Genomic DNA, 55,996 nt, shown 5'->3' with positions numbered 1-55,996 from the left:
CGCCACAGGGACCGCGCCCGAGGGCCGCCGGGGTGCGGTGGAGGTGGGGCCACGGCGGGTTCCCCGCTCGCTGAACTGCGGGGATGGGACGGCAGGTCGGGGTGTCAGTGGGGTCCCGTACGCTTCCGGCCACCGCACATCGACCGGGAGGATCAAGAGAATTGAGTCGCCTTTCTGCTTTCCCGCTGCCCTTTCAGGCATCGCGTTCCCTCTCGTTCGCGAAGCCTCGCACCCTGCGGGAACTCGAGATGATGCAGTGCAGCGCCCATATTCGGGCGAAGCCGGAGTGGTTCGACAAGATGAACGACGCCGGCGTCGTCGCCAGGTGGATGCAAGAGGCGATCGCCCAGGGTCTCACCGAAGCGCAGGTCGGTTATGTCCTCGCCGAGCTCGCGCATTACGCGGCGCTGCGCGACGCGAGCAACGGCGTGGAGGTTTCCGCCGTCGACGGGGTGTGGCAGTCGGACCGGCTGGTCGATGACGGGCTGAGGGCCCGGTTGCGGGAGGCGGTCCGGGTGCTGGAGGAGGTGCCGGAAGAGGAGCGGGACTGGCATCCCGGGTCCGAGGGGCAGGTGCTGGATCTGGTTCATCCGTCGCTGTTCTGTCTGGTGAACGGGGTGAGCGGCGCGCCCGAGCGGGCCTGGCGGAATCCGACGGACCGCTGGTCGGCGTACGAGTTCTCCGAGAAGTTCCAGTGGCTGCCCACCGACGTCGACGTCAGTGCCGACGGCGAGGTCGCCTTCCGTTCGTACGTGAACAATGTCCACCCCGAGACCCATCGCGAGCTGGCCGCCGTCCTCCCCGACCTGTTCGCCCGCCTGCTGCCGATGCTGGAGAACGTGCTCACCGATCTGCGCCACCCGCGGCCCCTGCGGATCGAGCCGGATCCGTACGGGTGGTACGACTCCGAGCCCGAGTATCCGGACGAGGAGGATCACAGCGACAAGGCGGCCTACGAGGAGGCCGTACGCGCCTGGGAGCAGGCCCAGGACGACTGGTGGGAGAACCGCAGCCCGGTCATCCCGGACGCGCCGGCCTTCACCCCGCCCGAGCCGCCCGGCGACTCCGCCCGCGTCGACCTGCGCGGGCGGCGGCTCCAGGTCATAGTCAAGCTGGCCACGATCCATCTCACCCCGGACAGGCCCGAGTACGCCGGGGGGTCGTGGCACGTCGAGGGGATGGTGAACGAGCGGATCGTCTCGACCGGCATCTACTACTGGGACAGCGAGAACATCACCGAAAGCCGGCTGAGCTTCCGGGCCGCCCTCGACCAGCCGGGCTACGAGCAGAACGACGACAACGGCGTGCGCGAGGTCTACGGCCTGGAGGACGAGGACCCGCTGAACCAGGTCCTCGGCTCCGCAGCCACCCCCGCCGGCCGCTGCCTGGCCTTCCCGAACATCCTCCAGCACCGCGTCGGCGAGTTCCGCCTCGCGGACCCCACCCGCCCGGGGCATCGCAAGATTCTCGTGTTCTTCCTGGTCGACCCGGAGACGACCATCGTCTCGACGTCCGATGTGCCACCGCAGCAGCCCTGGGCCGACACGTCGACCATGACGCTGGAGGAGGCCAAGGCCCACCGCGAACAGCTCATGCACGAACGCAAGTTCTTCGTCGACGAACACAACGAGCAGCTCTACGAGCGGGAGTTCTCCCTCTGCGAGCACTGAGGCCGGCCCGGCGGGCCGGGCGCGATCGCACGGCCCGTCGTGGTCCTGCCGGGTATTACCCCGGCAGGGCCGGAACCGTTCTGCCGCGGGCTGCGTGACCTCCTTGTGTTGCCGGCTGATGCTGAGGGGGACCCATGAAGGCTCGGGCGATGGTGAGTGTGGTCGTGGCGGGGTGTGTGGCCCTGGTCGCGACCGCGTGCGGTCCGGACAAGAACAAGGACGACTCGGACGCGAAGGCTCCGGCGGCGTCGGAGCCGTCCGCCTCCACACAGGTCGAGAAGCCCTCGGCCGACCCGTCCCCGTCCGCCCCGAGCGAGAAGCCGTCCGCCCTTCCGGCCGGTGACGGGCCCGCGCCCAAGACGAAGGAGGGCGCGATCGAGCGGTACGAGGTGTACCTCCACGCCGTGGGCCGTGAGGACGTCGACACCGTCTGCGAGGTCGCCGGGCCCGCCGCCGAGAAGGGGGAGGCCGAGGGCGTCGGCCCGTGCACGACGGCGTTCCTCGCCATGTTCCAGATGATCTCGCCGGAGCAGAAGGAAGCTCTCAAGACCGCCACCGTCGACCCGCAGGGCGTCACCGTGCTCGCCCCCGACAAGGTCGAGATTCCGGCCGAAGCGGTGAGGGCCTCCGTCACCTTCTCCGACAGCGAACTCGGCAGGCGCACCATGGGGTACCTCAAGGACGAGTGGTTCATCACGGACTGAGCCTCGCCCCTCCGCCCCCGCCGCGTCCCGTCCCGCCCCGTCCCATCGCGTACGGAGCCCCAGCCCGGCGGCTCCGTACGCGACGGGACGCCCTACTCCACGCGCTTCCCTCACTCTGCGTAGCAACCCCGCCGCCCAGGGCGAAGCCCGGCGGCCGCCTCCACACCCCCGCCCCCCAGCCGGTGAAGATGCCGGACCGCGCAGGTGCGGCACAATGGAAGTGCCATGGTCGGGGTTGTGGCCCCACGCGGCAGGCTCACCGCGCGCGTATGCGCAATCGCCCGGCCTGTCTCTCGCGCACCAAGCGAAGTCGAGAGGCGAGAGGAGGGCGGTCTCATGACCGGCATCACCAAGCGTATCGGCGACCTGTTCCGGATCAAGGCCAACAAGGCGCTCGACCGGGCCGAGGACCCGCGTGAAGTCCTGGACTACTCGTACCAGCAGCAGTTGGAGATGCTGCAGAAGGTACGGCGCGGTCTGGCCGACGTCGCCACCAGCCGCAAACGCATCGAGCTGCAGGCGGACCAGTTGCGGCAGTCCACGGGCAAGCTGGAGGGCCAGGCGCAGCAGGCGCTCGCGGTCGGCCGGGAGGACCTGGCCCGCGAGGCGCTCACCCGCCGTACCACCGCGGCCTCGCAGATCGCCGATCTGCAGGATCAGCAGGCGGCGCTGCAGGCGGAGGAGGAGAAGCTGACCCTGGCCTCGCAGCGCCTCCAGGCGAAGGTGGACTCGTTCCGTACCCGCAAGGAGACGATCAAGGCCACCTACACCGCGGCCGAGGCCCAGACCCGGATCACCGAGGCCGTCAGCGGCGTCGGCGAGGAGATGGGCGATGTCGGCCTCGCCGTGCAGCGGGCCCAGGACAAGACCGAGCAGATGCAGGCGCGCGCGGGCGCGCTGGACGAGCTGATCGATTCCGGGGCGCTGGAGGACGCCACGCTGCCGGGCGGCCGGGACGACATCGAGACCGAGCTCGAGCGCGTGGGTGCGGATCAGGACGTGGAGCTCGAGCTGGCCCGGATGAAGGCGCAGTTGCCCGCCGGTTCCGCCCCGGAGGAGAAGGGGGATCCCGGCGCCGCCGGGGGCGGCTCGGACGAGGAGGCGACGTCATGATCATCCGGATTCTCGGCGAGGGCCAGTATGAGGTCGCCGACCAGCACCTGGACCGGCTCAACCACCTGGACGCCGCCCTCCAGTCGGCCGCGGACGCGGGTGACGAGGGAGCGTTCGGTACGGCTCTGTCCTCGCTTCTGGACGTCGTACGCAGCCTGGGCCGGCCGCTGCCGGACGAGGAGATCACGCCGTCCGACCTGGTACTGCCCGACGAGGGCACCAGCCTCACGCAGGTGAGGCACCTGCTTTCCGACGATGGTCTGATCCCGGGGTGAGAACTGATGCGCAGCCGCTTTGAGCCCGACCGGCGCCTGACCACCCGCATGGTGGTCACGATGTTCCTGCTCGGGCTGGTGTACGTGGCCTTCGTCGCCGCGCTGATCGCACTGCTCAAGTCCGTCGTGCTGGTGGTGGTCATCGCCGCCGGGGTGCTGGCGCTGCAGTACTGGTTCTCGGACCGGATCGCCCTGTACGCGATGCACGGCAGATTCGTCACGCCCGAGGAAGAACCCCAGTTGCACGGCATCATCGACCGCCTGTGCGCCACCGCGGACATGCCGAAGCCCCGGGTGGCCGTCTCCGGGATGGACCTGCCGAACGCCTTCGCCACCGGCCGCAACGCCGACCACGCCGTCGTCTGCGTCACCAAGGGACTGCAGCGCCGCCTGACGACCGAGGAACTCGAAGGCGTCCTCGCCCACGAGCTGTCCCACATCGCGCACCGCGACGTGGCGGTGATCACCATCGCCTCGTTCCTGGGCGTGATCGCGGGACTCGTCGTCCGCTTCGCCTTCTACTCCCAGATCTTCGGCGGACGCTCGCGCGACCAGAACACCGTCGTCATCCTCGCCGCGGTGATGGCCGTCTCGGCGGTCGTCTACGCGGTCAGCTTCGTGCTCATCCGCGCCCTCTCGCGCTACCGCGAGCTCGCCGCCGACCGCGCCGGCGCCATGCTGACCGCCAAGCCCTCCGCGCTGGCGTCGGCCCTCACCAAGATCAGCGGGGACATCGCCCGTATCCCCACCCAGGATCTGCGCACCTCCCAGGCGTTCAACGCGTTCTTCTTCACCCCCGCCATCCGCCCGGGCACCGCGATGGCCAACATCTTCTCCACCCACCCCACCCTGGAGCGCCGTCTGGAGGCCCTCGCGGGGATCTCCGCCGAACTCGGCGAGCCGGGCGGCGGCGGGGACTCCGCGGGAAGGAGCTGAGACCTCGTGGGCTTCCTCGACTCCCTCTTCGGCCGGTCCAAGCCGGTCAAGCCCGACCTCGACCAGCTCTTCGGGCTCCCCTCGGCGGCGATCACGCTCCAGGCGGCCGTCGGCTTCACCCCGACCGGCGCGGGCTCGGTGTGCTTCGCGTCCATCGAGGGCGGGGCCTTCGCGCAGGTCCAGCAGGAGGTACGGGCCCTGCTGGACGCCGACTCCGAACGGGCCGGCGCGCCGGTCGAGTTCAGCCGCGACGACTACGGGTACTCCTGGCTGCTCTCCCGCCGCACGCCGGACGACCTGCCCGCGCTGGTGGGCGACCTGCACGCGGTGAACTCGGCGCTGGAGGACAGCGGCTTCGGGCCGCAGCTCCTCTGCTCCCTGGTCACCTTCCACGACGCCGAGATGCGCTCCCTGGCGCTGGTCTACCTCTACAAGCGCGGCACCTTCTACCCCTTCGCCCCGCTGTCCGGCGAGAAACGGGACAACCCGCTGGAGCTCCAGGTCAAGGCGGTGGTCAAGGACGATCTGCGCGTCGAGGAGGACCTGACCCGCTGGTTCCCGCTGTGGGGCGCCCCGGGCCTGTGAGGTCCACCGCCGCGTTCAGCCGGCCGCGATCATCTCCCGGAGCACGTCGTCGAGCGGGGTGGGGTGGAGGCCGAACGTCTCCTCGATACGGGACGAGTCCAGGACGAACGGCTGCTGGAACTGGTACTGCATCTCCGGCAGTTCACGTACCACCGGCGAGAAGAGCCCGCCGGCGCGGAGCAGCCAGCCCGGCATCGCGCGCAGCCGCGGCTCGCGTACCTCCGCCAGCCGGGCCAGGCGGTCGGCCAGTTCGCGTACGGAGAGGGGCGCAGCGGTGGGCGCGTGCCAGACGCGGCCCCAGGCCCGCTCGTCCTGCGCGACCGCCACCAGCGCCCGGGCGGCGTCGCGGGTGGCCGTCCAGCTGTGCGGGGCGTCCAGGTCGGCGGGCACCAGCGCGGGCTTGCCGGCCAGCACCTTGGGCGCGACGGTGACGGTGACGACGGAGTACGCCCCGGCGCCGATGAAGTCCGAGGCCCGTACGGTCGTCACGCGCACCCGGCCGGCCTCGTGCGCGGCGTCGGCCTGCCGCCAGACCTCGGCCCGGACGCGGCCCTTCACGCTGGAGGGGGCCAGGGGCAGGTCCTCGGTCATGGGGCCTTCGACCGGCCCGTAGGCGTAGAGGTTGTCGAGCATGACGTAGTCGGCGCCGGTGCGTTCCGCCGCGGTGAGCAGCCCTTCGGCGAGCGGCGGGAGGGCCTTGGGCCAGGTGTGGTACGGCGGGGCGGCGCAGTTGAAGAGGGTGGCGGCGCCCCGGGCGACCTCCGAGAGCCGGTCGGCGTCGGCGGCGTCGGCGGCCACGCGCTCGATCGCCGGGTGCTCGGGCCCGCCACCGCCGCGGGTGACGAGGCGGACGCGGCGGCCGGCGTCGGCGAGCAGACGTGCGGTGGCCACACCGGTGCCACCGGCACCGACCACGACGGCGAGGGACATGCGCTCCTCCAGGGCTCCGGGCGGGCTCGGCGCAGGGCGCGGCGACCGGACGTACGGCACGGGCCGGTTGCCGAACACCTGGAGGTTCAGGGTATGCCCACACCGGACCGGACCGCGGTGAACCCCGCACCGGTTGGGCGGGCCCCGCACGCCGACGTGCGGCCGCCCCCGCCGGAGGGCACCGCACACCGGAGCCGGCCCGCCTCTCCCCGCAAGCGGCGGACCTGCTGTTCCCCGGCCCCGGCTGCCGTACGCAGCCCGTACGCTGGGGCCAGAGGAGGGGTGCGATCCGTATGGGCAACGGGCAGGCGCCGGGGCGCTCCGAGCAGGAGGACACGCTCGACGCCGGGTGGGAGAAGCACCGCCCCGCGGTGTTCGGCGTCGCCTACCGGCTGCTGGGCAGCGTGGCCGATGCCGAGGACGTGACCCAGGACGTGTGGCTGCGGGCGGCCAAAGCGGATCTGCGGGGCATCGGCAATCTGCGGGCCTGGCTGGTGACGGTGGCCGCACGGCGGGCGTACGACATCCTCAAGAGCGCCCGTGTCCGCCGGGAGACGTACGTCGGGCCATGGCTGCCCGAACCGCTGCTGACAGGGCCGGACGCGTCCGAGCCGGTGCTCGTCGACGAGTCCGTCAGCACGGCGATGCTCCTGATCATGGAGGAGCTGACCCCGCCGGAGCGGGTCGCCTTCGTCCTGCACGACGTCTTCGGCATCGAGTTCGGCCGGATCGCCGAAGCCCTGGGCGTGTCCGTACCGGGTGCGCGGCAGCTCGCCTCGCGGGCCCGGCGCCGTGTGGCCAAGGCGAAGGAGTCCATGCCGCGGGCGTCGAAGGCCGAACGCGCCCGCGTACTGGAGACCTTCCGCGCCGCCTACGAGGCCGGGGACCTGGAGGGCCTGGTCAAGCTGCTGCATCCGGACGCCGTCTACGTCACCGACGGCGGCGGCAAGGCCCTCGCGGCACGCAAGCTCATCCATGGCGGTGAGCGCATCGCCGAGGTACTGGTCCGCGTGGGCCGCCAACGAGGTGCGGACCGCGTCGACCTCGTGGAGGCCGGGGGCGAACTCGCCCTGGTGTTCCGCCAGGAGGGCGGGGTCTACTCCGTGGACACGCTGCAGATCACGGACGGTCTGATCACCGCGTACCGCAGGGTCGTCAACCCGGAGAAGCTGTCCCGCATCTGACCCGTGACGCCCGGAGGGCTACCTCGTCGCCCTGGTGAGAACGGAAGCGGGACCGCCGGGGAACGCCCCGGCAGGGAGCAGATGAGCTGGATTCGTCAACCGCCTGCCGGCTGTCACGCCCCGGCGGGCTGTCTCGTCTCCCTGATGAGCGGCAGTACGGGAGAGAACGGGAGTGGAATCATGCGTGAGATCGTGATCGTCGGCGGCGGGTACGCAGGCTTCTACACGGCCTGGAGGCTGCAGAAGAAGCTGCGCAAGGGCGAGGCACGCGTCACGATCGTGGACCCGCGTCCGTACATGACCTACCAGCCGTTCCTGCCCGAGGTGACGGCCGGGTCGATCGAGGCACGGCACGCGGCCGTCTCGCTGCGGCGGCATCTGCGCGGCACCCGGGTGATCGCGGGGACCGTGACCGAGATCCACCACGCGGACCACACGGTCACCGTCCGGCCGGAGCACGACGAGGACTACCCGCTCTCCTACGACATCCTGGTGGTCACCGCCGGCGCCGTGACCCGCACCTTCCCCATCCCCGGCATCGCGGAGCACGCGATCGGCCTGAAGCACGTGGAAGAGGCCGTCGCCATCCGGGACCGGCTGCTGACCGCGTTCGACCGGGCGGCCTCCCTGCCTCCGGGCCCTCAGCGGCGGGCCCTGCTCACCTTCACCTTCGTCGGCGGCGGGTTCTCCGGTGTCGAGGGCTTCGGCGAACTGCTGTCACTGGCCAAGGCCACGCTCAGGTCCTACCCCGAGCTGAGCGCCGACGAGCTGTCCTTCCACCTCGTCGAGGCCCGCGGTCGCATCCTGCCCGAGGTGACGGACAAGCCGGGCGCCTGGGTGGTGCGTTCCCTGGAGAAGCGCGGTGCGCGCGTCCACCTGAACACCCAGGTCGAGTCCGCGAAGGACGGACACCTCGTGCTCTCCGACGGAGAGGAGTTCGACTCGGCCCTGATCGTCTGGACCGCCGGCAACGCCTCCAATCCGGTCGTGCACAACCACACCGATCTGCCGGTCGACGCCCGCGGCCTGCTCCTCACCCGCGCCGACCTGCGCGTGGGCACCGACAGCGAACCTCTCGCGGACGTGTGGGCGGCCGGGGACGATGCGGCCATCCCCGACCTGGCCTCGCACGCGCCCGGAGCGCTGACGATGCCCAACGCCCAGCACGCCGTGCGGCAGGGCAAGCGGCTGGCCAAGAACATCGTGGCCGGCCTGCGCGGACGCAGCGCCCGCCCCTACCGCCACGGCAGCCTCGGAGCGGTCGCGACCCTGGGCATGGGACGCGGCATCTTCCAGTACAAGCGCATCGTGATCAAGGGATTTCCCGCCTGGCTGATGCACCGCGGCTACCACGTTCTGGCCGTACCGACGTGGGAACGCAAGATCCGCGTCCTGGCCGTCTGGCTCACCGCCGCACTCTTCGGCCGGGACATCGTCTCCCTGCAATCCGTCCAGCACCCCCGCGACGCCTTCGTCACCGGCTCCGACCCGGAACACACCCCCACCCGCCGGGCACCCCGCAACGCCGCCTGAACGAAAGCCGGGTGAGCCCGCGCAGCCCGGCCCGCGCTTCACCGGCCGTGCGGACGGCTTCCGGCCTCGAACTTCTCGCGAAGACGCAGGTGCCTGGGTATGGTGCGGCAATGCGGTCACTTGACTACGCGGCGGTGTTGCCGTTCCTGAGCGACATCGAAGTCGTTGCCTCCACCGTCGTCGCCGTCTGTACCGCGATCACAGGAGTCGTCGCTCTCACACGAGTCATCCGTTCCAACCAACGGACGGTGCGGGCGAAAAGCCTCAAGATCGGCTGGCAGGTCGATGCGGGCCCCGACTCGACAGGTGCCCTCGTCCTCAACGAATCCACGGCCACGTTCCAGAAGTTGGTCGTCACCGTCACCTGCGGCTCGCACCTGCGTACGGCCCGCAAAGACATCGCCGTCCTCAAGGCGGGCGACGAGCATCTGTGGCCGAGCGACGACGTCCACCGGTCGGTGAAGTCCAGGCCGGCTTCCGCGGATGCCTCGACCAGGCATCACGGCACACCGCACGACGTACAGATCACCTTCCGGGACGGCAAAGGCTACTGGTCCCGGAACGAAGAGGGGCTCGACCGGGTGCGGTCGCTGGTGGTCTGGGCGGAGCGGACCCGGGCGCGCACGCTGGCGAAGTACTTCGGGTGTTCCAGTCCCTTCCGCAGGACGTACGCGGTCTCCGTCAGGGTGGAGTCGTTCGAACGCACCGAGGCGCTGGAGGAAGCGTTCACACGACTCGTCGCGACCGGTCGCCCACCACGCGGCTACCACGTTCCGGACGTGGTGGCCGGGCCGCACGACTGGATCGGGCGCGTCGTAAGGGAAGGCTCGGTACTCGAGCCGCCGTTCAGCCCCGCGGGGCTGGCCCGGATCTCCCCTGTCGCCGTGGAAGCGCTCACCAGCCAGGAACAGCTCTACGCGATACCGTACGTCTTCGACAGCGTGGCCCTGATCCGCAACAACGCGCTTGCGGGCAACGGTCCGATGCCGACGACGTTCGACGAGACCATCCGCGCCGGTAACGCAGCCGTCGCAGCGAAAGGGATCGAGGACGGCGCCGGAGTCGCGCTCCAGGTCGGCTCCCCTGATGCAGCGGGGAATGCCGGCGACCCGTACCACATGTGGCCACTGTTCTCCAGCAGCGGCGGGACGTTCTTCGGCCTGCGCAGGACTCCCTCCGAAGCGGGCGGCGCCGGCAGGTTCGAGGACATCTCGGCGTGGCGCGAGAACTTCGTGAACGCGTTCGTCCGGCTGAGCGAGCTCGGCACCGGCCCGGGCGGGAGCGGCGCGCTGAACCCGGACATCGGCCGCGCGGAAGCCTTACCGCTCTTCCTGGAGGGCCGCGCCCCGTTCCTGGTCTGCTCGTCACGTGCCCTCGCCTCGATCAAGGACCGGCGCATGGACGTGAGCGTCGCCGCGGTACCTCCGCTGGGCGACAGGCAAGCCGTGTCGATGGTCTCGGTGTACGGCTTCTACATCTACCGGAACGCACCGAACGTTCCCGCGGCACGCGACCTGGTGACCTCCTACCTGTCCCGGCCGGACGCGGGCGAAGACCTCAACAAGCTTCAGCAGCTGGTACCCGTACAGGAGGAGGCGATGGGCACCGTCGCCGCCCGGGACGCGATCCTGCGTCCGTACATCGGCCAATGTGACGACGGCCAAGTGATGCCGTCGTGGCCGGAGATGCGCGCGGCGTGGCAACTCCTCGGACACACCGAGTACAAGGTCCTGGCCGGCGAGGGCGACCCGCGCGCCGTGGCCGCAGAAGCCGCCGAGGCCGGCTGGGAACTACTCCGGGAGGCACGCGACTCCGACTAACGAACTCCCGAAGCCAACCGGGGGCGCGATCGGCACCCCAGGACCCCCGGCCCCCGGCTGACCTGATGGTTCGCCAGTTCGCCCGAGCAGCGGCACTGCGTCGTGACCTAGACGTTGAAGCGGAACACCGAGCGTGCAGTTTTGACCTGCATCAACACCGCAGGGCCGAGCGGGATCCAGCCAGCATCCAGCCACCGGAAACCATGCCCTGTTCAGTCTGGCTCCATGGGCAAGAGTCCACCTATATGTCCGCCCAATAGGGCGTTCTGCCGTCACTCGGCTCGTTCTCGCGTCCGTCCGCTCGGCGCGGACACACCGCGCCGCCGGTCGTGCGGCGCAGCCACCCAGTACCGAATCCCGCCACCAGCTCAAAAGGCGTGCCTCCCGGCCAGGGCGGGAAATCGGACGGTCTCGCCAACTACTTGATGCCGTTGTCGACGAGGTAGCGCGCCCGGTCAATCTCCTGCTTTTGGCAGTAGCCCTCCGTCCACCCGCCTCGACATCCAGTCATCCGGAACCGGCAGTAGATCCCGCACCAAGCCCAGACGGCATCGCTGACGTCGGGGTCCGCACCGAGGGCGCGTTCCCGAACCTGTGTGGGCTCGACACTCGCTTCCTTACCGCCACTGCGTTCATGCCGTGGTCGCGGCGTCTGGACTGGTACGGCGGGTAGTTGTTGGCCTCGGTGTCCAGAGCGGCGCACCGCCAGGGTGGAGATCAGAGTCCTGTCCAGCAGGTCGACGCTTCTCGTCGGCGGCTCCACGGTTTCGACCAGAGTGGGGGCAAGCCCGGCGACGGCGTCGATTCTCGATTAACCACTCAGCTCAGAGGTCTTCACTAGACGTCTTGCAATATGTCGAGTCCGTTGATTTGCCCATCTGGCGCTGGACAACTCTCGAAGCAGCTTCAATTGTTCCTGTGAGACACCCCTACCCGACATCCAGTGGACTGCTCGTTCTGCCCAGTGACTGCTTCGGCTTCTGATTGCCACCGTTAGCACATTCTCGACGGGAACCAGATTCTGAACATTTTCGGGCGACAGCCCGAACCGTGCGGCAGCATCGTCCAACTTCGCTCGGACTGTTTTCTCGTCCGAATCCAATATCGTCACCCAAGAAGAGGGCAAGGTCTCCGCCGAAGATTGGACTTCACCGTCGAGTCTTCCCAGCGTCCACACCCCTTTCCGATCGAACCCCAACCAAATCCCCGTCGTGCTTATCTGCACCAGTGGCAGCCACGCAACGGCTCCGGCGTGATCCGGGTAGGAAGAAACGATCCAACAACTATCTGGAACGGCCGAGAGTTCGACCAGCAGATCACGTACTGTCATCGCACCCACCATTCCCTCGGGGACGTCACTTTGTCTACCAATACATGCTCGAGGTGTGATTCACGGTTATCCCGTGTCGACCCATGAAGTCTTGGAATGCCTTCCTGCCTGAGTCATTCCAGTTCATGCCATAGTGCCCCGACCACTCATTGGTCTGCAACTCCCCATTAGGACCCCGACGTAGGCGGCCGCCGACCATCGTTGACTTATCGGCACCAACCGCGCTCCCTAGGAAATCATGGCCACCTACACCTTGATGTGCTCCCGTTGCAAATCGCCCCGTGGTCGGGTCGAAGATGAAATCCCTCTCACCCTTCGGACTAAAGCTCTTCACCGCGCCGACAGATTTTACCCGATCGCTCACCTCAAGAATACCCTTGGCCGGACCGCTTCCGTTAATGAGGCAGTTGTGGACGAGGACGGGCGTCTCACCTGCGAGCACATGGTATGTGTGGATGTCGTTGATGGTGAGGTCGTGGGTGCGTTGACGCTTGGTGTAGTGGTGGGTCTGCTGGACTGTGGCGGTGGTGTTGTCGGGGGTGCGGAGGGTGGTGCCTGGGGTGATGTCGCCGGCGTCGACCCATGCGGCATCGTCTTTTGACCAGAAGGGGTGGGTGGTGGTCGCGGTGAGTGTGGTGGTGCCGTCCGGGGTGGTGATGGTGAGGTCGACGAAGTGTTTGTCGTCCTCCGTGGTGATGGTGGCGACGACTTCGCGGACTTCCTGGTCGCCGGTTTCGGGGTCGGTGACGACTACCTTGTCGCCTATCTCGACGTCGTCGATGTCCTTGTGTGTGCCGTCTGCCGGGAGAACTTTCGTTCCGGGTGTGAAGCTGTGGCAGAACTGGACTGGTTTGCCCTTCGCCGCCTGGGAGATGGCGGCTCCTGCGCCGGCTGCCAGGAGGAAGGGGAAGGCTTCGGCCGACTCCTGCATTGCGCCGTATGCGCCTGCTCCGACCTGGCACCCCTTCGGGTTTTCCAGGCAGTAGGTGGCGGCGATGCGTTTGGCGCCTTCGATGTCTCCGCCCTGCATCAGGTAGCGCCACGCCTCCTGGCATGCGTCCCTGCCCCAGCAGACGTTCGACGACTCCCCGTTCTCGCCGACTTGCGAGAGCCAGTACGAACTGCCGTCGACGTTGTTTCCGTAGTAGCTCCACCACCGAAGGAGGTCTTCTTTGTTGTTGGAGTCCGGGCTGAACGCGCCGATCCAGTCGCTTTGCCAGGTGGTGCCTCCGCCGCTGCTGGACGAGCCACCGCCCCAGTTGCTGCCGGAGGTTCCGCGGGAACTGCTCCTGACCGGTGGATAGACGGGGTAAGAGGGGGCCTGCTTGATGGTGCGTGTCTTCTGGCCGGTGCCCGGGCCGGTGCCGCCGATGGGGCAGCCCACGCCGCAGGCGTCCGCTCGTGACAGGCCGGAGGGGTCGCTGAAGGTGATGGGGCTGCTGCCGGCGTAGGTGTAGCCGTTGAAGGAGCCTGCGGGATCGGTCAGGTCCATGATCGGGTCGACGGAGATGAACCGGCCGGTGTCCGGGTCGTACTCGCGGGCGCCGAGGTGGGTCAGGCCCGTGGAGGTGTCGTTGGTGCCGCCGACGAAGCCCCTGGTGCCGGGCCAGTCGACCGGTTCTTCGCCGCGTGGGGTCCCGAAGGGGGTTTCCCTGCGGCGCTGGAGGTCGAGGCTGTCCGCCTGGATGGCGAGCTGGCCGGTGGCGTGGTGGTCGGCGGGGGTGAACCAGACGGTGCCGTCGTCTTCTTCGACGGCTTGGTGGCCGTCGCCGAGGTCGTGGTAGCGGGTGGCCTGGGGCTTGTCCGCGCCCTTGGGCAGGGTGATGTCGGTGTGGCCGAGGTAGAGGGTGGTCTCGCTGGGGGTGCGGCCGATGAGACGGTTGCCGTCCGCGTCGTAGAGGTATTCGGTGGCCTGCTCGCCGCCGTTGCCATCCGGTTCGGTGACTTTCGCCAGGTGCCCTTCGGCGTCCCAGGCCAGGGTCTGCTTGTCGCCGCCCAGGGTGCGGGCGGTGGTGTTGCCGGCCGGGTCGTAGGAGTAGGTGTTCCTGCTGGTGCCGGTGGGGCCTTCGGCGGTCACCTCGGTGAGGGTGTGCGGCTGGGGTTGCCCAGCGGCCGGATAGCTGATCTGGCTGGAGATCGTCTCCCTCGCGCTCGACCTCCTCGCCTGGATGCCGATGCTCGCGCTGACCGGCGAGGCCCGCCGCTGGGAACCCAAAAAGCTCCGGATTCGGCTGTTCTCCGCCGCCGCGCAGCTCGTGAACACCGGCCGCCGCCGCTGGCTCCGCCTGCCCGCCCGATGGCCCTGGACCGCCGTCATCAACCACGCGATCGTCAGGCTCCACGCCCTGCCGAACCCCGGCTGACCAGCCACATCGACCGTCCCGACAACCCGCACCACCACACCGGTGAAGTGGAACCCGGCGCCCATCCGACGCGAAAGCCGGCCCCTCGACCTGCCCCAGCCCCGAAAAACCGCACCACACATACGCAGAGTTCCCCGTCAGCAAGCTGACGAGGACTCATGAACGATCGAGGCTAACGGATTAAGAATTGGAGGGAGGCCGCCTCGTCGTTGAAACTGATCGGGACGTCGTTGCACTCGTCCACGGCGAAGACCACCGACTCCCCGTGGTAGGTGGCGTCCTTGTACAGAATGACCGGGTAGTTGGCGAAGTTGCACACGGAACCGGTCACGTCGTTGAAGCCGTAGTCGCCCAGCCAGTCGATCTTCTGGGTGGTCATGAGGATGCGGGCGGGCGCCCTCTCGTTGAGGGTGAAGTTCTCGTAGAGACAGACCCTTCCGCCCCGGCACGCGTTCGCGCCCTCTCCGAAGATCACTTCCACACTTTGGGGTGCGGCGTGCGCCGGGACCGCAGGCGATACCAACGCCGCGGTCAGCACCGCCGCTGCCGCACCGGAACCAAGCCTCATGGGTGACTCCACAGTCGACGAGGAACACTGTCGACCGGTTTATCGGCTTCGCAGGCGGGAGCCGAAACCCAAACCACCCGGCAGGAGGGCGCTGGAGGCACCGGCAGCCCGCAGGGGACGCCCTAACCTCGACACCAAGATCGCGTTACACATCCATTACACAAACGCGCGGGAACTCCCGGGAAACCGCAGGTAGAGACGTAATGCATCTTGGCGTGGAAAACGGCCCTGATCCAGGTAAACACCCAGTTCAGGGCCGTGAAGGCGGACGAGTCGGTCTGTACGCCGGGATCAGTCCATGTCGTGACCGACCGGTGAGCAGTTGAGTTCCCCGCGGTCAGCGCTGGGGCTTCAGAGGGGCAAGGTGGACTCGATGGTGATCCGTGCGCCCGGTGACCAGGGCCTACGACCGTTCCCATCTGTGTCGTGCCCTGCCGAGGATTCGAGGGGGAACGGGCCGCCGAGCGGCCCGCCCGGCGGCCCACGGGGGTGGCGACGGTGCCATTCACACACGCGTGGTCCCAGGGGTGCGTTCCCTCGGTTGCTCGGCCGACGCGGGCGTACATCCCGTCCGCGCGGCCCGCTGTTCGGCGTTCTCCAGCCAAAATCCAGCCAGCGTGCGGAGAACGACAGATGACGACAGGTGACGAGCCGTCAGGCCATCCAGCCAAAATCCAGCCACGGTACGCGAGCGGGTGTGACCCGAATTCGGGTCACATTCGTCTGACCTGGTGGTTTGCTAATTCACCGGGTTCGCGGTATCGCGGGGCCTAAACATTGAAGCGGAATTCCACTACGTCGCCGTCGCGCATCACGTAGTCCTTGCCCTCCATGCGGGCCTTGCCCGCCGCGCGGGCCTCCGGGACCGAGCCTGTCGTGACCAGGTCGTCGAAGGAGATGACCTCCGCCTTGATGAAGCCCTTCTGGAAGTCCGTGTGGATCACGCCCGCCGCCTCCGGGGCCGTGGCGCCCTTCTTGATGGTCCAGGCGCGGGCCTCCTTCGGGCCTGCGGTGAGGTAGGTCTGGAGGCCCAGGGTGGTGAAGCCGACGCGGGCCAGGGTGACCAGGCCCGGTTCTTCCTGGCCTACGGACTGGAGGAGTTCCAGGGCGTCGGACTCGTCGAGTTCGGCGAGTTCGGATTCGAGCTTGGCGTTGAGGAAGATGGCCTCGGCCGGGGCGACCAGGGCGCGCTGTTCGTCCTTGAAGGCGTCGTCGGTCAGTTCGTCCTCGTCGACGTTGAAGACGTAGAGGAACGGCTTCGCCGTCAGCAGGTGCAGGTCGTGGAGGAGTTCGGCGCGCTCCGTGCCCTGGGCGATGCCCGCGGCGAAGAGGGTCTGGCCCGTGTCGAGGATGGTCTTGGCCTCCTCGATGGCGGTGAGCTTGGGGGCCAGGTCCTTCTTGATGCGGGATTCCTTCTGGAGCCGCGGGAGGACCTTCTCGATGGTCTGGAGGTCGGCGAGGATCAGCTCGGTGTTGATGGTCTCGATGTCGTTCTTCGGCGAGACCTTGCCGTCGACGTGGACCACGTTCTCGTCCCGGAAGGCGCGGATGACCTGGCAGATCGCGTCGGACTCGCGGATGTTCGCCAGGAACTTGTTGCCCAGGCCCTCGCCCTCGCTCGCGCCGCGCACGATGCCGGCGATGTCGACGAAGTCGACCGTCGCCGGGAGGATGCGCTGGGAGTCGAAGATGCCCGCCAGGGTGGTGAGGCGGGGGTCGGGGACGCCGACGACGCCGACGTTGGGCTCGATGGTGGCGAACGGGTAGTTGGCCGCCAGCACCTCGTTCTTGGTCAGGGCGTTGAAGAGGGTCGACTTGCCGACATTCGGCAGGCCGACGATTCCGATCGTGAGCGACACGTGAACGACTTCCTACGAGGTACGGGGACGGGGGCGCGGCAGGGCCCGGTGTGATTCTACGGGTGGTGTCGCGGGCCCCGTGTGTGCGTCCTGTGGGACTCCGGCACTCCGAATGAGCGCATTCTGTGCCCCTCCCCGGGTTTCACCTGCCGCGGGGCCTAACGTGGAGCGATGCAGCATCACCGTACGAATACGGATCCTGACGGAGAGCGACGGCAGGCTCACGTCCCGCGACCGGCCCGCGAGCCCGACCCCGCCGGGGGTCCCGGGCCGGAGGAGAGCGCCGTCGTGTACCGGGCCGCGGCGCGGCGGCCCGTGCCGCCCGTGCTGCGGACGCTGCTGCGGCCCGCGGGGCCGCGGCTGACGGCGGCCGGCGGGGGTTGCTGGCGGCGTCGGTGATGCTGGGCACGGGGGCGTTCGTGCAGGTGGTGATGGGGACCGCGCCGGTGTTCTTCGGGGTGGTGTTCCTGGTGCTGTCCGTGTCCTGCGCGCTGTGGATCCGGCCCGCGGACGTCATCGCCGCCCCGATCGCGATGCCGATCGCCTTCGCCGCCGGGACGCTGGCCGTCGGCGAGGGCTCGGGCGGGATCTCCGCGCACGTGATGGCGGCCGGTACGACCCTGGCCCTGGAGGCGCCGTGGCTCTACGGGGGCACGCTGCTCGCCGCCGTCGTCGCGCTGCTGCGGCACTTCGCCATGCTCGCCGTCCGGCGCAGCCCCGGCGGCGGCGGGGAGCCGCAGGTCCGGCCGTCCTCGGGGGCGCGCCGGCGGGCGAAGCCTCAGCGGCGGGCCCCGGACCAGGCCGCGCCCGTCAGTCCGCCGCGCCGCCGCCCAGCGCAGCCGCCTCGGCGCGCAGGTCGCGGCGGAGCTCCTTCGGCAGGGAGAAGGTGATCCGCTCGTCCACCGGCTGGACGAGGTCCACGTCCACGTAGCCCCGCTCGGCGAGCCACTCCAGCACGCCGTCGACCAGGACCTCCGGCACCGACGCACCCGACGTCACGCCCACGGTCGCCACGCCGTCGAGCCACGCCTCGTCGATCTCCTCGGCCCCGTCGACCAGATACGACGCCTTGGCGCCGGCGTCGACGGCGACCTCGACCAGCCGCAGCGAGTTCGACGAGTTCTGCGAGCCGACGACGATGACGAGGTCCGACTCCGCACCCACCTGCTTCACCGCGACCTGGCGGTTCTGCGTGGCGTAGCAGATGTCGTCGCTCGGCGGGTCCAGCAGGTTCGGGAAGCGGCCCTTGAGCCGGTCGACCGTCTCCATCGTCTCGTCCACCGACAGCGTGGTCTGCGACAGCCAGACGACCTTGTCGGGGTCGCGCACCTCGATCTGGTCGGCACCCTCGGGCCCGTCGACGAGCTGGATGTGCTCCGGCGCCTCGCCGGACGTGCCGATGACCTCCTCGTGGCCCTCGTGGCCGATGAGCAGGATGTCGAAGTCGTCCTTGGCGAACCGGACGGCCTCCTTGTGCACCTTGGTGACGAGCGGGCAGGTGGCGTCGATCGTGGCGAGCCGGCCTTCCTTCGCCTCGTCGTGGACGGTGGGGGCGACGCCATGCGCGGAGAAGATCACGATGTTGCCCGGCGGCACCTCGGCCGTCTCCTCGACGAAGATCGCGCCCTTGCGCTCCAGCGTCTTGACGACGTACTTGTTGTGCACGATCTCGTGCCGTACGTACACCGGAGCGCCGTACTGTTCAAGGGCCTGCTCGACCGCGATCACCGCCCGGTCCACCCCGGCGCAGTAGCCCCGGGGTGCGGCGAGAAGGACGCGGCGGGCGGGCTGCGGCGTGCTCGAAGCAGTCATACGGCCATCGTACGGAACACAGCCGCCCCGATTCGAGGGTGCACGACCTGCGACCCTCTCCGCCGGAGCCGCCCGGCTGTCGTACCCCGCCGTTAGGCTCGGGCGCATGGCGGTGAACACGGCCGAGACGCCCATGCCCGTCGGGGTCGTCTCGCGGAAGATCGGCGGCTGGATCGACCGGCTCGGCTCGCTGTGGGTGGAGGGGCAGATCACCCAGTTGTCGCGGCGGCCGGGTGCGGGCGTGGTCTTCATGACGCTGCGCGACCCGGCGCAGGAGGTCTCCCTGACGGTGACGTGCTTCCGCGACGTGTTCGACAAAGTGGCCGACGTCATACAGGAAGGCGCGCGGGTCGTCGTCTTCGCCAGGCCGGTCTGGTACGCGCCGAGCGGCCAGCTCTCGCTGCGCGCCGCCGAGATCCGCCCGGTGGGCGTCGGCGAACTGCTCGTGCGGCTGGAGCGGTTGAAGAAGGCGCTGGCCGCCGAGGGGCTCTTCGCGCCGGAGCGCAAGAAGCCGCTGCCGTTCCTGCCGCGCCGCATCGGGCTGGTGACGGGACGGGCGTCGGCGGCGGAGCGGGACGTGCTGGAGACGGCGCGGCACCGGTGGCCGGCGGTGCGGTTCGAGGTGCGGCCGGTGGCGGTGCAGGGGGTCCACGCGGTGCCCCAGATCGTCAAGGCGGTGCAGGAGCTGGACGGTCTGCCGGAGGTGGACGTCATCATCGTCGCGCGGGGCGGCGGCAGCGTGGAGGACCTGCTGCCGTTCTCGGACGAGCAGCTCGTACGGGCCGTGGCCGCGTGCCGTACGCCGGTGGTCTCGGCCATCGGCCACGAGCCGGACAACCCCCTGCTGGACTACGTGGCGGATCTCCGCTCCCGTACGCCCACGCACGCCGCGAAGGACGCCGTGCCGGACGTGGGCGAGGAGCGCGTGCGGATAGAGCAGCTCCGGCTGCGCGCGCTGCGTGTGCTGACGGGGGTGCTGGACCGCGAGGAGCGCGGGCTGGCGGCGTGGCTGAGCCGGCCCGCGATGGCCGAGCCGTACGCGATCGTGGACGAGCGCGCGGAGGTCGTGGACGCGGTGCTCGCGCGCGGCCGGCGCACGCTGGCGCATCTGCTGGACCGCGCCGACTCCGAGTTGGAGCACACCCGCGCGCGGGTCGTCGCCCTCTCCCCCGCCTCCACACTGAAGCGCGGCTATGCGGTGCTCCAGCGGCAGGACGGCGCGGCGGTGCGCGCGGCGGACGAGGTGAGCGCGGGCGAGGAGTTGCGCGCCCGGGTCGCCGACGGGGAGTTCGGTGTCACCGTCGGCCCGGTGTCGTAGGCGGGTCCTAAGGTGGGGGCCATGGCAGAGACGAAGGACCGGGGGACTCTCGGCTACGAGCAGGCGCGGGACGAGCTGATGGAGGTCGTGCGCCGGCTGGAGTCCGGCGGTTCGACCCTGGAGGAGTCCCTGGCGCTGTGGGAGCGCGGGGAGGAGCTGGCGCAGATCTGCCGGCAGTGGCTGGACGGTGCCCGCGAGCGGCTCGACGCGGCGCTCGCGGAGTCGGAGGACGAGGCCGAGGACGAGGCCGAGGGGGACGCGGAAGCAGGGGACGAAGGGGCCGGAGAAGAGCAGGCCGCCGCCGACCGTACGGGCTGAGGCGTCCCGGCCCCGCACTCGATCCCGAGCCGGCCCGCCCGCGCCCCCTCCGTACGCCGTACGGTCCCCGGGGGGGCTCCCCTTCCGCACGGCAGGTGTCTACGGTGCTCCGCGGGTCCGGAGTCGGCTCACTTCTCCTTCAGCGCCGCCGCCATCCGCTCCATCTGCTGCACGCTCCCCGTGCCCGTGACCACGGTCGTCACCCCGTCGCCCTTGTGCACCAGCGCGTCGTACGTCCTGCCCCGGTACTGCGCCCACTCCTCGCCCGCCACCTGCCGGGTCTCGCCCGTCGGCCGCGCGTCGTGGGTGACCTTGCGGATGAAGCGGTCGGGCTTCTCGCTCCCCTGCTCCACCGCCACGTACTCGTCGTCGGGCGTGACGAAGCCCAGGTGCCACGTCGTGCCGTGGTCGCCGGTCCCGCGGTACGTCACCGAGTTGGCCCGCCAGTCGTCCGGCAGCCCCACCGGCGCGACGACCGGGAACGGCGCGGCGCGGCGGGCCTGGCCCAGCTCCTGGCTGTAGGAGACGGCCTCCATCTCGTTGCCGTCGCCCTCGCGCGGGAGGACGCCCCAGTAGACGACCAACGACACCCCGCAGGTGACCGTCAGCGCGCCCACCAGATTGCGCACCGTCCGCATACTGTTCCTGTCTGCCACCCCTCCATCGTCCCTCATCTGCGGAGCGGTCCCTTCCCCGGGGTGCGGGCGGGCGGCGGACCGCGGCGGAGCCGAACCGCTCATCCGAGGGGCAGTGTGCTCATAATGGCGATAAACGGATAGGCTCAGAGTTCCCCCTCACGCCCCTCCCGCCGTCCGACCGAGCCGAAAGGTCCTCACGGATGTCGCAGTCCCATGAGACGCCCCACCACCTCCCCGAGCAACTGGAGGTGGCCCCCGAGGCCCCCGACCGCAACCTCGCCCTGGAGCTCGTCCGGGTCACCGAGGCCGGCGCGATGGCCTCCGGCCGCTGGGTCGGCCGCGGCGACAAGAACGGCGCCGACGGCGCGGCCGTACGCGCCATGCGCACCCTGGTCAGCACCGTCTCGATGAACGGCGTCGTCGTGATCGGCGAGGGTGAGAAGGACCACGCCCCGATGCTCTTCAACGGCGAGCGCGTCGGCGACGGGACAGGGCCCGAGTGCGACGTGGCCGTCGACCCTGTCGACGGCACCACGCTCACCGCCAAGGGCATGGGCAACGCCGTCTCCGTGCTGGCCGTCGCCGAGCGGGGCGGCATGTTCGACCCGTCCGCGGTCTTCTACATGGACAAGCTCGCCACCGGCCCCGAGGCCGCCGAGTACGTCGACATCAACGCTCCCGTCGCCGTCAACATCCGCCGCGTCGCCAAGGCCAAGGGCGGCACCACCGGGGACGTCACCGTCTGCGTGCTGGACCGGCCGCGCCACGACGGGCTGGTGCAGGAGGTCCGCGAGGCCGGGGCGCGGATCAAGTTCATCTCCGACGGCGACGTCGCCGGCGCCATCATGACCGCCCGCGACGGCACCGGCGTCGATCTGCTGCTGGGCGTCGGCGGCACGCCGGAGGCCGTCATCGCGGCCTGCGCGATGAAGTGCCTCGGCGGCACGTTCCAGGGCCGGCTGTGGCCGCGGGACGACGCGGAGCGGCAGCGGGCGCTCGACGCCGGGCACGACCTGGACCGTACGCTCCTCATCGACGACCTGGTGAGCGGCGAGAACGTGTTCTTCGTGGCCACCGGGATCACGGACGGCGAGCTGCTGCGCGGCGTGCGCTACCGCGCGGACCGGGCGTTCACGCAGTCACTGGTGATGCGGTCGAAGAGCGGCACGATCCGGCAGATCGAGTCGGAGCACCGGCTGTCGAAGCTGCGCGCGTACAGCTCGGTCGACTTCGACCGGGCCCAGTAGCAGGCGCGGGCGGGCGGCGGGCGGCGGGCGCGTACGGCCGGCACCCGCCCGGCAGAACCGTTTGTCCTGACCCCTGGGCCGCTCAGCCCGCCTGCGCTATCCCGCGCGGTGCGGTCAGCTTCTCCGCCGTCTCCCGCCGCCTGCGCCGCGCCTGTACGACCCGTCGCTCCGCCGCCGTGAGGCCACCCCACACGCCGTACGGCTCGGGCAGCAGCAGCGCGTGCTCACGGCACTCGACCATCACGGGACAGCGCGCGCAGACCCGCTTCGCGGCGGCCTCGCGCGACAGCCGGTCGGCGGTGGGCTCCTTCGACGGAGCAAAGAACAGCGCGGCCTCGTCCCGCCGGCACACCGCCTCCGAGTGCCAGGGATCCCCCTCTTCCCGCCGTCCGGAGCGCTGGATCGGCACCCGGGCTTCCTGCAGGGACTGCTGGTGGGACTGCAGCACGGTCCACTCCTGACGACGGCGATGGCGGATCAGGGACAAAGCTGTCTCGTAGGGCGTACGACCGTTCGCACCTGCAGCCGTACGGAGGAGACGATGCACGTGCTCTACCCGCTGTGCGCGCGCTTATGCGCCGAGTGGCCACCCGGGATGGCGGTGCTCCCCGGGGGTCCGCGGGGGCAGTTGGGGGCGGCGGGAACGCGGTGGAACGGGGTCAGTGACCGAGGCCGTGCTTGCGCATCCGGTCCGTCAGGTTCTTCAGGAACTTGCCCTTTTTGCCCTTTGCGTCCACCCCGCCGAAGAGCGCGAACCCGGTGACGACCACCACCGGCGCACGCGGGTCGTCCGCCTCCTGCGCGTGCACGTCGAAGCCGCCGAAGATGGCCGTGCCGGAGCCGCGCAGCGACACGTTGGCCGGGACCTTGATGTCGACGCCGCCGAAGATGGCGGTCGCGTTGATGACGATCTCCTGCTGGTGGAAGACGGCCTCGGTCAGGTCGATGTCGACGCCCCCGAAGAGCGCGAACGCCGACGTCCTGCGCCCCACGCTCCAGCGCCCCTTGCGCGTCGAGCCGCTGAAGATCGCGACGAGGGTCTGCGGCTGGGGCTGCGGGTACGGCGACGGGGGCGGCGGCGCCGCGGGGCCCGGCGCGCGCCGGCCGACCGGCAGGTCGCGGACGAGCGGCTCCAGTTCGCCCACGGTCTTGGCGGTGTAGACGCCGTCGATCCGCTCGGCGTGCTCCTCCGGGTCCAGCCGCCCCTCGGCGAGCGCCTCGCGGAGGATGTCGGCCACCCGGTCGCGGTCCGCGTCGGAGGCGCGCAGCTCCCCCTCCGCGACCGGCTTCTTCGACAGCGACGGCTGGGCGGCGGGCACGGGGGCGTTGTCGCGCGGGGTCTCGTCCACGGCCCCAGCGTAACCAAACGCGATACATCGTGACTAGGGCCCCGGCGGCGGGCGGAGGGGCACCTCGCCACGCCGTGCCCGCGCGGCCGTCCTAACCTGGGGGACGCACAGCCGCCGCCCGCCGACGACAAGGAACGCGATGACAGCCACCGCCCGCCCCGCCAGCCCCGCGTTCCAGTACACGGACCTCCTCCCGCTGGGCGCGGACACCACCGCGTACCGCCTGCTGACGAAGGAGGGCGTACGCACGGTCGAGGCCGGCGGGCGTACGTTCCTGGAAGTCGATCCGGAGGCGCTGCGGCTGCTCGCCGCGGAGGCGATGCACGACATCTCGCACTACCTGCGCCCCGCCCACCTCGCCCAGCTCCGCGCCATCTGCGACGACCCGGAGGCGTCGGCCAACGACAAGTTCGTCGCGCTCGACCTGCTGAAGAACGCCAACATCTCGGCGGCGGGCGTGCTCCCGATGTGCCAGGACACGGGCACGGCGATCGTCATGGGCAAGCGCGGGCAGCAGGTGCTGACCGCCGGCGGGGACGAGGAGGCGCTGTCGCGCGGGGTGTACGACGCGTACACGAAGCTGAACCTGCGCTACTCCCAGATGGCGCCGCTGACCATGTGGGACGAGAAGAACACCGGCAACAACCTGCCGGCGCAGGTGGAGCTCTACGCCACCGACGGGGACGCGTACAAGTTCCTCTTCATGGCCAAGGGCGGCGGCAGCGCCAACAAGTCGTTCCTCTACCAGGAGACGAAGGCGGTGCTCAACGAGGCGTCGATGCTGCGCTTCCTGGAGGAGAAGATCCGCTCGCTGGGCACCGCCGCCTGCCCGCCGTACCACCTCGCGATCGTCGTCGGCGGCACCTCCGCCGAGTACGCGCTGAAGACCGCGAAGTACGCCTCCGCGCACTATCTCGACTCGCTGCCCACCGAGGGCTCCCCCACGGGACACGGCTTCCGCGACACCGGGCTGGAGGCCAAGGTCTTCGAGCTGACCCAGACGCTCGGCATCGGCGCCCAGTTCGGCGGCAAGTACTTCTGCCACGACGTGCGCGTCGTCCGGCTGCCGCGGCACGGTGCGTCCTGCCCGGTGGCCATCGCGGTCTCCTGCTCCGCCGACCGGCAGGCGCTGGCGAAGATCACGGCGGAGGGCGTCTTCCTGGAGCAACTGGAGCACGACCCCGCGCGCTTCCTGCCGGACACCACCGCGGCGGAGCTCACCGCGGGCTCCGCGGGGGCCATGGACGAGGCGGTGCGGATCGACCTCGCCCGGCCCATGGCCGAGGTGCTGGCGGAGCTGACGAAGTACCCGGTCAAGACGCGGCTGTCGCTGACCGGCCCGCTCGTCGTGGCGCGCGACATCGCGCACGCGAAGATCAAGGAGCGGCTGGACGCGGGCGAGGAGATGCCGCAGTACCTGAAGGACCACCCCGTGTACTACGCGGGGCCCGCCAAGACCCCCGAGGGCTACGCCTCCGGGTCCTTCGGGCCGACGACGGCGGGGCGGATGGACGCGTACGTCGAGCAGTTCCAGGCCGCGGGCGGGTCGATGGTGATGCTGGCCAAGGGGAACCGCTCCCGGCAGGTCACCGACGCCTGCGCCGCGCACGGCGGCTTCTACCTGGGCTCGATCGGCGGTCCCGCGGCGCGGCTGGCGCAGGACTGCATCAAGAAGGTCGAGGTCCTGGAGTACGAGGAGCTGGGCATGGAGGCGGTCTGGAAGATCGAGGTGGAGGACTTCCCGGCGTTCATCGTGGTGGACGACAAGGGGAACGACTTCTTCACCGATCCGGGCCCGGTCAAGCCGTTCGTGACGAGCATCCCGGTGCGGGGCGCGGCGCAGCCGTAGCCGGCGCGTACGGGCGGGGAGGGCGGCCGGGGTGCGCCGGGCGCCCCTCGCGGGCGTACGAGCCGGGCGGTACGCCGGCGCCCTCAGCCGCGCCGCGCGGCCGCCGCCCGGCGCCGTAGCGCGAACACCAGGCCCCCGCCGCCCAGCAGCAGCGCACCCGCGCCCAGCCCGTACGCCACGGCGCTGTCGGACTCGGCGGCGGCCCGCGGCTCGGCGTCGCGGTCGCCGCCGCGGCCGTCGTCCCGGGCCGCCGCCGGCGCGTCGGTCAGCTTGTCGATGTCCGGCGCGCACACCACCGCGGCCTCCGTGCCCTTCTCGTACGCGCACGCCGTCGCCGCCAGCTCCCCCGCCGTCGGCGCGCCGTCCGCGATCCGCGTGCGCGCCGTGAACTTCGCGTGCTTGTGCCCCTTCAGGTCCGCCGTCCAGGTCACCTCGCGGCCGCCCCGCACCTTGCCGCCCGGGCCCGGCTCGACCAGGTCCATGCCGTCAGGCAGCGTCTGCCGGACCACCAGGCCCTCGATCGGCCCGTCCTGGAGGCTGGAGACGCGGATCGTGTACGTGGCCTCCTGACCCGGGCCCGAGGTCTTGCGCGCGTTGTCGATGGCGATCTTCATCGCCGGTCCCGTCACCCCCTGCACGTCCTTCCCCTTGTCGTCCCCGTCGTCGTACGGGGCTGCGCCCGCCGGCTGCGCGGCGGCGGCGAGCAGGGCGCAGGCGAGCGCGGCGGCGCGTGCTCCGCTGCGGAAACGGCGGGTGCGAAGGCTGGTCGTCACGTCACTCCTCGGGCCGAACCTGGCGGTTGTCTACCGGTCTCTGCTGATCTCTGCTGATCTCTTCTGTTTTCCTCCGGTCCGTCGATTCCACCGCGCCCCCGTCCGTGCCCCCGGCAGCCGCCGCGGCAAGTCCGCGGCCGTCCCCGCCGAATCCACCGTTCGGCGCACCGGCGGACGGCGCCGCGGGTGTCGGCGGGCGGTCGTATCCTCGGCAGCATGAGCCAGCCCGCTGACCGGTCCCCCGCAGAACGCCCCGCATCCGACGGCTTCCGCATCGAGCACGACTCGATGGGCGAGGTCCGCGTCCCCGCCGCCGCCAAGTGGCGCGCCCAGACGCAGCGCGCCGTGGAGAACTTCCCGGTCTCCGGGCTGCGCCTGGAGCCGGCCCACATCGCCGCGCTGGCCCGGATCAAGGCCGCCGCGGCGAAGGTCAACGCCGAGCTGGGCGTGCTCGACGAGGACGTCGCCGCGGCCGTGCAGGCGGCGGCGGAGGAGGTCGCGGCCGGCCGCTGGGACGATCAGTTCCCGGTCGACGTCTTCCAGACCGGCTCCGGCACCTCGTCGAACATGAACATGAACGAGGTGCTGGCGACGCTCGCGCAGGAGAAGCTGGGCGCCGGCGGACCGGTGGTCCACCCCAACGACCACGTCAACGCCAGCCAGTCGTCGAACGACACGTTCCCCTCCTCCATCCACATCGCCGCGACGGGCGCGGTCGTGCAGGACCTGATCCCCGCGCTGACGCACCTGCAGGCGGCGCTCACGGGCAAGGCGGAGGAGTTCGCGGAGGTGGTGAAGTCGGGGCGGACGCACCTGATGGACGCCACGCCCGTCACCCTCGGCCAGGAGTTCGCGGGCTACGCGGCCCAGGTCGCCTTCGGCGTCGAGCGGCTGCACGCCTCGCTGCCGCGCCTGGCCGAGCTGCCCCTCGGCGGCACCGCGGTCGGCACGGGCATCAACACCCCGCCCGGCTTCGCCGCCGCCGTCATCGCCGAGGTGGCGCAGGCCACCGGGCTGCCGCTGACCGAGGCCCGCGACCACTTCGAGGCCCAGGGCGCCCGCGACGGCCTGGTGGAGACCTCGGGCCAGTTGCGCACGATCGCGGTCGGGCTGACCAAGATCTGCAACGACCTGCGCTGGATGGGCTCCGGCCCGCGCACGGGCCTCGCCGAGATCGCCCTGCCCGACCTCCAGCCCGGCTCGTCGATCATGCCGGGCAAGGTGAACCCGGTGGTCCCCGAGGCCGTGCTGATGGTCTGCGCCCAGGTCGTGGGGAACGACGTCACGGTCACCACCGCCGGCGCCTCGGGCAACTTCGAGCTGAACGTGATGCTGCCCGTCCTCGCCCGCAACGTGCTGGAGTCCGTCCGGCTGCTGGCCAACGCCGCACGCCTGCTCGCCGATCGCACGGTCGACGGCATCACGGCGCACGCCGGGCGCGCCCGGGAGTACGCGGAGTCGTCGCCGTCCGTCGTCACGCCGCTCAACCGGTACATCGGCTACGAGGAGGCGGCCAAGGTGGCGAAGAAGTCGCTGGCCGAGCGGAAGACTATCCGCGAGGTGGTCCTGGAGGGCGGGTACGTCGAGCGCGGGCTGCTCACGGAGGAGCAGTTGGACGGTGCGCTGGACGTGCTGAGGATGACCCGGCCGTGACGCGCCCCTGGTTACCATCGTCTGATGCACGGGCCAGACGCGACGCTTGACAGCGACAAGAACGTCTCCGGCGGCCGGTGGACGCCCGGGGACCACATCCTCTGGCGCTACCGCGCCCATGCGCCCGGGGCGGCCGGAACAGCCGGCGCCGACGGCACGGACAGCGCCGGCGACGCCGGCCGGCTGGGCCGTACCGTCGCCGTCTGCCGCCCGGTCACCGTCGTCCGCGACGACGCCGAGACGCTCGCCGTCTGGGTGGCGCCGGACACCGAGTGCGTACGGCCCGTGCTCGCCGACGGCACCGAGTTACACCGCGAGCCGCTGGCCACCCGCTACACCAAGCCGCACCGCCCGTTCCGCACCCGCTGGTTCGGCGCCGGCGTGCTCAAGCTGGCCCGGCCGGGTGAGCCCTGGTCGGTCTGGCTCTTCTGGGAAATCGACTGGACGTTCAAGTCCTTCTACGTCAACCTCGAAGCGCCCCGGGTGCGCTGGGCCGGGGGCGTCGATTCCGAGGACCACTACCTGGATCTGGTCGTCCGCCCGGACCGCTCCTGGGAGTGGCGGGACGAGGACGAGTTCGCCGCCGCGCAGCGGGCGGGGCTGATGTCCGCCGCCCGGGCCGCGGCCGTACGGGACGCGGGACGGCGGGCGGTCGACGCCATCGGGGCGTGGGGGCCGCCGTTCTCCGAAGGCTGGGAGCGCTGGCGCCCCGACCCGAAGTGGACAGTTCCGCTTCTTCCGGCGGATTGGGACCGCACGCCCGCGCGCTTGTCTTCATGAGACCCTTGCTGCGCCCCGGTAGGTCAAACGTAGGATCGACGTCCACAGCACGCAGTACCCACAACTCAACCCGCCCTGTGGAGACTTGGGTGGAACGGCCGGATGGACGGTACCGACACGTGACGGAGCGCGACAGGCGGCGGGCAGCCGCCGAGCGGACGGAGTCCGGCAACACCCTTGCCGCCTCCGGCACGGACGGGGCGGTGTCGCCGACCGCACCCACCGCGAACTCGGGCGAGGCCATCCCCGACCCGCGTGACGCCCTGCACCGTGCGAAACCGGCGCAGCCCGCGAAGGCCCCGGGGGCCGCCACGGGCGGCGTACCGGCGCACCAGGGCGCCGACGACACCCCCAGCGGCGGCCGGCCGCGCCCCCAGCCGGGCGCGGACGGGGACGCCGACCCGGCCCCGGGGATGGGCCGGCCGGAAGAGGACGCCGCGTCCGCGCGGCTGCGGTTCCTCGGCGCGGCCACCCGCAGGATCGCCCGCGGCATCGACCTGGACGAGATCGTGCTCGGCCTGTGCCGCTCCGTCGTCCCGTCCTTCGCCGACGCGATCCTCGTCTACCTCCGCGACCCACTGCCCGTCGGCGACGAGCAGCCGACGGAGCCGTTCCGGCTGCGGCTGCGGCGTACGGACCGGATCACCGACGGCGTCGAGGACGTCGACAGCATGGGCGGCAGCCGGCTGCTGCCCGCGGCGGCGGAGCCGGACGCCCCGGGCCTCGGCGCGGCCGAGCAGGTCGACGTCGTACGGGCCGGGGCGCTGCTCGAAGTGCTGCGCGGCGTCCGCCCGGTCTTCGGCGAGACGCTGGCCGCCCGCGCGGCGCTCATCGAACTGCTGGGCCGCGAAAGCCCGCTCGCCAACGCGCCCGCCGACAAGCGCACGATCGTCGCCCCGCTGCGCGGCCGCCGCCGGGTGATCGGGGTGGCGGTGCTCGTACGGGGTCCCGCGCGGCCCGCGTACGGGCAGGACGACCTGCTGATCGCCGCCCAACTGGCCACGCACACGGCCCTCGGTGTCGACAAAGCGGTCATCTACGACCGCGAGGCGTACATCGCCGACCAACTGCAGCGCACGATGCTGCCCGAATACCTGCCGGAGCCCACCGGCGTCCGCCTCGCCAGCCGCTACCGGCCCGCGGCCGAGACCGCGCGGGTCGGCGGCGACTGGTACGACGCGATCCCGCTGCCCGGCAGCCGGGTCGCGCTGGTCGTCGGCGACGTGATGGGCCACTCGGTGACCTCCGCGGCGATCATGGGCCAGTTGCGTACCGCGGCGCAGACGCTGGCGCAGCTCGACCTGCCGCCGCAGGAGGTGCTGCACCACCTCGACGAGCAGGCGCAGCGCCTCGGCGACGACCGCATGGCCACGTGCCTGTACGCGGTCTACGACCCCATCGCCCACACCCTCACCGCCTCCAACGCGGGCCACCCGCCGCCGGTCCTGCTCCGCAGGGACGGCTTCAGCGAGGTGCTGGACGTGCCGCCGGGAGCGCCGATCGGGGTGGGCGGCGTGGGCTTCGAGGCGGTGGAGCTGCAGGCGCCGCAGGGCTCGACGCTGCTGCTGTACACGGACGGCCTGGTCGAGTCCCGGCTGATGGACGTCTCCACGGGCATCGACCAGCTCTGCGCGCGGCTCACCCGCACGGCGGCCCTCACCGGCCCTGGCAACCCGCCGCCGCTGGAGCCGCTGTGCGACGAGGTGCTGGACGTCCTGGGCCCGGGCGACCGGGACGACGACATCGCCCTGCTGGCGGCGCGGTTGGACGGCATAGCGCCGAGCGCGGCGGCGCAGTGGTCCCTGGACCCGCGGGCGCAGGCGCCGCGCGAGGCGCGGTCGCTGGCGCGGGGGGCGCTGGCGGGGTGGGGCCTGGAGGAGCTGACGGACATCGTGGAGCTGCTGGTGAGCGAGGTGGTGACGAACGCGGTGCGGTACGCGCAGCGGCCGGTCACGCTGCGCCTCGTGCACACGGACAGGCTGCGGTGCGAGGTGGTGGACGACGTCCCGCAGTTGCCGCGGATGCGGCGGGCGGGGCCTGCGGATGAGGGTGGGCGGGGGATGTTCCTGGTGAACAAGCTGGCCCGGCACTGGGGCGCGGAGCGGCTCAGTGTGGGCAAGGTGGTGTGGTTCGAGATCTGAGGGGCCGGAGGCCGGGGGCCGGGGCGCGGTGCGGCCTCGGCCGGGCCGGGAGGGTTGTTCCCCGGCCCCGCCCCTTCCCGAAACTCAGGGGCTCCGCCCCCGAGCCCCCGGTCCCGAGCGCCTACGGCGCCGGGCGCCGCAGGCAACCCGCGGCGGGCCCGCCGGGGCGGGCGTTTCACGCGGAGTTACGGGCTCTCCCGCCCCGCGCAGCGGGCCACGGCTGGAAGGCCACCCTGCGGCCGGCAGACTGGCGCGAACCCGCCTGGCCCGCGCCCCAGGCGGCGGGGGCCGGGCCAAAGCCCCGGGAGGCCGCGGTGCGGCCGACAGGGCGGCGTCGTACAGGGAGTTGCGGCCCACCCGCCCCGCGCCGCAGGCGCGAGTGGCAGGACAGGCGCCGCACGCGGAGTAACGGCCCAGCCCGCCCCTCGCCGCAGGCAGCAGGGGCCGGGGCGAGCCCCGGGAGCCGCGGCGCGGCCGACAAGGCAGCGTCCAACGGGGAGTTACGGGGCCGCCCGCCTCGCGCCGCAGGCGCGGGTGGGGTCCGGGGCGCAGCCCCGAGGCCCGGCGCCGCAGGCGCGGGTGGGGTCCGGGGCGAAGCCCCGAGGCCCGGCGCCGCAGGCGCTCGGGTGGGGTCTCGGGGCGGAGCCCCGAGTTTCGGGAAGGGGCGGGGTCGGGGAGCAGCCCCCGGCCGCTTCGCGGGTGCGGCGGGGCCGCCTCCCAGTCGCCTCACCCACAACCCGGTAGCGCGGGCAGCGTTGCGGTTTCGGTGAGTTGGATGGCGTCCCTCGCGTCCGCCGCCTTCGCCTCCCCCTCCGGGTACGCCACCCCCAGCCCTCCGTCCCGCGCCAGCGCGTACCCGTATCTCGGGGTGATCCGCGCGTACGACCGCGACCGCAGGTCCAGGGCCCAGGCCGCCTCCGTCGTGCGCCACGTCACCACCTCGCCGCTCACCTGGACCTGGTCGATGCCCCCCAACTCCGGCTCCGCCGCCGCCCCGCCGTCCCCGCCCCGTACCAGCGGCAGCGGCTTCGGCCAGCCCTCCCGCCACACGTACAGCCGCGGGCGCTCGGGCTCGCCGCCCGCCCACGCCCAGGTGCGGCCGTCCGACGCCACGTACCGGACGTTGCGCAGGGCCGCGATCGGGCCCGGGAGTTCCGCCCGCCGCAGCGTGTCCGTCGAGACCGCGGCGAGACGGGTCTCCGGGCCGCCCGACGGCGACTCGGACTGGCGCAGCCACACCAGCAGGCCGCCCGCCGCGAACGGCGTGTCGACGACGCCCTCGTACACCGTCCGCCGCTCGCCGCCGCCGTCCAGGTCCCGCGCGTACACCGCCGACCGGCCGCCGCCCGTCCCCTGCGCCCAGAACAGCCGCCCCGACCGCACTACGGCCTGCACGAACGGTCCCGGCACCGCGCTCTGCCCGTCCGCCGCCCGCTCCGCCTCCGCGACCGCCTTCCGGCGCCCGCTCGTCGCGTCCCAGGCGTAGAGCGTCCAGGGGCTCTCCACCTGCCGGCCCTCGACGACGTCGAAAACAAGCCACCGCCCGTCGAAGTCCGCGCTGCCCACCTGATGCTCGACGGGGTCCGCGAGCCGCATCACCCGCCGCTCCTCGTCGCCCTCCCGCAGCACGACCGACCGGTCCGCCCCGGACGACTGCAGGACCGACCACCCGGCGCCTGGCCCGACCTCCGTGAGCACCGCCCGCTCCCCCTCCGGCACCGGGACCCGCCCGGCCGCCAGCGCGTCCGACCAGCCGTCCGGCAGTTCCACCTCGCAGGCCCGGTCCCGTACGGGCGCGCCGGTCGGCGGTGCCGCCGTGGGCGAGCCCCCGCGTGACCCCTCGCGCGACCCCGCAGGCGACTCCTCGCCCGAGCCGTCGCCGCCTCCCGGCGAGCACGCCGCCGTGCCCGCCAGGAGGACGACCGCGCCCAGCGCCGCGGCGGCCAGGCCGCGCGCGCGGAGCGCACCGGGCCGCCGGGCCTCACCAGACGTACCCACGACCGCCCATGATGGTCGTGATGGTGTCCGACGAGATGGTCGCGGTACGCGGCACGCTGCCGGCCCACGAGATGACGCTCGTCGGCACCCCGCCCACCGGGTCGCGGTACTGCACGGTGCGCGCCCCGTCGTCGCTGTGGCCGTCTATCGACACCCAGTGGAATATCTCCCGGTTCGGGTGCCCGACGAGGTGCGGGCCGCCGACGACCTCCCAGGCGTTGCCCGCGATCGCGTAGTCGCCCGAGGTGTTGTGCACGATGTGGTCGCGGAAGTTGGCCTTGTCCGTCGCGGTCGGCGTGTACGGCAGCGCCTTCGGTACGTACCCCGCTCCCGGCAGGCGGTAGTTGAGCACGTCGGGGATGGGATAGCCGGTCGGGTTGGGGACGTTCGCGTTGATGCCGTACCAGGCGGTGCCGGAGGAGTTCGTACGAAGCTCGCTGCCGGCCTGCGTCTGGGACCGGTTGCCGACCTCGTCGCGCGCGGACTGCGTGATCACGAGGGTGGCGGGGCCGCAGTAGTAGGAGTTGATCTGGGACTGCTGTACGGCACCGGAGGAGACGATCGCCGCCGCCCCGACGTCGCCGCGCGCGGCGGACCGCTGGGCCGCGCCTTTCGCCGCCGCCGACTTCTCGGCCAGCAGCCGCCGCTGCTCCGCCGTCAGCCGCTCGGCGGGCAGGGTGTCCGTACGTTCCTTGTACGCGCCCGCGGCCGCGGCGCCCGCGGCGGGGCCCGGCTCGGCCGCCTGCGCGGGGCCGCCGGTGAGCACGAGGGCGGCGACGAGTACGCCGCCCGCTCCGGCTGCGGACACGGCTCGGATAGAGGACATCGCTGTCTCCTGTCGTTCGTGGGGGTGACACGGGGACGGTGATGCCGGCGTCTGCTCCCGCAGGCTTCTCCATTCTGACCGGTGTAGACCACCCACCGGAAGGGGGCATGACAACCCCGCTACAAAAAGTGATAGCACTTTGCTAGCCTCCAACCGACCACCGAGGAACGAGAACGGGGACTTCACATGACCGACCAGCAACCACACGACCAGCACGCCCCCGACATGCCCGCCCCGCCCGTCGCCGAGCGGCAGGCGGCCAGCATCGGCGGCGCCCTCGCCCTGATCCTCGGCCTCGCCGGCGCCCTCGCCGGCGCCGGCCTGCTCGCGCTCGGCATCGCCCTGGGGAGCGGCGGCATCCTCGCCGCGGGCGTCCCCGTCCTCGTCCTCGGCGCCCTGCTCTTCCTCGCCGCCCTCGTCGCGATGGCCGGGCTGAACATGGTCGAGCCCGGCGAGGCCCGCGTCGTGCAGCTCTTCGGCCGCTACACCGGCACCATCCGCGACGACGGCCTGCGCTGGGTCAACCCGCTCACCACCCGCCGCAAGATCTCCACCCGGGTGCGCAACCACGAGACCGCCGTCCTCAAGGTCAACGACGCCCGCGGCAACCCCATCGAGCTGGCCGCCGTCGTCGTCTGGCAGGTCGAGGACACCGCGCAGGCGGTCTTCGCCGTCGACGACTTCACCGAGTTCGTCGCCACCCAGACCGAGACCGCGGTACGGCACATCGCCATCGAGTACCCGTACGACGCCTACGAGGACGACGAGTTGTCGCTGCGCACCGACGCCGAGGAGATCACCGAGAAGCTGGCCGAGGAGCTGACCGCCCGGGTGCAGGCGGCCGGCGTGCGGATCATCGAGTCGCGCTTCACCCACCTCGCGTACGCGCCGGAGATCGCCTCCGCGATGCTCCAGCGCCAGCAGGCCGGCGCCGTGGTCGCCGCCCGGCGGGAGATCGTCGACGGGGCGGTGGGCATGGTCGAGGACGCGCTCGCCCGGCTCACCCGCGAGGACATCGTCGAGCTGGACGACGAGCGCAGGGCGGCGATGGTCGGCAACCTCATGGTCGTACTCTGCGGCGACCGCGCCCCCCAGCCCGTACTCAACACCGGGTCCCTCTATCAGTGACGGACGACGCCCCCGACCGCACCCCCCGGGCCCGGCGCAAGCAGGTGCTGCTGCGGCTCGACCCGGCCGTGCACGACGCGCTGGCCCGGTGGGCGGCGGACGAACTGCGCAGCACCAACGCGCAGATCGACTACCTGCTCCGCCGGGCCCTCGCGGACGCCGGCCGGCTCCCCGGGAACGCCCGCCCGCACCCCCGCCGCGGCCGCCCGCCGCGTGAGCCGGAGGAGTAGCCGCCCCGGCCCCGCATCCCCCCGTCAAGCTGCCCGGCACCGTGCCCACCTGCGGCGAAGGCACTACACACCCCGTCTATACACAGTACGTATACACACGGTGTAGAGTCCTCGGCATGACGATCGGCCACACCCTCCTCGGGCTCCTGGAGTCGGGCCCCCGCCACGGTTACGACCTGAAACGCGCCTTCGACGAGCGCTTCGGGCACGACCGCCCGCTGCACTACGGGCAGGTCTACTCCACGATGTCCCGGCTGCTGAAGAACGGCCTCGTGGAGGTCGACGGCATCGAGCCCGGCGGCGGACCCGAGCGCAAGCGCTACGCCATCACCGACGCCGGCATCACCGACGTCGCCGGCTGGCTCGCCACCCCGGAGAAGCCCGAGCCGTACCTGCAGTCGACCCTGTACACCAAGGTCGTCCTCGCGCTGCTCACCGGCCGCGACGCGGCCGAACTCCTCGACGTACAGCGCGCGGAGCATCTGCGCCTGATGCGCGAGCTGACCCGTCGCAAGAAGGGCGGCGACCTCGCCGACCAGCTCATCTGCGACCACGCCCTGTTCCACCTCGAGGCCGACCTGCGGTGGCTGGAGCTGACCGCCGCGCGCCTCGGCAAACTCGCCGCGGAGGTACGCGCATGAGCACCACACCCGTCCCAGGACCGCTCGGCGAGCCGGCGCCGATCCTCACCGCCACCGACCTGCGCAAGGTCTACGCCGGCACCCCCGCGCTCGACGGCGCCGACTTCGCCGTCGCGGCCGGCGAGACCGTCGCCGTCATGGGCCCCTCCGGCTCCGGCAAGTCGACGCTGCTGCACTGCCTCGCCGGCATCGTCCCGGCCGACGCCGGCACCGTGACGTACGCGGGCCGCGACCTCGCGGCGCTCTCCGACGCCGAACGCAGCGCCCTGCGCCGCCGGGAGTTCGGCTTCGTCTTCCAGTTCGGCCAGCTCGTACCCGAGCTGACCTGTGTGGAGAACGTCGCCCTTCCGCTGCGCCTGACGGGCCTCGGCCGCCGGGACGCGGAACGGGCCGCCCGGCCGTGGCTGGAGCGGCTGGAGGTCGACGACATCGCGCACAAGCGGCCCGGCGAGGTCTCCGGCGGCCAGGGCCAGCGTGTCGCGGTCGCCCGCGCGCTGGCGACCACGCCGCGGGTGATCTTCGCCGACGAGCCGACCGGTGCGCTCGACTCCCTCAACGGCGAGCGCGTCATGGAACTGCTCACCGACGCCGCGCAGGACAGCGGCGCGGCCGTCGTCCTGGTCACCCACGAGGCGCGGGTCGCGGCCTACGCGGACCGCGAGATCGTCGTACGCGACGGGCGCACCCGCAGTCTGGAGCCGGCCGGCCGATGAGCGACGTGACGTACGCCGAGAAGAAGCGCGGCACCCGCCCGCCCCACTCCGCGGGCCCGCCGCCGCCCGACCCTCGCGGCACGCCGCGGGTCTGGGCCGACGACCTCCGCATGGGCCTGGCCTTCGCGCTCCGCGGCGGACGCGAGGGCTGGATGCGGACCGTGCTCACCGCGGTCGGCGTCGGCCTGGGGGTGGCGCTCCTGCTGCTCACCACCGCCGTCCCGGGCGCCCTGGCCAACCGCGACGAGCGGGAGCTGGCCCGCAGCGAAGTCCTCGCGTCCGACGCCGAGTACGCGGGCGACACCCTCCTGATGGGCAACGTCGACACCGAGTACGAGGACACCATGGTCCGCGGCAGGCTGCTGCGCCCCGAGGGCCCCGGCGCCCCGCTGCCCCCCGGGCTCGACGCCTTCCCGAAGCCCGGCGAGATGGTGGTCTCCCCCGCGCTCGCCGACCGGCTCGACGACGGCGACGCGGACCTGCTGCGCGAGCGGCTGGACTACGGCATCGCCGGCACCGTCGCCGACACCGGCCTGAGCGACCCCGGCGAGCTGGTGTACTACGCCGGCAGCGACGCCATCGAGGCCGCCGACGTGAACGTCAGCCGGATCGCCGCCTTCGGCAACGACGGGGACGGCGGCGGCATGGACCCGGTGCTGCTGCTGCTCGCGATGATCGTGTTCGTCGCCCTGCTCATGCCCGTCGCGGTCTTCCTCATCGCGGCCGTGCGCTTCGGCGGCGACCGCCGCGACCGCCGGCTCGCCGCGCTCCGCCTCGTCGGCGCCGACGGCCACGCGGTGCGCCGGATCGCCGCGGGCGAGGCGCTGGCGGGGGCGCTGCTCGGACTCGTGGTCGGCGCGGGCCTGTTCCTCGCCGGGAGGCAGGTCGCGGGCGCCGTGTCGGTCTACGGGATGAGCGTCTTCACCTCCGACCTGAACCCCTCGCCGGCGCTCGCCCTGCTGGTCGCCGCGGCCGTGCCCGCCGCGGCGGTCGGCGTCACCCTGCTCGCGCTGCGCGGCGTCGTCATCGAGCCGCTGGGCGTCGTACGGTCGGCGCGGCCCCGCCGGCGGCGCATCTGGTGGCGGCTGCTGCTGCCCGCCCTCGGGCTGGGCCTGCTCGCGCCGATGATGGGCCAGGGCGAGGACGCCGGAGCGTTCCCCGAGTGGCAGGTCATCGGCGGCACCGTCCTGCTGCTCACCGGCATCACCGCGCTGCTGCCCTGGCTCGTCGAGGCCGTGGTCGCCCGCCTCGGCCGCGGGCCGACGTCCTGGCAACTGGCCGTGCGCCGGCTCCAGCTCAGCAGCGGCACCGCCGCCCGGCTGGTCAACGGCATCGCCGTCGCCGTCGCCGGGGCCATCGCGCTGCAGATGGTCTTCGCCGGCGTCGAGGACGACTACAGCAAGCCGACCGGCAACGACACCGACCGCGCCCAGTTGTCGGTGTACGCGGCGCCCGGACAGGACCTCCGGGTGGGTGACCGGGTCGCCGCGACCGAGGGCGTCCGCGGGACCGTCACCACGATCTCCGCCGAGGTCGGCAGCTCCAAGCGCAACCCGGCCGGATCCACCACGCTGACCATTGGCACCTGCGCGGAGCTGCGTAAGATGGCGCGCCTCCCCGACTGCCGCGACGGCGACGCCTTCCGCCTCACCGGCGCGTACGACAGCGCCGACACCAAGCGGCTGCTCTCCAGGGAAGGACCGCTGTACCTGAACCCGTCGTACGACGGACTGCGCGGCAAGGCGCTCCCCTGGACCCCGCCGCCCGGCCTCCGCCCCGCCAAGGCGCTCCGCGACGTCGACGGCTACCGGCACGGCGGTGCCGTGGCGACTCCCGGCGCCGTCCCCGACCTCGACGACTCCGGGGTGTTCGCCGCCTCCGTCGACGTGCGGCTCGACCCGGCCGTGCCGGACGCGGCCGAGCGCGTACGCAACGTGGTCGACGGCCTGGACCCGCTCCTCTCCGTCCACACGCTGTCCAGCGAGGTCGTCGAGGAGGACTTCGCGGGCATCCGCACCGGGCTGGTGGTGGGCGCCGCATGCGTCCTGGTCCTGATCGGCAGCAGCCTGCTCGTCGGGCAGCTCGAACAACTGCGGGAGCGGCGCAAGCTGTTGTCGTCGCTGGTCGCCTTCGGCACCCGGCGCTCCACGCTCAGCCTGTCCGTGCTCTGGCAGACGGCGATCCCGGTGGCGCTGGGCATGACCCTGTCGATGGGCTTCGGGCTCGTGCTGGGCACGGTGCTGCTGCGCATGACGGCCACGCCCGTCGCGGTCGACTGGACGTCCGTGCTGCTGATGGCCGGCGCGGGCGCGGGCGTGGTCGCCGCGGTCACGGCGCTGAGCATGCCGCTGCTGATCCGGCTGATGCGCCCGGACGGGCTGCGCACCGAATAGGGACCGGGACCGGCCGGGCGCGCGTCATAGGGGGGCGCGCCGGGCCGGTCCCGTACGGACCGCGGGGCACGCTCCGTCGTTCTGTAGGGTCGGGCGCGTGGCACTCGACGCGCTCAAGTCGGCCCTCCCCGGCTACGCCGGGGACCTGCGCCGCAACCTCACCTCGGTCGTCGACGACGGGCGGCTGCCCGAGCGGCAGTTGTGGGGCGCCCTGCTGGCCTGCGCCATCGCCGTACGCTCGGCTCCCGTGCTGCGCGCGGTGGCGCCGGAGGCGCGGCGGCGGCTGACGCCCGAGGCGTACGAGGCCGCCGGGGCGGCCGCCGCGGCGATGGCGGCGAACAACGTCTTCTTCCGCGCCCGGCACCTGCTCTCCGACCCCGGCTACGGCCATCTGCGCACCGGGCTGCGGACGAACGTGCTGGGCGCCCGGGGCGTACCGCGGGCGGACTACGAGCTGTGGTGCGTCGCCGTGTCCGCGGTGGGCGGCTGCGGGGCGTGCCTGGACGAGCACGAGGCCGCGCTGCGGCGGACCGGCGCGGACCGGGAGACGGTGCAGGAGGCGCTGAAGGTCGCCGCGCTCGTGCACGCCGCCGGCACGGTCCTCGACGCGCAGGAGGCGCTCGGCGGCTGACCGCGGCCGGCGGCCGGCAGGCACCGGGCGGCCCGTACGAGCCGTACGTCAGCCCTTCGGGTCGCCGCCCTTGGCCTCCGGGCCCTGCCGCGTCGCCGCCGCTGCCTCCGCCGTCTCCGCGTCCGAACCGGGCGCGGGGGCGTCGGTCGGCGTGGCAGGCGAGATATCGAGGACCGTCGAGCCGTGCGGCGGCGGCCCCGGATCCGCCGTGTGTTCCCGGTGGTACGCCTTGAGGTATCCGACCGCCGTGTTGAGCACGGCGATCAGCGGCACCGCCACCACCGCGCCCGGGATGCCCGCGACGAGCGTGCCGATGGCCACCGAGAGCACCACCGCGAGCGGGTGCACCCGCACCATGCGGCCGAGGATGAACGGCTGGAGGACGTGCCCCTCGATCTGCTGCACCAGCAGCACCACGCCGAGCACCAGCAGCGCGGTGACGAGCCCGTTCGTCACGAACGCCACCACCACCGCGAGCGCGCCGGAGACCAGCGCACCGACGAGCGGCACGAACGCGAAGAGGAAGATCAGCACGGCCAGCGGGACGGCCATGGGCACGTCGAGGATGAAGATACCGATGCCGATGAACACGGCGTCGATGAGCGCGACCAGCACCGTGCCGCGCACGTACCCGGTGAGCGTGGCCCACACCTTCGGCCCCGCGCCCGCCACCGCGTCGCGGGCGTCGGTGGGCACGAAGTTCAGGCACCAGCGCCAGATGCGCTCGCCGTCGTAGAGGAGGAAGAGGGTGACGAACGCCGCGATGGCGGCGCCGGAGAAGAACTCCAGCACGTACGAGACGCCTTCGAGGCCGGCGGAGGTGACCTCGCTGGAGTTCTCGCCCAGCCAGTCGCTTATCTCGTTGCCGATGTTGTTGATCTGCTTTTCCTGCACGTGGAACGGCCCGTCGATGAGCCATTCCTGTGCGTCGTCGATGCCCTGCTGGATGCGGTCGGTGAGATCGTCGATGTTCTCCATGATCTGCCAGACCACGAACCAGCCGATGAGGCCGATCGCGACGAAGCCGCCGACGAACGTGGTGGCGGTGGCGAGCCCCTGGCTGAAGCCCCAGCGGCGCAGCCGCGCGACCGTCGGCTGGAGCAGCGCGGTGACCAGCAGGCCGACCGCGAAGGCGATGACGACGAGGCTGACGACGCTGATGATCTGCATCAGCACGTAGATCAGGCCGGCGAGGACCAGCAGCCGCCAGCCCACCTCGGCCGCGACCCGCACCCCCCACGGCACCACGCTGGCCGGCGCGGGACGCGGCGGCGGGCCCGGGGGCCGGGCGGCGGCGGCCGGTTCCGCGACCACGTCCTGGGGGGCGTCCTCGACGGCGGGCTCCCCGGACGCGGGCTTCCCCGCACCGGCTGCGGCAGCGGCGGCGGCCGCGGCCCGGCGCCGCTCCGCCATCCGGCTGGCCCGCTCGCCCACCCCGCCGAGCCAGTCCGTCATCTTCGACATAGAAGTCCTCACGCCGCCTACGGTCCCGCCGCAGTCCCGTCCGTCACCCGCACGACCGTACACGGCGCGCGCATACGGGAGGGGTCTGCCGGTCATCTAGGACGTGCCGGGCGGGAGCGGCGGTTCCGTACGCATGCGAAACGCCCCCGGCGGCGGAGCCGGGGGCGTTTCACGTACGCGCGGGCGCGGGATGCGCGCCGGGGTTCAGTACCAGCCGTTGGCCTGCCAGAACTCCCAGCCGCCGCAGGGGCTGCCGTAGCGGTCGTTCATGTAGTTCAGGCCCCACTCGATCTGGGTGGCGGGGTTGGTCTGCCAGTCGGCGCCCGCCGAGGCCATCTTCGAGCCCGGCAGCGCCTGCATCAGCCCGTACGCACCGGAGCTCGGGTTGGTGGCGGTGTAGTCCCAGCCCGACTCGTGGTCGACGATGTTGCTGAAGCACTGGTACTGGTCGGCCGGCACCATCTGGCGGGCCATGGCCTGCACGTCGGCGACGGAGTAGGACGCCTGCGGAGCGAAGTCGCCCGCGTCGGCGGACGCCGACTCGGCCGCGGCCGAGCGGCTGGCGGCCTCCGCGGCCTCCCGCTCCTTCTCGGCGGCTTCCTCGGCCGCCTTGCGCTCCGCGGCCTCCTTCTTCTCCTCCGCGGCCTGGGCGGCGGACTTGCGCGCCTCCTCCTCGGCCGCCTTACGGGCGTCCGTGTGTGCGGCGTCCGCCTGGACGTCCGCCTGCTCCGTGAGGGAGGCGGTCTGCACCTGGGCGGAGGCGCCAGCGGGTACGTCGGCGAGGAGCGTCGCGTCGGCGGCGGTCGCCTCGACGTTGGCCGTCGAGTCGTCGCCCTTCTCCGCGCCCGTGGCCACGCCGACGACAGCGCCGACAGAGGTGACCGCGGTGGCGGAAGCCACGGCGAAACCCCGGACCGAAATCCGGCTCACACAAAGTCCTTCCAGCGTCGCCCGCTTCGGTGACCTCGCGGACGCGTCCCTGCCCCTGACACTGGCCTCCCCTTGTTCCGGACCGCCGACTGTGGCGGACCGACTGGTCACGGGAGGCGCGGGCCCGGCAGCCCCCGCGTCCGCGGGGACCGTTACAGCGCTCGGGCGGCGTACGGCGGCTCTGTTCAGTTGAGTCGTGCTGCACCGGGGTCGGTGCGGGGCCGTACGCAGGGCCTGACGAGTCCCAGACTCTGCCGGAGACGGACACCCGGACGCAATTCCCCGTCCAGTGGGAAAGCTCACACCGCGTTTGCCCCTCGCTGTTGACGGAAACCCGTGCGCAGCACTGGGCGCAACAGCTAAGCTGCTGCGCCCAGTTCACACGTTCGGGAAGAAGCACGGGGAGCAGTATCCCGTTATACCCGGCCCTCTTCCAGCATTTCGGTCACCAGCGCGGCGATCGGCGACCGCTCGGAGCGGCTGAGCGTCACATGCGCGAAGAGCGGGTGCCCCTTCAGCTTTTCGACGACGGCCACCACCCCGTCGTAGCGGCCGACGCGCAGATTGTCCCGCTGCGCCACGTCATGGGTGAGTACGACGCGGGAGTTCGTCCCGATCCGCGAGAGGACCGTGAGCAGCACGTTCCGCTCCAGCGACTGCGCCTCGTCGACGATCACGAACGCGTCGTGCAGCGAGCGGCCCCGGATGTGGGTGAGCGGCAGCACTTCGAGCATGCCGCGCGCGATGACCTCCTCGATCACCTCGCGCGAGGTGACCGCGGACAGGGTGTCGAAGACCGCCTGCGCCCACGGGCTCATCTTCTCGGCCTCGGTGCCCGGCAGATAGCCGAGTTCCTGGCCGCCGACCGCGTAGAGCGGGCGGAAGACCATCACCTTCTGGTGCTGCCGGCGCTCCAGCACCGACTCCAGGCCCGCGCAGAGCGCCAGCGCGGACTTGCCCGTACCGGCCCGCCCGCCCATCGAGACGATGCCGACGTCCTCGTCCACCAGCAGGTCGAGCGCGATCCGCTGCTCGGCGCTGCGGCCGTGGATCCCGAAGACCTCGCGGTCGCCGCGCACCAGCCGGACCCGCCCGTCGGGGGTGACCCGGCCGAGGGCCCGGCCGCGCTCGGACTGCAGCACGAGCCCGGTGTGCACCGGCAGGTCGTCCGCCTCGGGCACCGAGACGACCTCGGCGGCGAAGAGTTCGTCGACCTGCTCGCCGCTGAGCATCAGCTCGGCCATCCCGGTCCAGCCGGAGTCCGTGATGGCCAGCTCCGCCCGGTACTCCTCGGCGGCCAGGCCCACGGACGACGCCTTGATGCGCAGCGGCAGGTCCTTGGAGACGACGGTGACGTCCTGCCCCTCGGCCTGGAGGTTGCGCGCGACGGCCAGGATGCGGGAGTCGTTGTCCCCCAGCCGGAAACCGGCGGGGAGCACCCCGATGTCGGTGTGGTTCAGCTCCACGCGGAGGGTTCCGCCGAGGTCGCCGAGCGGGATCGGGGCGTCGAGGCGGCCGTACCTGATCCGGAACTCGTCGAGCTGGCGGAGCGCCTGGCGGGCGAAGTAGCCCAGCTCAGGATGGTGCCGCTTGGCCTCGAGCTCGGTGACCACCACGACGGGCAGCACCACCTCGTGTTCGTCGAAGCGCGCCATGGCCATGGGGTCGGCCAGCAGGACGCTCGTGTCGAGGACATAGGTGCGCCGGTCAGGCTTCTTGCTGTTCACCACGGATGGACGAACCCCCTCGGATGAGGTCGGCACGCGACGGAGTCGCGGGGATCGGGCCGGGCGTCCGGACCCGTGCGGGCCACGCGGGCGCGCAGAGCCGGGCCCCGGCCCTCCGCTCCGTCCGTACGTGCGATGGTGCGCTCCGCACGGACCTCGTGATGCGGCACGTGGTGCAAAGGGCCCTCCCGGGCGGGCGGTGCGGTGGACCGCCTGCTAGCACGGATATTCCCTCGCGAGCCCCTGGGCATGCAATGCCTGTGGCCGAGGGGCCGTAACGGTGGATACGTGCTAAAGCGTGCGCAGCGGGGGTCTCAGCCGCCGAAACGGCGGTGGCGGGCGGCGTAGTCGCGCAGGGCGCGGAGGAAGTCGACGTGGCGGAACGCGGGCCAGAAGACCTCGCAGAAGTAGTACTCGGAGTGCGCCGACTGCCACAGCATGAACCCGGACAGCCGTTGTTCGCCGCTGGTGCGGATCACGAGGTCGGGGTCGGGCTGGCCGCGGGTGTAGAGGTGCTGCGCGATGTGCTCCACCTCGACGGTCTCGGCCACGTCGGCGAGCGTCCTGCCCTGGTCGGCGGCGTCGCCGAGCATCGAGCGGACGGCGTCGGCGATCTCCTGCCGGCCGCCGTAGGCGACGGCGACGTTGACCAGGACGGCCCCGCTGCCGGGCCCGGTGACCACGTCGTGGGTGGCCTCCTCGGCCTCCTTGAGGACCCGCTGGGTGCGCATCGGCAGCAGGTCGAGGTTGCCCACGTGGTGCACCTGCGCGCCGCCCCGCCCGGCGACGCCGGAGACGGCCTCCTCGATGATGGCGAGGAGCGGGTTGAGCTCGGGCTCCGGCCGGTCCAGGTTGTCGGTGGAGAGCAGCCAGAGCGTGAGCACCTCGACGTCGGTCTCGCGGCACCAGCGGATCAGCTCGTGGATCTTCTCGGCGCCGGCCTGGTGGCCCTGCGCGGTGGTGCCCCCGGCGGCGCGGGCCCAGCGACGGTTGCCGTCCAGGATGACGCCGATGTGCTTGGGCACACGGGCCGGGTCGAGACGGCGCTCCAGGCGCTTCTCGTAAACGCGATACACGATGCCGCGCCAGGTCATCCGGCGTTCAGCCCTTCCGTCGTACGTTCGGAACACCCCCCGGAAGGCGCCACAGTACTGCCCGCTGTGCCACAGTCCTGTCACAGGGGCGCACCGGGTTCGTGATAGGCAGGTTTTGTGAACAGTCTTTTGCCTTACCTGCCAGCAGACACCCGCTACGACGCGATGACCTACCGCCGGACGGGTCGCAGCGGCCTCAAGCTCCCGGAGATCTCCCTCGGTCTCTGGCACAACTTCGGCGACGACCGCTCCCTGGAGTCGCAGCGCGCCATCCTGCGCCGCGCGTTCGACCTCGGGGTGACCCACTTCGACCTGGCGAACAACTACGGCCCGCCGCCCGGCTCCGCGGAGGAGAACTTCGGCCGGATCTTCGCCGCCGACTTCCGCCCGTACCGCGACGAGCTGGTGCTGTCGACCAAGGCGGGCTACCTGATGCAGCCGGGTCCGTACGGCGAGTGGGGCTCGCGTAAGTACCTGCTGTCGTCGCTGGACGCGTCGCTCGGCCGCATGGGCGTGGACTACGTCGACATCTTCTACTCGCACCGCTACGACCCGGACACCCCGCTGGAGGAGACGATGGGCGCGCTGGCGTCCGCCGTGCAGCAGGGCAAGGCGCTCTACGTCGGCGTCTCCTCGTACACCGCGGAGCAGACGCGCGAAGCCGCCCGGCTGCTGCGGGAGATGGGCGTACGGCCGCTGATCCACCAGCCCTCGTACTCGATGATCAACCGCTGGACCGAGGACGACGAACTCCTCGACACCCTGGAGGCGGAGGGCATGGGCTGCATCTCCTTCGCGCCGCTGGCGCAGGGGATGCTGACCGACAAGTACCTGGACGGCATCCCGGCGGACTCGCGGGCCGCGCAGAACAAGTCGCTGGATCCGGAGCTGCTGACGGACGAGGTGGTGCGGCGGCTGCGCGGGCTGAACGAGATCGCGCGCGGCCGCGGGCAGTCGCTGGCGCAGCTCGCGCTGGGCTGGGTGCTGCGGGACCCGCGGATGACGTCGGCGCTCATCGGCGCGTCGAGCGTGGCGCAGTTGGAGGCGAATGTCGCGGCGCTGGGCGCGGCCGAGCTGACGGCGGCGGAACTGGCGGAGATCGACGGGTTCGCGAAGACGACGAGCGGCGTCAACATCTGGGCCGGACGCGGCTGAGAGCCCGTACCGGAGGGCGCCGGGCGGTGCCGTCCGGAGGAAAGGGAACGGGCCGGTCCGTGGGGGGGATACGGACCGGCCCGAGGGGGGAGTTCCACCATAACCCAGGGTGAGGGGTGCTCAGTACCGGAACGGACGGGTCACCTCGAAAAGTGCTCGTACGGTGACGGTCCGTATACGAACTCCGCTACGATCAGGTCACTCGCACGGGGCGGTTCGCGGCTCACGGGAGGGGTTCGGGGGGCGTGCGGGGCGTACGGGCAGACCCGTCCCCGCGCCGCTCAGCCGGCCGCCAGTCCGCCGACGACGAGCCCCGCGAGGGCCCCGACGATCATGAAGGGCCCGAACGCGATGCCCGTCTTCCGGCCGACCCTGCGGGCCGCCAGCATGGTGATCGCGTAGCCCGCGCCCAGCAGCAGACCGGCGAACGAGCCGGTGAACAGCACGTCCCAGCCGTACCAGCCGAGCGCGACGCCCAGCACGAGCGCCAGCTTCACGTCCCCGAAGCCCATGCCGGCGGGGTTGAGGAAGAAGAGCAGGAAGTAGATCGCCCCCAGCGCGAGGCCGCCCAGCAGGGCGCGCGTCCACGATCCCGCGCCTCCTACGAGCGCCGCACCCCCCAGCAGCACCACGGCCGCCCCCGCGAGCGGCAGCGTCAGGACGTCCGGGAGGCGCCGCACCGCCCGGTCGACGGCGAAGAGCAGCACCCCGAACGGCGCCAGCAGCAGCCAGACCGCCAGCTCCGGCTCGGGTCCCGTGGCCGCGGCGAGCGCGGCGCAGGCGGCGGCGGTCGCGGTGGCCGGGAGCCAGAGGCGCAGCCCGTAGGGGCTGCCGCCGCACTCCTTGCACGTCGCCGGGCCGGCCCAGCCCGGCAGCGGGTGGTCCTGCGGACAGCGGTCGCGCCACGACTCGTCGGCGGCCACGGAGAGCCGGTAGGCGGCCCGGGGCAGCAGGGCCCCGGCGGCGGCACCGTAGCCGGCGGCGAGGACGACGAGGAGGACGGCGAGCACGGGGTGAGCCTAACGGCGCTCCCGCGGGCGGGGCAGGGGCGGGTCGGCGGCGGTACTGCGGCGGTACGGTGGCGGGCCCGCGGCGGTACGGTGGCGGCCGGGGCCGGGACGGGGACCGTACGGGGTGGCTCCCGGCCCGTAGCGACACCCCGGGGGAGGCCCGCCATGCCCACCTGGCCCGACGGACCCGCCACGCTCACCGTCGGCACCGGCACCGACCCGCTGCCGCTGGAGGTGGCGTCCTCCTTCGCCCGCCGCAGCCGCGGCCTGCTGGGCCGCGAAGGACTGGCCGGCGCGCTCCTCCTCACCCCCGCCCAGGGCGTGCACACCCTCGGCATGCGCTTCGCCATCGACGTCGCGTACCTCGACCGCCGGCTGACCGTCCTGGCCGTACGCACCATGCCCCCAGGACGTCTCGGCCGCCCCCGGCTGCGGGCCCGGCACGTACTGGAGGCGGAGGCGGGCGCGTTCGCCGGCTGGGGCGTCCGGCCGGGGGTGCGCCTGGGCGTCGGCCCCGCCCCGGCGGGGGCGGACTGACCGGGCGGCGGGAGCGTCAGTGGCGCTCGCTACGATCGAAAACGACCGTGATCGCGGCCCGTACGCCGGGCCGCGGCGCGGACGGCGTACGGACGTACAGGGGGCACCACCGTGGGGATATTCGGTCGCAAGCCGCGCCGCGACGGGCGGGACACCACACGCGACGCCTCGTTCGAGTTCTTCTCCGAGGACGAGGGCGCCCGCTTCCGGGCCGGGGTCCACGCGGCCTTCGCCGAGCAGGGTCTCGAGGTGACGGTCGGCGCGGACGCCGTGACCGACAGCTCGGGCCGGCAGTTCGGCCTGGGCAACCTGGCGGCGGTCTGCCACAACGACACCCGCGGGCCGCGCGTCTGGCCCGAGCTGACCCGCCGCCACATCGGCATCATGCTGCGGGCCATGGAAGGGCCCTCGGTGCTGGACACCATGCCGGCGGAGAAGTTCCGCTCCCAGCTCTACCCGCGGCTGCTGCCCGACGAGATGACCGGCTCCGACGGCTTCGACTACGCGCGGCCGCTCGCCGAGGGGCTGCGCGAGGTGCTGGCGCTCGACCTCCCGGAGAGCGTCATGGTCCTCCCCCGCTCCTCGCTGGAGCCCTTCGGCGACGTCGCCGTGCTGCGGGCGCGGGCGCTGGACAACCTGCGCCGGCTGCGCGTCGAGGCGCACGAGACGATCGAGCAGGAGGAGGGCGCCCGCGTCGACGTGGTGATGGGCGAGTCGATGTTCACGGCGAGCCTGGTGCTGATGCTGGACGAGCTGGTGCCCCGCGTCACCGGCCGCGGTCTGAGCACCGACGGGGCGCTGGTGGCGATGCCGTTCCGGCACCAGCTCGCGTTCCACGCGATCCGCGACCGGCACGTGATAGCCGGCCTCAACACCCTCGCGCAGTTCGCCGCGGCCGGCTTCGAGGAGGGCGTCGGGCGGATCACGCCGGACGTCTACTGGTGGCGGGCCGGAGCGCTGACCCGGCTCAGCGCGATGGACGAGGACGGCATCAAGATCATGGTGGACGGGGAGTTCCAGGCGGTGCTGGAGCGGCTCATCGAGGGCTGAGTCCGACACCCGGGGAGCGCACGGGAGTTACCCGGTGGCGGCCCGCCGGTGGCCCGCCGGCCAACGCCTCTCGACGCACCCCGAGCGCCCCTGGTACGCGCACGGAACCCGGCCTACGGTGGTGGGCCGGAGAACCGGCGAAGACCGCGGCGGGAAGCCGAAGGAAGCAGCCATGGGCGACTGGTGGTCCATCGAGGTGCTCGACGCGCACTCCTCCGCGCTGCGGTGGAAGGACGCGTACGAGTACGCGCTCGTCGAGTCGGCGATCAGCAACCGGGCCTCGGCCTGGGAGTGGCACGTCCACTCCGACGGGATCGTCTTCGAGATCGCGTTCCGCGAGGAGAGCGACGGGGAGGCGTGGCGCCGGCTGCCGGGCGTACGGGCGGCGCTGGACGCCGTACCCGACCCGGCTGCCGGACTCCTCGTCCGCCGCGGCCCGGACGGCACCGCGTGCTGCCGCGGGCCCCTGGCCGGGAACGCGCGGAAGAAGCGGTAACAACGGGCTCTTCGGGAACTAAGTGCCGTTCCGTGTCGTCATTCGTTTCGAGGTTTGTGCCCGCATTGGGCGGCCTTGGGCGCGTCGTGTTCCGGCGCGCGGTACGTGACATACGGCGGGGAGACCGATGAGCACCGAGCACGGCCCTGATGGCCTGGAATGGCGGAGGAGCAGCTACAGCCGCGGGGCCGGGGCCAAGTGCGTGGAGGTCGCCGCCGGGGCCGGGGTGGTGCACGTACGGGACTCCAAGACGCCGGACGGTCCTGTGCTCACGTTCACGCCGGAGGCGTGGGCGGCGTTCACGGTGTACGCGACCCGCACGCCGGGGACGGTGCGCAGGTTCTGAGCGGGGCTCAGGAGGCCCTGGCCGCCCGTCCCGGACAGTCGTCGCCGCGCTGCCGGGAGAAGCCGAGGACGTCCCCGTGGCGGATCTCGTCGCCTTCGCGGTCGTTGACGACGACGACGGGCAGCTTCTCGACGCAGTCGGCGAGGAGTTGCTGCATGTGCGCCACCTTGATGCCGACGGCGATGCGGCGGCCGGCGGCGTCGTCGGCGAGGTCGGTGGAGATGACCGTACGCACCGCGGTGTCGCCCTCCCACTCGGTCTCGACGCCGGTGACGTGCTCGGCGTACTCGGCGGGGGCGTAGGTCGACGTGCCGGCCGACCGGCCGGCGGCGGGGCGCAGTTGGGCGGAGTCGGCGGGCAGCCCCCGTAACACGTCGTCGGCGAGCCACAGCACGCCGCCCAGCACCACCGCGGCACCGGCCACGGCAGCGGCAACCCGCAGCACCCGCCCCACGAAGGTCACGCGGTCCTCGCCCCCTCCCGGCACGCAGGCGCGCAGGCGCGCCGACGCGAGCATACCGGGCACGACGGACATCCGGGTCACTGCCCCCGGGGGAAACTCACCTCGACCCGCCGGTTCTGCTTCCGGCCTTCCTCGGTGGCGTTGTCGGCGATGGGGTAGTCCTCGCTGTAGCCGCGGACGACGTAGGTGATGTCGGCGGCCTGGAGGGTGTTGGTCAGCTCCTGGTGCACGGCGTTGGCGCGGTTCTTGGAGAGCGTGACGCCGTGCGCGTACGACCCGAGGTCGTCGGTGAAGCCGAAGACGCGGACGGTGTCGGGGCTGTTCTGCTCGATCTCGTCGGCGATGGCGGCGATCCGGGACCGCGCCTGGCCGGTGAGCTTGGCGCTGTCCTTGGGGAAGAGGACTTCGGCCTGCAGCGCGATGGTGATGGTCGAGTTGGAGTCGGACCGCCGCTCCTCGCCGCCCTGGGTCTCGACGACGGAGACGATGTCCAGCACCTTGGGCTCGTCGAGGGTGGCACCCTCCTCCAGCCGGAGATCGGGGTCGGTGGCGTCGGTCTCGACGGGCGGCGGCGCGGAGGTGCTGGTCCCGGGCGGGGAGGAGGGGACGGGGACGTCGTCCTGCACGGGGAGCGCGTGCGCGACACCGGGGGTGGCGGCGAGAAAGGAGGCGAGCGCGAGCGCTACGCCTGCACGGGAGGGCATCGCGGTGCTCACCTCAGTCCGTGATCTCGACTGTGACGGGCGGGAACGTGGGGAGCTGGAACTCGACCTCGGTGGTGTCGTCGGGCGGGGCGGGGAACTGTATGTAGACGGGAACGGTCTTGCCGGCTTCGAGGATGCTCAGCCCGGAGGTGCACAGGCAGCGCTTGTCGGTATCGCGCAGGGCGTAGTAACGCTTCTTCCCGTCCCCGTCCACCAGCGTGGCGCCCATGAGCGAGGTCTTGTCGACGCCTTGCTCGCTGCCCGCCCACAGGTGCGTGTCCAGGTAGGACTCCTCGCCGGTGTTCTCCAGCTCTCCGTTCAGCGTGACGAAGCCGCCGGAGTCCCGCCGGATCTCCATGACGCCGAGCACGACGCCCGCCTGGTTCTTCACCTCGACGATCGGCTCCTCCGGGACCTCCTCCTCACCCTGGTCCTGGCTTCCGCCTGCCTGGCCGTTCTTGTCCTGCGACTGGGAGGAGCCGGACGACTTCCCGTCGTCGCCACCGCCTTCGTCGCCGCTGCCGCAGCCGGCGGCGGAGAGGGCCAGACCGACGGCCAGCGCCGCGGCGGCGATCCCCTGGGCGGCTCTGCTCGTGCGCCACATGCTCATGTGCCGGGTTCCTTCGCTTCATTCGACGAGACGTACGGAGAAGAGGTCCTCCGGATCGGGCAGAAGGTCGATGTCTTCGGGGTCGATGGACCAGTCGCCGCCGTCGCAGTCGAGCTCCAGCGGCGGCGGCTCGTCTTGGTCTTCTTCATCCCGGTCCTCGTCACGGTCCTCGTCTCCGCCACCGCCTTCGTCGCCGCTCTCGGGCTCCTTCAGGTCACACCGGGATTCGAGCACCGCCGTCGCCGTGGCCTCGGAGCGCTTGCTCTCCGTTCCCGGGACGAGCGTGTCCCCCACGGCCTCGCGATTCCGCACCGTCACCGTGAAACCGTCGTCCGGGTCGTACACACGGTCGCACGCCGTCGTGTCCGCGTCGTTCTTGGCGGCGAAATCCTGCGCCGCGGCGCAGGCGGACCCGTACTCGAAGCCCTCGCCACCGAGGAGGTCGTCCCACGAGTCCGGGTCGAGGAGCGTGTCCAGCAACCCTTCCGACAACTGCTCGCGCGCGTCGTGGGCGGCGGCCAGCGCGGCGGCGTCGGCCGCCCCCTGGGCGTAGTTGCGGTGCGCCACGGCCTGGCCGACGGCGAAGTACGCGACGGCCAGGAAGAGCAGTCCGCCGATGGCCGTGATGTAGAGGGGAAATGCCTGCCCGGCATCGGACCTCAGGGCAGCTTGTCGATCTGCGCCTTGATCTTGCTGAGGATCGTGTCCCCCAGCCCCGACTGGATGAGCACCAGCACGATCACCACGGAAACCGCGATGATCCCCAGGTACTCCACCGCTGTCTGCCCCCGATCGCGCTTGCGGCCGTGGTGCAGCCGCTGGGTGGCGGCCAGGGACCTCAGCAGCACGTCGTTGGGTTTCCACATGCGGTCTACCTCCGGAGTCGGACAACGCGGCCGTTGCCGTCGGTCCGTCAAGCCAATTGTGGTCTGTAACAGCGGACTTGGCGTCAGGAACGGCCATTTTCCGTCCTCCCCCTCGCCGCCCGCCTTACACCTGCGGCGGCCCGCGCCGCGGCGCGTCCACGTGCGCAGCGTAACCGGCCGCTTGCCGACTGTCCCACACCCCCCTCGCGCGCGCGAGAGGTCGGCCGGGAATACCCCGGGATGTCCGCCTCCCGGGTGGTGTCGGTCGTCCCGGGTACCGTCGCCGCATGACGAGACTTGCCACCGTGTTCATCCCCCAGTTCCCTCCCGAGCGGCTTCGCGCCGTGGCGCGCGCCGCCGACGAGTCCGGGATCGACGAGTTGTGGGTGTGGGAGGACTGCTTCTACGAGAGCGGGGTCGCCACCGCCGCCGCCGTGCTCGCCTGGACCGAGCGGGTGCACGTCGCCATCGGGATCCTGCCCGTGCCGCTGCGGAACGTCGCGCTGGTCGCCATGGAAGCCGCCACCTTGCACCGGCTCTTCCCCGGGCGCGTGACGCTCGGGGTGGGGCACGGGGTGCAGTCGTGGATGGGGCAGGTGGGGGCGCGGGCCGCGTCGCCGCTGACGTTGCTGCGCGAGCATCTGACCGCGCTGCGCGCGCTGCTCGCCGGGGAGAAGGTCACCGTCGACGGGCGGTACGTCACGCTCGACGGCGTCGAGCTGGCCTGGCCGCCGGCCGCGGCGCCGCCGGTCTTCTCCGGGGGTACAGGGCCCAAGACCCTGCGGCTCACCGGGGAGTCGGCCGACGGGACGATCCTCGCCGGGGGTGCCTCGCCCGAGGTGGTGCAGGAGGCCGCCGAGGCGGTACGGGCCGGGCGGGAGGCCGCCGGGCGGGGCGGGGAGCATCCGCTCGTCGCCTCGATCCTCGTCGCCACCGGGCCCGGCGCCGAGCGCCGGCTCGCCGAGGACGCCCGCCGGATGGGCTGGGACCCCGCCGCGGAGGCCCACGTCGCCGGGGACGCCGCCGCGGTCGCCGCCGCCGTGGACCGGTGGGCGGCGGCCGGGGCGACGACGGTGGTGCTGCAGCCGACCGCCGACGAGCCGGATCCGGTGGCCTTCGTCCGGTGGGTGGCCGAGGAGGTGCGCCCGCTGGTGTCGTAGCGCCTCCGCGAAGGGCTCCATCCGCTACTCCGTCAGCACGCCGAACTCCGAGCCGGAGCCCAGATACACCGCCGTCACCAGCAGGATGATCGTCGCCGGCACCATCAGGCTGGTGATCAGCAGCGTCGCCTTCGGGATCGCCCGGGACGCGCGCCGGCGCGCGTTCTGGGCGTCCGTGCGCCGCTGGTCCGTGGCGATCTGTATGAGCGTCTCGACGATCGGCGCGCCCAGGTCCTCGCCCTGCTGGAGCGCGGTGACGAACTGGGCGACCTGCTCGGAGTCGTTGCGGCGGCGCAGCTCCTCGAACGCCTGCCGGCGGGAGACGCCCATGTCCATCTGGCGCAGGGTGATGCGCAGTTCGTCGGCCCAGGGGCCCGAGTAGCGCTCGCTGACCCGGTCCAGCGCCTGCCGGAAGCCGAGCCCCGCGCTCACCACCACGGCCAGGACGTCGAGGAAGTCGGGCAGCGTGCGTTCGATGACGTCGCGCCGCTTGCGCACGGCCGCCCAGATGCCGACCTCCGCCCAGCCGTAGCCGAAGGCCGCCAGCACCAGCGCGCCGACCCACTGGCCGGAGGAGAGCAGGGTGAGCGCGCCGCCGTAGCCGATGGCGGCGTAGACGGCGCGGCGGGCGGCGTAGCGGTCGATCGTCAGGCCACCGGGGTTGCCCGCGCGGTCTATCTTGCGGCGCTTGTTCTCCACCGCCCGCCGGCCCATCAGCTTCAGCACCAGCGGCGCGAACCGCATCCCGAGCCGGTCGACGAGCGAGCCGACGACGGTGGTGCGGGTGGCGCCGACCTCCAGGGCCACCTGGAGGTCGCTGGGGAGCTTGACCTCGGCGCGGTAGACGCGGATGCCGCTGAGGACGCCGAAGACGGCGAGGCCGGCGGCGGCGGCGAGGAGCAGGCCGAGGGTTCCGTATGCCATGTGAGTCCCGGCCCCTCAGACGTCGATCTTCGCGAGCCGGCGGATGAGGAGGATGGCCAGCGCGTAGAGCCCGACCGCCGTCAGCACCGCGCCCTGGCCGAGCGGCGAGGAGCCCATGCGCTCGATGGATCCCGGCATCACCTGGTCGGTCAGGAGCAGGGTGCCCACGCCCATGACGGGCACGGTGTACGCGGTGAGGGTGACCTGCGAGAGCTGGGTGCGCACCTCGCGGCGGGTCTCCTTGCGGTCGTTGAGGGTGCCGGTGAGGTTCCGCAGCGAGCCGACGACCTGGCCGCCGGCCTTGTTGGAGAGCACCAGCGTGGAGACGAGCACGGACAGCTCGCGCGACGGCAGCCGCTCGGCGAGGTCGCCGAGGGCGTCGTCGAGCGGTACGCCGACGGCGAGCTGGTCGGTGACCTTGGTCAGCTCCTCGCCGGCCGGCGCCTCCAGTTCCTCGGCGGCGATGCCGAGCGCGGTGCGCAGGGCGAGGCCGGCCTGGGTGGCGTTGGCGAGGATGCGGGAGAGGTCGGGGAGCTGGTTGATGAACGCCTCGATGCGCTTCTGCCTCTGCCAGTTGAGGTAGGCGTGCGCGCACCACACCCCGATGAGCCCGGCGATCGGGCCGAAGAAAGCGGCGAAGAGCGCGTCGGCGAGGAGCCAGAGCACGGCGACGCCCGCCAGCACGTACACCGTGAACTCGCCCGGTGTGACGTCCAGCCCGGTCGTCGCGATGCGCCGCTCCAGATAGCGGCCCACCCGCGTCGGCCGCACCCGCCGGTCGACCTCCGCGAAGCGGCGCCGGGAGCGCCGGTCGCCGGCGTCGGCAAGCCGGTCGAGCAGCTCGGCGCGGCGGGCGCGGCCCGCGGCGTAGACGGCGACGCCGCACACGGCGAGCGCGCCGGCGAGCAGCGACAGGCCGACGACGAGCGCGAAGAGCTGCTGGCGGTCCATCACCTCGCCTCCCGCGTCTGCAGGTGCCGCTCCGAGGGCGCCACCCCGAAGGCCGGCGGTACCGGCTCACCGGCGTAGAAGAGGCGGTCGCCGGTGCGCCGCGGCAGCGGCGAGAACTCGAACTGGCCCCGGACGATCCGGTCCGAGCTGATCGGCAGGGCGCGGAAACGGCAGACGGACACCAGTTGGTAGACCTCCCGGCCGCGGGACGACAGCATCACGATCTCGTCGATCTTGCGGGTGCCGTCGGTGTGCCGCGCGAGCTGCACGATCACGTCGACGGCCGAGTTGATCTGGTCGCGCAGCGCCTCGAAGGGCACCTCGACGTCCGACATCGACGCCAGCGTCTGCAGCCGCATCAGGGCGTCCTCGGCGGAGTTGGCGTGCACGGTGGCCAGCGAGCCGTCGTGGCCCGTGGACATGGCCTGCAGCATGTCCAGCGTCTCGCCGCCGCGCACCTCGCCGACGATGATGCGGTCGGGGCGCATGCGCAGCGAGTTGCGGACGAGGTCGCGGATGGTGATCCGGCCCTTGCCCTCGACGTTCGGCGGGCGGGATTCGAGCCGGATGACGTGCGACTGCTGCAACTGCAGCTCGGCGGCGTCCTCGACGGTGATGATCCGCTCGTGCTCGGGGATGAGCCCGGAGAGCGAGTTCAGCAGGGTGGTCTTCCCGGCGCCGGTGGCGCCGGAGACGATGATGTTGAACTTCGCCCGGACCAGGCCGGAGAGGAGCAGCAGCATGTGCTCGTCGAGGGTGCCGAGGCCGATGAGTTCGGCGAGGGTGTACGAGCGCGGGAAGCGGCGGATCGTCAGCGTGGGCCCGGTCAGCGACAGCGGCGGGATGATGACGTTCACCCGCTCGCCGGTGGGCAGCCGGGCGTCGACCATGGGGGTCGACTCGTCCACGCGGCGGTTGACGGTGGAGACGATGCGTTCGATGGTCTGCATGAGCTGGTCGTCGGAGGCGAAGCGCAGCGGGAGTTGCTCGACCCGGCCGGCGCGCTCGACGTAGATCCGGTCGGGGCCGTTGACCATGATCTCGGTGACGCTCGGGTCCTCCAGCAGCGGCTCCAGGATGCCGAGCCCCAGCGCCTCGTCCACGACGCGGCGGATGAGCTGCGAGCGCTCGGCCGTGGAGAGCACGGGGCCCTCGCGGCTGAGGATGTGGCCGAGCACCCGCTCCAGCCGGGCGCGCCGCT

53 protein-coding genes and 1 pseudogene (1 of these 54 only partly in view) are annotated in these 55,996 nt (G+C 72.0%); 30 read left to right on the top strand and 24 right to left on the bottom strand.

Annotated elements, in window-relative coordinates; all coding sequences use genetic code 11:
- The first annotated feature begins 161 nt into the window (after positions 1 to 161).
- The 6 genes from DMB38_RS23725 to DMB38_RS23700 all read left to right on the top strand — a co-directional run bounded on the left by DMB38_RS23725 (position 162) and on the right by DMB38_RS23700 (position 5,283).
- On the top strand, positions 162 to 1,670 hold the full coding sequence (locus DMB38_RS23725) for a DUF4246 domain-containing protein (RefSeq protein ID WP_125936859.1): 1,509 nt from the start codon (positions 162 to 164) through the stop codon (positions 1,668 to 1,670).
- Positions 1,671 to 1,804: 134 nt separating this feature from the next.
- On the top strand, positions 1,805 to 2,374 hold the full coding sequence (locus tag DMB38_RS23720; protein ID WP_125936858.1) for a hypothetical protein: 570 nt from the start codon (positions 1,805 to 1,807) through the stop codon (positions 2,372 to 2,374).
- 336 nt (positions 2,375 to 2,710) lie between these two features.
- Positions 2,711 to 3,487 carry a PspA/IM30 family protein gene (locus DMB38_RS23715; protein WP_125936857.1) on the top strand — a complete coding sequence of 259 codons (777 nt, stop codon included), beginning with the start codon at positions 2,711 to 2,713 and terminating at the stop codon, positions 3,485 to 3,487.
- Positions 3,484 to 3,762, top strand: a complete 279-nt coding sequence (locus DMB38_RS23710) for a hypothetical protein (protein ID WP_047017825.1) — start codon at positions 3,484 to 3,486, stop codon at positions 3,760 to 3,762. Before DMB38_RS23715 ends, DMB38_RS23710 begins: the two co-directional genes overlap by 4 nt.
- Positions 3,763 to 3,768: 6 nt before the next feature.
- Positions 3,769 to 4,698 (top strand): zinc metalloprotease HtpX, encoded by a 930-nt coding sequence (gene htpX / locus DMB38_RS23705; RefSeq protein WP_125936856.1) that lies wholly within the window; start codon positions 3,769 to 3,771, stop codon positions 4,696 to 4,698.
- 6 nt (positions 4,699 to 4,704) lie between these two features.
- Complete coding sequence (locus DMB38_RS23700) at positions 4,705 to 5,283, top strand: hypothetical protein (protein ID WP_125936855.1); 579 nt, start codon at positions 4,705 to 4,707, stop codon at positions 5,281 to 5,283.
- 15 nt (positions 5,284 to 5,298) lie between these two features.
- On the opposite strand, the gene DMB38_RS23695 is transcribed toward DMB38_RS23700, so the two are convergent.
- Entirely contained in the window at positions 5,299 to 6,213 is a 915-nt protein-coding gene (locus DMB38_RS23695) for an NAD-dependent epimerase/dehydratase family protein (protein WP_125936854.1), read from the bottom strand.
- A gap of 293 nt (positions 6,214 to 6,506) precedes the next feature.
- Between DMB38_RS23695 and sigJ the strand changes: the two genes are divergently transcribed.
- From sigJ to DMB38_RS23680, 3 genes are all read left to right on the top strand, one after another.
- On the top strand, positions 6,507 to 7,397 hold the full coding sequence (gene sigJ / locus DMB38_RS23690; RefSeq protein ID WP_125936853.1) for an RNA polymerase sigma factor SigJ: 891 nt from the start codon (positions 6,507 to 6,509) through the stop codon (positions 7,395 to 7,397).
- A 180-nt stretch (positions 7,398 to 7,577) separates the two neighbouring features.
- Positions 7,578 to 8,930 (top strand): NAD(P)/FAD-dependent oxidoreductase, encoded by a 1,353-nt coding sequence (locus tag DMB38_RS23685; RefSeq protein ID WP_125936852.1) that lies wholly within the window; start codon positions 7,578 to 7,580, stop codon positions 8,928 to 8,930.
- Positions 8,931 to 8,941: 11 nt separating this feature from the next.
- A complete protein-coding gene (locus tag DMB38_RS23680; protein WP_125936851.1) occupies positions 8,942 to 10,750 on the top strand; it encodes an extracellular solute-binding protein in 1,809 nt (602 codons plus the stop codon).
- A 1,364-nt stretch (positions 10,751 to 12,114) separates the two neighbouring features.
- On the opposite strand, the gene DMB38_RS37080 is transcribed toward DMB38_RS23680, so the two are convergent.
- The gene (locus tag DMB38_RS37080; RefSeq protein WP_240662435.1) at positions 12,115 to 14,157 is read right to left on the bottom strand and encodes a polymorphic toxin type 43 domain-containing protein; all 2,043 of its coding nucleotides are present in this window, start codon (positions 14,155 to 14,157) and stop codon (positions 12,115 to 12,117) included.
- Between the two features lie 46 nt (positions 14,158 to 14,203).
- Between DMB38_RS37080 and DMB38_RS23665 the strand changes: the two are divergent.
- Positions 14,204 to 14,443 (top strand): annotated as a pseudogene (locus DMB38_RS23665) (transposase); the annotation flags it as partial.
- A gap of 172 nt (positions 14,444 to 14,615) precedes the next feature.
- Here the strand turns inward: DMB38_RS23665 and DMB38_RS23660 are convergent.
- Both DMB38_RS23660 and ychF read right to left on the bottom strand, forming a co-directional pair.
- Complete coding sequence (locus DMB38_RS23660) at positions 14,616 to 14,918, bottom strand: peptidase inhibitor family I36 protein (protein ID WP_164716085.1); 303 nt, start codon at positions 14,916 to 14,918, stop codon at positions 14,616 to 14,618.
- An 863-nt stretch (positions 14,919 to 15,781) separates the two neighbouring features.
- Positions 15,782 to 16,870 carry a redox-regulated ATPase YchF gene (ychF, locus tag DMB38_RS23655; RefSeq protein WP_125936849.1) on the bottom strand — a complete coding sequence of 363 codons (1,089 nt, stop codon included), beginning with the start codon at positions 16,868 to 16,870 and terminating at the stop codon, positions 15,782 to 15,784.
- A gap of 398 nt (positions 16,871 to 17,268) precedes the next feature.
- Between ychF and DMB38_RS36235 the strand changes: the two genes are divergently transcribed.
- Positions 17,269 to 17,760, top strand: coding sequence for a DUF6542 domain-containing protein (locus DMB38_RS36235; RefSeq protein WP_164715893.1), 492 nt, complete (start codon positions 17,269 to 17,271; stop codon positions 17,758 to 17,760).
- Here DMB38_RS36235 and DMB38_RS23645 read toward each other — a convergent pair.
- Positions 17,681 to 18,682, bottom strand: coding sequence for a 4-hydroxy-3-methylbut-2-enyl diphosphate reductase (locus tag DMB38_RS23645; protein WP_125936848.1), 1,002 nt, complete (start codon positions 18,680 to 18,682; stop codon positions 17,681 to 17,683). The two genes, DMB38_RS36235 and DMB38_RS23645, sit on opposite strands and share 80 nt — an antisense overlap.
- 106 nt (positions 18,683 to 18,788) lie before the next feature.
- Between DMB38_RS23645 and xseA the strand changes: the two genes are divergently transcribed.
- Both xseA and DMB38_RS23635 read left to right on the top strand, forming a co-directional pair.
- A complete protein-coding gene (gene xseA / locus DMB38_RS23640) occupies positions 18,789 to 20,000 on the top strand; it encodes an exodeoxyribonuclease VII large subunit (protein WP_125936847.1) in 1,212 nt (403 codons plus the stop codon).
- Positions 20,001 to 20,021: 21 nt separating this feature from the next.
- Positions 20,022 to 20,318, top strand: coding sequence for an exodeoxyribonuclease VII small subunit (locus DMB38_RS23635; RefSeq protein ID WP_125936846.1), 297 nt, complete (start codon positions 20,022 to 20,024; stop codon positions 20,316 to 20,318).
- 128 nt (positions 20,319 to 20,446) lie between these two features.
- On the opposite strand, the gene DMB38_RS23630 is transcribed toward DMB38_RS23635, so the two are convergent.
- Complete coding sequence (locus tag DMB38_RS23630; protein WP_240662434.1) at positions 20,447 to 20,974, bottom strand: DUF4245 domain-containing protein; 528 nt, start codon at positions 20,972 to 20,974, stop codon at positions 20,447 to 20,449.
- A gap of 182 nt (positions 20,975 to 21,156) precedes the next feature.
- Between DMB38_RS23630 and glpX the strand changes: the two genes are divergently transcribed.
- Positions 21,157 to 22,203 carry a class II fructose-bisphosphatase gene (glpX, locus tag DMB38_RS23625; RefSeq protein WP_125936845.1) on the top strand — a complete coding sequence of 349 codons (1,047 nt, stop codon included), beginning with the start codon at positions 21,157 to 21,159 and terminating at the stop codon, positions 22,201 to 22,203.
- Between the two features lie 82 nt (positions 22,204 to 22,285).
- Here glpX and DMB38_RS23620 read toward each other — a convergent pair whose 3' ends face one another.
- Together DMB38_RS23620 and DMB38_RS23615 are read right to left on the bottom strand one after the other, a co-directional pair.
- Positions 22,286 to 22,651 (bottom strand): WhiB family transcriptional regulator, encoded by a 366-nt coding sequence (locus DMB38_RS23620; protein WP_125936844.1) that lies wholly within the window; start codon positions 22,649 to 22,651, stop codon positions 22,286 to 22,288.
- Positions 22,652 to 22,862: 211 nt separating this feature from the next.
- On the bottom strand, positions 22,863 to 23,552 hold the full coding sequence (locus DMB38_RS23615) for a DUF1707 domain-containing protein (protein WP_125936843.1): 690 nt from the start codon (positions 23,550 to 23,552) through the stop codon (positions 22,863 to 22,865).
- A 139-nt stretch (positions 23,553 to 23,691) separates the two neighbouring features.
- On the opposite strand from DMB38_RS23615, the gene DMB38_RS23610 reads away from it, so the two are divergent.
- Positions 23,692 to 25,401, top strand: coding sequence for a fumarate hydratase (locus DMB38_RS23610; RefSeq protein ID WP_125936842.1), 1,710 nt, complete (start codon positions 23,692 to 23,694; stop codon positions 25,399 to 25,401).
- An 83-nt stretch (positions 25,402 to 25,484) separates the two neighbouring features.
- On the opposite strand, the gene DMB38_RS23605 is transcribed toward DMB38_RS23610, so the two are convergent.
- The gene (locus tag DMB38_RS23605) at positions 25,485 to 26,174 is read right to left on the bottom strand and encodes a hypothetical protein (protein WP_125936841.1); all 690 of its coding nucleotides are present in this window, start codon (positions 26,172 to 26,174) and stop codon (positions 25,485 to 25,487) included.
- Positions 26,175 to 26,390: 216 nt separating this feature from the next.
- On the opposite strand from DMB38_RS23605, the gene DMB38_RS23600 reads away from it, so the two are divergent.
- The 3 genes from DMB38_RS23600 to DMB38_RS23590 all read left to right on the top strand — a co-directional run bounded on the left by DMB38_RS23600 (position 26,391) and on the right by DMB38_RS23590 (position 30,748).
- A complete protein-coding gene (locus DMB38_RS23600; RefSeq protein WP_125936840.1) occupies positions 26,391 to 27,827 on the top strand; it encodes a class II fumarate hydratase in 1,437 nt (478 codons plus the stop codon).
- A gap of 24 nt (positions 27,828 to 27,851) precedes the next feature.
- The gene (locus DMB38_RS23595) at positions 27,852 to 28,607 is read left to right on the top strand and encodes a DUF402 domain-containing protein (protein ID WP_125936839.1); all 756 of its coding nucleotides are present in this window, start codon (positions 27,852 to 27,854) and stop codon (positions 28,605 to 28,607) included.
- 119 nt (positions 28,608 to 28,726) lie between these two features.
- The gene (locus tag DMB38_RS23590; protein WP_125936838.1) at positions 28,727 to 30,748 is read left to right on the top strand and encodes an ATP-binding SpoIIE family protein phosphatase; all 2,022 of its coding nucleotides are present in this window, start codon (positions 28,727 to 28,729) and stop codon (positions 30,746 to 30,748) included.
- A gap of 726 nt (positions 30,749 to 31,474) precedes the next feature.
- On the opposite strand, the gene DMB38_RS23580 is transcribed toward DMB38_RS23590, so the two are convergent.
- Together DMB38_RS23580 and DMB38_RS23575 are read right to left on the bottom strand one after the other, a co-directional pair.
- Positions 31,475 to 32,746 carry a hypothetical protein gene (locus tag DMB38_RS23580; RefSeq protein WP_125936836.1) on the bottom strand — a complete coding sequence of 424 codons (1,272 nt, stop codon included), beginning with the start codon at positions 32,744 to 32,746 and terminating at the stop codon, positions 31,475 to 31,477.
- Positions 32,730 to 33,572: a C39 family peptidase gene (locus DMB38_RS23575; RefSeq protein ID WP_240662433.1), complete on the bottom strand. Its 843-nt coding sequence runs from the start codon at positions 33,570 to 33,572 to the stop codon at positions 32,730 to 32,732. The genes DMB38_RS23580 and DMB38_RS23575 overlap by 17 nt, the downstream gene beginning before the upstream one ends.
- A gap of 186 nt (positions 33,573 to 33,758) precedes the next feature.
- On the opposite strand from DMB38_RS23575, the gene DMB38_RS23570 reads away from it, so the two are divergent.
- The 6 genes from DMB38_RS23570 (at position 33,759) to DMB38_RS23545 (ending at position 39,308) form a co-directional block, all read left to right on the top strand.
- Complete coding sequence (locus DMB38_RS23570) at positions 33,759 to 34,700, top strand: SPFH domain-containing protein (RefSeq protein ID WP_125936835.1); 942 nt, start codon at positions 33,759 to 33,761, stop codon at positions 34,698 to 34,700.
- Positions 34,697 to 34,930 (top strand): hypothetical protein, encoded by a 234-nt coding sequence (locus DMB38_RS23565; RefSeq protein ID WP_125936834.1) that lies wholly within the window; start codon positions 34,697 to 34,699, stop codon positions 34,928 to 34,930. The genes DMB38_RS23570 and DMB38_RS23565 overlap by 4 nt, the downstream gene beginning before the upstream one ends.
- 116 nt (positions 34,931 to 35,046) lie before the next feature.
- A complete protein-coding gene (locus tag DMB38_RS23560; protein ID WP_047017788.1) occupies positions 35,047 to 35,571 on the top strand; it encodes a PadR family transcriptional regulator in 525 nt (174 codons plus the stop codon).
- Positions 35,568 to 36,284 carry an ABC transporter ATP-binding protein gene (locus tag DMB38_RS23555; protein WP_125936833.1) on the top strand — a complete coding sequence of 239 codons (717 nt, stop codon included), beginning with the start codon at positions 35,568 to 35,570 and terminating at the stop codon, positions 36,282 to 36,284. The genes DMB38_RS23560 and DMB38_RS23555 overlap by 4 nt, the downstream gene beginning before the upstream one ends.
- Positions 36,281 to 38,677 carry an FtsX-like permease family protein gene (locus DMB38_RS23550; RefSeq protein WP_125936832.1) on the top strand — a complete coding sequence of 799 codons (2,397 nt, stop codon included), beginning with the start codon at positions 36,281 to 36,283 and terminating at the stop codon, positions 38,675 to 38,677. Before DMB38_RS23555 ends, DMB38_RS23550 begins: the two co-directional genes overlap by 4 nt.
- A 97-nt stretch (positions 38,678 to 38,774) precedes the next feature.
- Positions 38,775 to 39,308, top strand: coding sequence for a carboxymuconolactone decarboxylase family protein (locus DMB38_RS23545; protein ID WP_125936831.1), 534 nt, complete (start codon positions 38,775 to 38,777; stop codon positions 39,306 to 39,308).
- A 48-nt stretch (positions 39,309 to 39,356) separates the two neighbouring features.
- Here DMB38_RS23545 and DMB38_RS23540 read toward each other — a convergent pair whose 3' ends face one another.
- The 4 genes from DMB38_RS23540 to DMB38_RS23525 all read right to left on the bottom strand — a co-directional run bounded on the left by DMB38_RS23540 (position 39,357) and on the right by DMB38_RS23525 (position 44,523).
- Positions 39,357 to 40,772 carry an AI-2E family transporter gene (locus DMB38_RS23540; RefSeq protein ID WP_125936830.1) on the bottom strand — a complete coding sequence of 472 codons (1,416 nt, stop codon included), beginning with the start codon at positions 40,770 to 40,772 and terminating at the stop codon, positions 39,357 to 39,359.
- 204 nt (positions 40,773 to 40,976) lie between these two features.
- A complete protein-coding gene (locus tag DMB38_RS23535; protein ID WP_125936829.1) occupies positions 40,977 to 41,702 on the bottom strand; it encodes a transglycosylase SLT domain-containing protein in 726 nt (241 codons plus the stop codon).
- Positions 41,703 to 42,118: 416 nt separating this feature from the next.
- Complete coding sequence (locus DMB38_RS23530; RefSeq protein ID WP_125936828.1) at positions 42,119 to 43,432, bottom strand: PhoH family protein; 1,314 nt, start codon at positions 43,430 to 43,432, stop codon at positions 42,119 to 42,121.
- Between the two features lie 311 nt (positions 43,433 to 43,743).
- The gene (locus tag DMB38_RS23525; protein WP_125936827.1) at positions 43,744 to 44,523 is read right to left on the bottom strand and encodes an isoprenyl transferase; all 780 of its coding nucleotides are present in this window, start codon (positions 44,521 to 44,523) and stop codon (positions 43,744 to 43,746) included.
- Positions 44,524 to 44,640: 117 nt separating this feature from the next.
- On the opposite strand from DMB38_RS23525, the gene mgrA reads away from it, so the two are divergent.
- Positions 44,641 to 45,678: an L-glyceraldehyde 3-phosphate reductase gene (gene mgrA, locus DMB38_RS23520; protein WP_078898420.1), complete on the top strand. Its 1,038-nt coding sequence runs from the start codon at positions 44,641 to 44,643 to the stop codon at positions 45,676 to 45,678.
- A 281-nt stretch (positions 45,679 to 45,959) separates the two neighbouring features.
- Here the strand turns inward: mgrA and DMB38_RS23515 are convergent, their stop codons facing one another.
- Positions 45,960 to 46,688 (bottom strand): A24 family peptidase, encoded by a 729-nt coding sequence (locus DMB38_RS23515; protein ID WP_125936826.1) that lies wholly within the window; start codon positions 46,686 to 46,688, stop codon positions 45,960 to 45,962.
- A 165-nt stretch (positions 46,689 to 46,853) separates the two neighbouring features.
- On the opposite strand from DMB38_RS23515, the gene DMB38_RS23510 reads away from it, so the two are divergent.
- From DMB38_RS23510 to DMB38_RS23495, 4 genes are all read left to right on the top strand, one after another.
- Positions 46,854 to 47,225 carry a DUF192 domain-containing protein gene (locus DMB38_RS23510; protein WP_125936825.1) on the top strand — a complete coding sequence of 124 codons (372 nt, stop codon included), beginning with the start codon at positions 46,854 to 46,856 and terminating at the stop codon, positions 47,223 to 47,225.
- Between the two features lie 111 nt (positions 47,226 to 47,336).
- Complete coding sequence (locus DMB38_RS23505) at positions 47,337 to 48,275, top strand: hypothetical protein (RefSeq protein WP_125936824.1); 939 nt, start codon at positions 47,337 to 47,339, stop codon at positions 48,273 to 48,275.
- Positions 48,276 to 48,447: 172 nt separating this feature from the next.
- The gene (locus DMB38_RS23500; RefSeq protein WP_240662432.1) at positions 48,448 to 48,771 is read left to right on the top strand and encodes a hypothetical protein; all 324 of its coding nucleotides are present in this window, start codon (positions 48,448 to 48,450) and stop codon (positions 48,769 to 48,771) included.
- Positions 48,772 to 48,898: 127 nt separating this feature from the next.
- Positions 48,899 to 49,117 carry a DUF397 domain-containing protein gene (locus DMB38_RS23495; RefSeq protein WP_026276051.1) on the top strand — a complete coding sequence of 73 codons (219 nt, stop codon included), beginning with the start codon at positions 48,899 to 48,901 and terminating at the stop codon, positions 49,115 to 49,117.
- Between the two features lie 7 nt (positions 49,118 to 49,124).
- Here the strand turns inward: DMB38_RS23495 and DMB38_RS23490 are convergent, their stop codons facing one another.
- From DMB38_RS23490 to DMB38_RS23470, 5 genes are read right to left on the bottom strand one after another with little or no spacing between them, the layout of a single operon-like run.
- Positions 49,125 to 49,634: a hypothetical protein gene (locus DMB38_RS23490; RefSeq protein ID WP_240662735.1), complete on the bottom strand. Its 510-nt coding sequence runs from the start codon at positions 49,632 to 49,634 to the stop codon at positions 49,125 to 49,127.
- 23 nt (positions 49,635 to 49,657) lie between these two features.
- Positions 49,658 to 50,284 carry an OmpA family protein gene (locus DMB38_RS23485; RefSeq protein ID WP_125936823.1) on the bottom strand — a complete coding sequence of 209 codons (627 nt, stop codon included), beginning with the start codon at positions 50,282 to 50,284 and terminating at the stop codon, positions 49,658 to 49,660.
- Between the two features lie 13 nt (positions 50,285 to 50,297).
- Positions 50,298 to 50,894 carry a hypothetical protein gene (locus DMB38_RS23480; protein WP_125936822.1) on the bottom strand — a complete coding sequence of 199 codons (597 nt, stop codon included), beginning with the start codon at positions 50,892 to 50,894 and terminating at the stop codon, positions 50,298 to 50,300.
- An 18-nt stretch (positions 50,895 to 50,912) separates the two neighbouring features.
- Positions 50,913 to 51,512 carry a pilus assembly protein TadG-related protein gene (locus DMB38_RS23475; protein WP_346429542.1) on the bottom strand — a complete coding sequence of 200 codons (600 nt, stop codon included), beginning with the start codon at positions 51,510 to 51,512 and terminating at the stop codon, positions 50,913 to 50,915.
- A gap of 41 nt (positions 51,513 to 51,553) precedes the next feature.
- Complete coding sequence (locus DMB38_RS23470; protein ID WP_125936821.1) at positions 51,554 to 51,760, bottom strand: hypothetical protein; 207 nt, start codon at positions 51,758 to 51,760, stop codon at positions 51,554 to 51,556.
- A 287-nt stretch (positions 51,761 to 52,047) separates the two neighbouring features.
- On the opposite strand from DMB38_RS23470, the gene DMB38_RS23465 reads away from it, so the two are divergent.
- Complete coding sequence (locus DMB38_RS23465; protein ID WP_125936820.1) at positions 52,048 to 52,920, top strand: LLM class flavin-dependent oxidoreductase; 873 nt, start codon at positions 52,048 to 52,050, stop codon at positions 52,918 to 52,920.
- Between the two features lie 24 nt (positions 52,921 to 52,944).
- Here DMB38_RS23465 and DMB38_RS23460 read toward each other — a convergent pair whose 3' ends face one another.
- The 3 genes in view from DMB38_RS23460 to DMB38_RS23450 are tightly spaced (at most 15 nt apart) and all read right to left on the bottom strand, a layout consistent with a single transcriptional unit that may run on beyond the window.
- Positions 52,945 to 53,844 carry a DUF5936 domain-containing protein gene (locus DMB38_RS23460; protein ID WP_047017771.1) on the bottom strand — a complete coding sequence of 300 codons (900 nt, stop codon included), beginning with the start codon at positions 53,842 to 53,844 and terminating at the stop codon, positions 52,945 to 52,947.
- A gap of 15 nt (positions 53,845 to 53,859) precedes the next feature.
- Entirely contained in the window at positions 53,860 to 54,795 is a 936-nt protein-coding gene (locus DMB38_RS23455) for a type II secretion system F family protein (RefSeq protein WP_125936819.1), read from the bottom strand.
- A protein-coding gene (locus DMB38_RS23450; protein WP_125936818.1) for a CpaF family protein crosses the window boundary here: on the bottom strand, positions 54,795 to 55,996 show its 3' portion. The gene runs 133 nt beyond the window's last position; the window shows 1,202 of its 1,335 coding nt (coding positions 134-1,335); its start codon lies off the right edge, out of view; it ends in the stop codon at positions 54,795 to 54,797. Before DMB38_RS23450 ends, DMB38_RS23455 begins: the two co-directional genes overlap by 1 nt.

Origin of the sequence: Streptomyces sp. WAC 06738, from assembly GCF_003945505.1 — a bacterium.
GTDB lineage: Bacteria > Actinomycetota > Actinomycetes > Streptomycetales > Streptomycetaceae > Streptomyces.
The sequence above is the reverse complement of the archived record's forward strand: the minus strand, read 5'-3'. Positions and strand labels throughout refer to the sequence as shown.

Coding starts and splice junctions, on each gene's coding strand:
- DMB38_RS23720 (WP_125936858.1), top strand. CDS start 1,805: ATGAAGGCTCGGGCGATGGTGAGTGTGGTCGTGGCGGGGTGTGTGGCC.
- DMB38_RS23715 (WP_125936857.1), top strand. CDS start 2,711: ATGACCGGCATCACCAAGCGTATCGGCGACCTGTTCCGGATCAAGGCC.
- DMB38_RS23710 (WP_047017825.1), top strand. CDS start 3,484: ATGATCATCCGGATTCTCGGCGAGGGCCAGTATGAGGTCGCCGACCAG.
- htpX (WP_125936856.1), top strand. CDS start 3,769: ATGCGCAGCCGCTTTGAGCCCGACCGGCGCCTGACCACCCGCATGGTG.
- DMB38_RS23695 (WP_125936854.1), bottom strand. CDS start 6,213: ATGTCCCTCGCCGTCGTGGTCGGTGCCGGTGGCACCGGTGTGGCCACC.
- sigJ (WP_125936853.1), top strand. CDS start 6,507: ATGGGCAACGGGCAGGCGCCGGGGCGCTCCGAGCAGGAGGACACGCTC.
- DMB38_RS23685 (WP_125936852.1), top strand. CDS start 7,578: ATGCGTGAGATCGTGATCGTCGGCGGCGGGTACGCAGGCTTCTACACG.
- DMB38_RS36235 (WP_164715893.1), top strand. CDS start 17,269: ATGCTGGGCACGGGGGCGTTCGTGCAGGTGGTGATGGGGACCGCGCCG.
- DMB38_RS23645 (WP_125936848.1), bottom strand. CDS start 18,682: ATGACTGCTTCGAGCACGCCGCAGCCCGCCCGCCGCGTCCTTCTCGCC.
- xseA (WP_125936847.1), top strand. CDS start 18,789: ATGGCGGTGAACACGGCCGAGACGCCCATGCCCGTCGGGGTCGTCTCG.
- DMB38_RS23635 (WP_125936846.1), top strand. CDS start 20,022: ATGGCAGAGACGAAGGACCGGGGGACTCTCGGCTACGAGCAGGCGCGG.
- glpX (WP_125936845.1), top strand. CDS start 21,157: ATGTCGCAGTCCCATGAGACGCCCCACCACCTCCCCGAGCAACTGGAG.
- DMB38_RS23610 (WP_125936842.1), top strand. CDS start 23,692: ATGACAGCCACCGCCCGCCCCGCCAGCCCCGCGTTCCAGTACACGGAC.
- DMB38_RS23600 (WP_125936840.1), top strand. CDS start 26,391: ATGAGCCAGCCCGCTGACCGGTCCCCCGCAGAACGCCCCGCATCCGAC.
- DMB38_RS23595 (WP_125936839.1), top strand. CDS start 27,852: ATGCACGGGCCAGACGCGACGCTTGACAGCGACAAGAACGTCTCCGGC.
- DMB38_RS23575 (WP_240662433.1), bottom strand. CDS start 33,572: ATGTCCTCTATCCGAGCCGTGTCCGCAGCCGGAGCGGGCGGCGTACTC.
- DMB38_RS23570 (WP_125936835.1), top strand. CDS start 33,759: ATGACCGACCAGCAACCACACGACCAGCACGCCCCCGACATGCCCGCC.
- DMB38_RS23560 (WP_047017788.1), top strand. CDS start 35,047: ATGACGATCGGCCACACCCTCCTCGGGCTCCTGGAGTCGGGCCCCCGC.
- DMB38_RS23555 (WP_125936833.1), top strand. CDS start 35,568: ATGAGCACCACACCCGTCCCAGGACCGCTCGGCGAGCCGGCGCCGATC.
- DMB38_RS23550 (WP_125936832.1), top strand. CDS start 36,281: ATGAGCGACGTGACGTACGCCGAGAAGAAGCGCGGCACCCGCCCGCCC.
- DMB38_RS23540 (WP_125936830.1), bottom strand. CDS start 40,772: ATGTCGAAGATGACGGACTGGCTCGGCGGGGTGGGCGAGCGGGCCAGC.
- DMB38_RS23525 (WP_125936827.1), bottom strand. CDS start 44,523: ATGACCTGGCGCGGCATCGTGTATCGCGTTTACGAGAAGCGCCTGGAG.
- DMB38_RS23510 (WP_125936825.1), top strand. CDS start 46,854: ATGCCCACCTGGCCCGACGGACCCGCCACGCTCACCGTCGGCACCGGC.
- DMB38_RS23500 (WP_240662432.1), top strand. CDS start 48,448: ATGGGCGACTGGTGGTCCATCGAGGTGCTCGACGCGCACTCCTCCGCG.
- DMB38_RS23495 (WP_026276051.1), top strand. CDS start 48,899: ATGAGCACCGAGCACGGCCCTGATGGCCTGGAATGGCGGAGGAGCAGC.
- DMB38_RS23490 (WP_240662735.1), bottom strand. CDS start 49,634: ATGCTCGCGTCGGCGCGCCTGCGCGCCTGCGTGCCGGGAGGGGGCGAG.
- DMB38_RS23485 (WP_125936823.1), bottom strand. CDS start 50,284: ATGCCCTCCCGTGCAGGCGTAGCGCTCGCGCTCGCCTCCTTTCTCGCC.
- DMB38_RS23480 (WP_125936822.1), bottom strand. CDS start 50,894: ATGAGCATGTGGCGCACGAGCAGAGCCGCCCAGGGGATCGCCGCCGCG.
- DMB38_RS23470 (WP_125936821.1), bottom strand. CDS start 51,760: ATGTGGAAACCCAACGACGTGCTGCTGAGGTCCCTGGCCGCCACCCAG.
- DMB38_RS23465 (WP_125936820.1), top strand. CDS start 52,048: ATGACGAGACTTGCCACCGTGTTCATCCCCCAGTTCCCTCCCGAGCGG.
- DMB38_RS23460 (WP_047017771.1), bottom strand. CDS start 53,844: ATGGCATACGGAACCCTCGGCCTGCTCCTCGCCGCCGCCGCCGGCCTC.
- DMB38_RS23455 (WP_125936819.1), bottom strand. CDS start 54,795: ATGGACCGCCAGCAGCTCTTCGCGCTCGTCGTCGGCCTGTCGCTGCTC.